Origin of the sequence: Streptomyces sp. NPDC056580 (assembly GCF_042793175.1) — a bacterium.
In the GTDB taxonomy this organism is placed as follows: Bacteria; Actinomycetota; Actinomycetes; order Streptomycetales; family Streptomycetaceae; genus Streptomyces.
In genome coordinates, this window is record NZ_JBHTVE010000019.1 from 1 (window position 1) to 56601 (window position 56601).

Here is a 56601-nt window from a genome sequence, read left to right on the forward strand (position 1 = left end):
CATCAGCTCCTGACCGAGGAGACGCGCCTTATCTGGAAGGTCCTGCGAGCGGCGACCAGGCCGGCCATCGTCGAGAGCACGCAGGGCCGACGAATCTCCGGCATGAGGATCGGCCTTGCCGCCCATGACCTCGTGACCAGCAGCGGGATGCTGCTGACGCGAGGCGGTGTCCAACGTCTGCGTCTGGCCGCCGCGCCCCCAACCGGTCAGATGCGGGACAAGCTTTAGCCAACCATCTCCTCACGCACAGCAGTTCGCGAGAAGAAGCAGGTCAGGGCCTTGTGCGGTGCATCAACGACGGAGCCCGAGATCGTGTTGGGAGCTACCCAGATCAGGCGGCCGTCGGCGGGGTGCGTCGGGTGGCTGCGGCGCGGGTGCGAGTGCTGTCGGTGGGGTGAATGCCTTGACATCCTCGCCCACCTAAAGGAGGGCGATTCCCGTCTGCCGTACCGTTGTCGGGTGCGGTTCCGGGCGGGTTCCCGCTTCGCCGCGCTGTGTGGGGACGGGTCCCCGTCTTACCTGCGCTCCACGGGCTGACACGACCAGTCCGGCCGCCTTGGCGACGTTGACCGCCGCGTTGATGTCCCGGTCCAGGACGGCCCCGCATGCACCGCAGGTCCACTCTCGGACGTGGAGGGGCTTGGGGCCGTCCTTGACGCCGCACCGCGAGCACACCTGGGAGGTCGGCTCGAACCGGCCGATGCGCACGAAGGTGCGCCCGTACCGGGCGGCCTTGTACTCCAGCATGCCCACGAACGCCGACCATCCGGCGTCGTGCACGGACTTGGCCAGACGCGTGCGAGCGAGCCCTTTCACCGCCAGGTCCTCCACGGCGACCGCTTGGCTCTCGCGGATCAGCTTCGTGGAGAGCTGGTGGTGGAACTCGCGGCGCGCGTCCGCGACCCACGCGTGCGCGCAGGCGACCTTGACCCTGGCCTTGTCCCGGTTGCAGGAGCCCTTGACCTTCCGGGACAAGGCGCGCTGCGCCTTCTTCAAGCGCTTCTCGGCCCGGCGCAGGAACCGCGGGCTGTCGATTTTCGTGCCGTCGGAGAGGACCGCGAAGTGCCCGAGCCCGAGTTCGATACCCACTTCGGGCGTCGTCTCCGGCAGGAGTTCCTCCGGGCCGGTCTGCACGACGAAGCTCGCGAAGTACCGGCCGGCCGAGTCCTTACCACGCTCACCGTGGACGGCGTCGAGGGCAGCGTCCGCGACCACCTCACCCGCACGTCTCCGATCTTCGGCAGGTCCGGTGGGCGTGGAGCCGGCCGAGTCCGCTCCGGCGCGCCGTCTGCGTAGTGACCAGGCGGGGGCTTGCTCTCGCGGACGGAACCGTGTGCTCGGAACGGTCGCAGGGCGGGCACTCCCCTCGTTCTGCTGCACGGGTTAGCCTGCGGAGCATGATTTGTGCGGTGGTATTCGACGTGGGCGAGTGTCTTGTTGACGAAACCCGGGAGTACGGGACGTGGGCTGACTGGCTGGGTGTGCCACGGCACACCTTCGCGGCCATGTTCGGTGCGGTCATCGCGCAGGGGCGGGACTATCGGGAGACGTTCCAGGAGTTCCGGCCAGGGTTCGACCTGACCGAGGAGCGCGAGAAGCGTGCCGCTGCGGGGCAGCCGGAGTGGTTCGGTGAAGGGGACCTGTACCCGGACGTCCGGCCCACGCTGGCTGCCCTGCGCGAGGCAGGGCTGTGGGTGGGCATCGCCGGGAACCAGACGGTGCGGGCCGGCGGGCTGCTGCGGGGGCTGGACCTTCCTTCCGACATGATCGCCACCAGCGACGACTGGGGGGTTTCGAAGCCGGACGTGAAGTTCTTCGAGTGTGTCATTGAAGCGACGCCTGCCGGGCCGGGCGAGATTCTGTACGTGGGTGACCGGCTCGACAACGACATCCGCCCAGCTGTACAGGCGGGCCTTTTGACCGCGCTGATCCGGCGTGGCCCCTGGGGCACGATCCAGCAACGTGATCCGGACGCGGACGCGATTACGACGATGCGCATCGACTCGCTCGCGGAACTGCCGGAGAAGATCGCCAAGTTCAACGCTGCAGGGCGCTGACCGTCGTGCCCCAGTCGTAGAGACGATCGTCGAGGTTCCGTACGCACTGCTCGTTCTGCCATGGGGCGAGGGTGCGGCGGACCTCGCGGACGCGGTCCATTCCGGTGGCGTACCAGGTGATGGCCAGCTGGTCGAGGGCTTGGATGGTGTAGCGGCATGCCTCCTTCGGTCTTCCGTCGGCGGCTTCCACCGCGGCCAGGTCACCGAGGACGACGGTGCGTTGCTTGTTCGATGTAGGCGGTAGGCCGTCGAGTACCTCGTGGAGCGTCTGGCGCGCTTGTGGCAGGTGGCCGGCCTTCAGTTGCGTGTTCCCTTTGAACGCGGACAGGCGGACGAGGCTGAACCAGTCCAGCCACTCGGGAGTGGCATGTTCGGCGCCTACGGCGAGCGTGTCCTCGGCGCGGTGAATCAATCGCAGCGCGGCGTGAGGATCCCCGCAGCGGGTCTCGCACTCCGCCTCAACAGCATCGAGCCACGCCCAGAACTCCGCTGACGCGCGCCCGCGGCGGGCGTATGTGCGGGCGGCCATCATGCGCTCGATTGCCGTCTCCCGATCGTTCGCCCACCCGGGGATGAACGCCATATGCGCGAGGGCGGCTGCTCCGAGCAGCGGATCGTCTGCTTCGCCTGCTGCTTGTAGAGCCCGCAGGAGCGTCTCCGAAGCCTGGTCCGGTTGGCGCAGGTCGAAGAACTCGATCCGGCCGGCCAAGAGGTAGGACTCAGCCAGTGCGCCCGCAAGGGTCTGGCGGGCTGGACTGCCCGTCTCCGGAAGAAGGGTGCAGCCGAGACGGGCATGTTCCAGGACGGCTGGGTGCAGCACGGCGGGGGCGACAGACCAGTACAGACGGCGGTGCGATTGCGTGACCGCCGCGAAGTCCCGTCCGACTGACGCAGGTTGGGTCGCGGCTGCGCTCTGAGCGGGGACCGTCGCCAGCCGTGTGCCGTACAGGGGCGCGCGCGGGTTGTTATCAACGGTTGTGCCGTGCTGGGGGCGTGGGGTTGCCCATGGAGGGGTGAACCCGAGGTCCTCCATGCTCTGCCCTAACAGATGCGTCAGCACTCGGTGCACATCTGGCTGCGGCCAGGGCGGCGTGGCGGACTCCCAGCGTCTGATCTGCCGCACGCCAACCGCCAGCCCTCTGATGCCGAGCTTTGGTGCGGTCTCGGAGATGGCGTCGGCCAAGGCTTGCTGGGAGTTGTACCCGGCGGCCAGACGTGCGGCCTTGAGCCTGGTGTTACCTGGGGGGCGGGACATGGGTCTCCTCCGGATGGCGCTCTGGTCAGAGCGTGCCACGCGACGTCCTAACAGCGGCGCGAAATCACCCACGAAGGAACAACGAAGCCCTGTTCGAGTCCTCTTAATGACCTATCAAAGCCCTCGAAGAGGACCTCCAAGGTCAGCATGATGTCACCTCGTCAGCACCAAACACCGCCCTACCGAGCCGTCTGCCCTCCGCAGGCGGGATTGGACTGGCGGCGACGGCCGGCACTGCTGTGCCCGGTGGCCCTCCACCCGTTCTCTGCTGTTCCGCGACCAGAAGGTACTAAGGGCATGACCACAGCGTCAGACAGGACGTCCGCACCACGCCGGGGGGCGGTCCACGGGTGCGCCCCGAGCCGTCTCCAATCGCTTCTGAAGGCGCCATCAGCAAGCGACACAAGGTGCACGGTGACCTATTTCACACCGCACGAAAAACACGTGTAGACACAGAAAGAGATCATACGACCACACACAGTCGTCCATCTCGCAGCCCATGTCCCGCGCCCACCCTCCTCTGACCGCAATCGGCACAGCGAACCGTCGAATTGTCATGGAATTACCAACCTTGCCACGGATTCGTGGTAACTACCGCAACGCCCGGGAGTTCTCGCATGACCAATGTGGTGGAGACCAATCCACTCGCCCCCTACGTCCGCAGCGACCTGCCGGGCCGCTTCAATGAACTCGACGTGCTCAGGCGGCACTGGGCGCGGTTCGCCGCCGTGTCCAAGGGCGCGGTCGTCCCCCCGTACGAGGTCTTGATTCATCCGTCGAGCGGATGCAATCTGCGCTGCGCCTGGTGCATCGGAGACCACGTCCCCCTGGAGCTGTGGGACGAGCAGCGGGAGCAGCTGGTCATGCTGGACGCGGCCAAAGATGCGTCGGACCGGCTCCCGGACTATCTGACGAGTCCGGAGAACATGCTCAAGCTGATCGGCGACATCGTCGACTACGAGATGGAGGCGCCCTACCGGCAGGGCGGGGAAGACCGCTCCGGTGTCTTCAAAGTGGAAGCGGTGTCATTCTCCGGACTGATCGGCGAACCGCTCGTCGCCCGCAAGGCGTTGATCCCGGCGTTCGCCCTGCTGGCCGAGCGCGGGATCCGCTACGGCATCTTCACCAACGCCGTGCTGATGGATGACGCCTGCATAGAAACTCTGCTCCCAGCGGGATACGTACATATCAGCATCGACGCGGGTACCCCGGAGACCTACGCCGACCTGAAGTACGGCGGCCGTAAGGCCGGCAAGGTCATGTTCGAGCGCGCGATGGCCAACCTGACGCGGCTCGTGCAGCGCCGAGCCGAAACCGGATCGGACGTAGAGATCAACACTTCCTTCGTCATGTATCCCGAGAACTACCACGAGGTGTACGCGGCTGCCCGCTTGATCCGTCAAGCAGGCGCTGACAGCTTGCGCTTAAAGCAGGACAACTCCGGCGAACGTCCGCTGACCCCCGACCAGGCCAACCATGCGTCCCGGCTGATCGAGCAGATCCGCAGGGACCTCACGTCCGATACATTCCGGCTGCTGGAGATCCACAAGATCGGCCAGACCGCTGAGATGGCGCGGACGTGTTCCACGTGCTCGATCACCGATCTGATGGCCGCGGTGGGCTCGGACGGATGTCTGTACCCGTGCAACTACCACCCGCGGCCTGGCGGCTTCAGCTACGGCAGCGCGTTGGAGGGGTCCTTCGCGGCGGTCTGGGAAGGTGAGCTGCGCCGACGGCTGCGCAGCCAACTCCCGGTGATCTGCCCCAAGGTGTGCGACCCATTCAAGAACCGGTCGAACCGGCTCCTGGCAGCAGCCAAGCAGGTCGCTGCGGCCAGCGGCATCGATCACCTGGAGGGGCAGGTGGCCGACTTGGTCAACGGCGGTGCCTACCTGGTCGAGAGGTGACCTCCGTGCAGGACAGCCTGTCGGTCAACGATCTGGACACCTGGGCACGCCGCCGCCCCTGTACTTCCCTTTGCCGAGACCGTTTCGGCCTCGCGATGGCTTCGGTCGAGATCATCGCGCCGTCACCGGTCGTCGACTACGTCGCGTCGTACACCGAGGGCTTCTTCACACAAGGGGACTTCCCGGCCAGAGCGCGGCTTGTCATCCATGACGTGGACCCAGAACTGATCGGCTCAGTCAAGGACGCCCGTCCCACGCCCCCTATGCGCCGAGCGACTCTGCCCACCTCGCCGGACGCGGTGTGCTTCGTGGATGACACGCACTCGACAGTCCACCTGCTCCTGGCGGCAGCCATCAGAGACGAGCCCATGCAGGTGGCGGTCCGCATACTGCGCGCTCTCGTACTCCGCGCACTTCTTGGGGACGGCTTCCCGTTCTTCCACGCGGCGTGTTTCACGCTGCGCGGGGTGGGCGTGGCTGTGGTCGGGAGGCGGACAGCCGGCAAGACGACGCTGCTGCTGCACTGCCTGGACAGCCTCGGGGCGGTACTCGTGGGCAACGACAAGTTCGCCCTCGCACCGGACGCCGACTCGGACGCCGAAGGCGCTCTCGGCTTCCCCATTCAAATTGGGATCCGTGCGGGCAGCGTGCTGGATCTGCGCGACGGCCCGCTGCGGACCTTTCTCATACACCGGTGGTCGCAGCGATTCGGCTGCGTGGAAGCCCACCGCGATGACCCGGAGACGCGTCTGGGGATACGCCCGCAGGAGTTGGCCGCCGCGGCAGACAGCACGGTGACGCCTCGATGCCGTCTCGGCCTGGCCATCGAACCGTACGTTGATCCAGACGCGGTCACACCGCGTCTGGAGAAGCTCAACGAGGACGAGCGCCGGACGCTGTGGACGCACAACCTGCTCCGCCGTCCAGCCGAAGTGTTCCCCCAGCAGGCTTCCTTGGCCGGCCCGGCGAGCGGGGCCGAGTTACGGATTCCGCAGACCCCCGCGTATCGACTGATCCAGCCGCCGGCTGCGGGCCCGCTGACGAGCCGGGTGATCGAAGACCTAGTGTGCCGCGTGTCGGTGGATGGATGAGGGCTATGCGCATTCTCGGAATCGCCAGCGATCTGCACATCTCCTCGGCCGCGCTGATCGAGGACGGACATGTCGTCGCGGCAGCGGCGGAAGAACGCCTCACCCGGCGCAAGCACGCGCGCGACTTCCCCGCCCGCGCGATCGAGTACTGCCTCTCCACTGTCCCAGACGGTCTACACGGCGTGGACCGGATCGCGGTGAGCACGAACCCGGCGATCGACTTAAGTGTGCCCGACGGCCGCTACACTGGACGCGCCCGCTGGCATCCCGAAGGGCTCTACTCGATCCCGAACAACCTCGCCGCTCTGCTCGACGTTCCGTATCAAGGGTCTGCCACGCAGATCCTGCAGACCGCCGGTGAGCCGCTGACCATCGACTACGTCTACCACCATGACGCGCACGCGGCGAACGCCTTCTTCCTCTCCCCCTTCGAGTCGGCCGCAGTCCTGACCGTCGATGGCCGAGGCGAGGACTGCACCGCGCTGCGCGCCGTCGGGAACCGCAACTCCTTCACCACGATGGACACCATTCCCTATCCCCACTCGGTAGGGCTGCTGTACGGCGCGATCACGCAATATCTGGGTTTCCGGATCGACCGTGACGAGTGGAAGGTCATGGGGCTTGCCGCATACGGAGACCCCCGAAGCAGCGCCTACAAGCTGCTCCGGGACCTCATCGACTTGAACGACGGCACGGTCCGCCTCGACCTCAACTACTTCGGCTATTACCTTCGCCCCTCTCGCGGTGCCGTGAGCGAGGCGTTCATCCACCGCTTCGGGCCGCCGCGCCGGCCGGATGAACCCATCACCGCCCGTCACCATGACATTGCCGCGGCCGTCCAGCATGTGCTGGAGGACGCCCTCCAGCACCTTCTCGCCGACCTGCACCAGAAGGCGGGGCTGCGGAGGGTTGCCGTGGGCGGAGGGACGTTCATGAACTCGGTCTTCAATGGGAAGATCATGTCCTCGACGCCGTTCGACGAGGTCTTCATCTCCAGTTGCCCCGACGACAGCGGCACCTCTATCGGCGCGGCCCTGTACGCGCACTGCGTCCTGCTTGAGGGCGAACGCGGTCCGGCTATGACACACAACTACTACGGCCCCTCCTTTGAGCAGAGCGCGATCGACGAGGCGCTGTCCCTGGCGAAGCTGCGCGCGCCGGCCGTGGACGATCCGGCCGATGCCGCCGCACATGCGCTGGCCGAGGGGAAGATCATCGGGTGGTTCCAGGGAGCCATGGAACTCGGACAGCGGGCGCTGGGGAACCGCTCCATCCTCGCCGATCCTCGCAACGTACGCGTGCGTGACCAGGTGAACAACGCGGTGAAGTTCCGTGAGCCATGGCGCCCCTTCGCCCCGGCCGTACTCGCCGAGGACTTCGCCACCTACTTCGGCCCGGAACCGGCGGTCCACTTCATGGAGCGCACGCTGCCAGTGCGGGACGAGGCGCAGAACCTCATCCCGGCCACCGTCCACATCGACGGCACCGCCAGACCGCAGACCGTAACCGCGGACAGCAATCCGCTCTTCCACCGGCTGATCACGAAATTCCGTGCCCGGACCGGCGTCGGCGCGATCCTCAACACCTCGTTCAACCTGGCAGAGGAACCGATCGTGTGCAGCCCCCAGGACGCGGTCCGCACCTTCTATTCTTCGGGGCTGGACGTGCTTGTCATGGGGAATCGGGTGCTGACCAAGTGACTAGGACCATGGGCGCGACGGAGCTGACCGCGTGCCTGCACCAGTACGGACTACAGGCGAGCGGACCTGCCCGGCTGCTTCCCGGTGGGCACGTCGGACAGTCCGCCGTGGTTCCCACGGCCCAGGGGCTGCTCGTCGTCAAACGGTGCAACCGGCGGTTCGAGAGGGCACGCGTTCAACTCGCGGCTCAGACACATCAGCACGCGGCCCGGGCCGGCTTCGCCCCGCCCCTGCGACTCACTCTCGATGGTCAATGGACCGCCCAGGTCGACGACGCCACGTATACGGTGACCGAGTACGTTGATCATGCAGAGCAGGCTGGGCCGCCGACCGCCCTTGCTTCCGCGCTCGCCGCCTTGCACAACCGCTTCGAAAGCTTCAGCCCGCAGGGCCACTGCGAGGATTTCCTTCAGCTGCCCGATCCTCCTGCGGCAGACCTGGAGCGGATCCGGCGGCAGACGCACGATGCGGCCAGCCGGCACGCGATCGACTGGCGGATGAAGATTCTCGCGGAGTTCGGGCTCGACGCACAGTCGCTCGCTGCCGTGCCCCGAAGCTGGGTGCACGGCGACGCGCGTCCGGACAACCTGCTCATCGCACACAGCCCGGACCGTCGCCTGTTCATCGACTTCGATCAAGTCTCCCGCTTCCCGCGGCCCTATGAGATCGTCCGGGCCTTCGTGGCCTGCATCCCGCAGCTGTCCTCGCATCTGCTGGGCTCGACGTTCCGGGAGTATCTGAACGCGTACCACGCCGTCGCCCCGATCCCCACAACGGATCGCGCGATCATGGTCGACCTCTACATCACCGTTCAGGCGGCGGAGACGCGCACGTTCACCACGCCCCAGGGCGAGATCCGCGACATGCCGGCATTCGCGCGGGCCCGCCACCAGCAGCTGACCTGGATCACCGAAAACTGCGATCTCCTGCGCAGGGTCGCAGAGGAGGCTCAGCCGTGACCACCCTCGCCCTCTCCGGTGGGCCGCCCATACGGACCCGCGCCTTCCAGCCCTGGCCGCAGTCCGACCAGACGGAACTCGGCGCGCTTGCCGGTGTCCTCGCCAGCCGCCGCTGGGGCGGGATCCACAGCGGATCACAGGGTGAGGCGTTCGAAAGGGCGCTCGGTGAGTACCTCGACGTGCCGCACGTGGCGGTGGTCTCGAGCGGCACCGCTGGGCTGATGATTGCTCTGAGAGCCCTGGGGGTCCAGGCCGATGACGAGGTCGTCGTCCCCGCCATGACCTATGTGGCGTCGGCCACCGCGGTGTCCGTGCTCGGCGGAGTCCCAGTGTTTGCGGACATCGACCCTGACACCCACACGATCGACCCCTCGTCCGTGAAAGCTGCGATCAGCGAAAAGACGAAGGCGATCATCGCAGTTCACCTGGGCGGGCACCCAGCCGACATGGACCACCTCGGGCTCATCGGCGCCGAACACGGCCTCCCGATCGTTGAGGACTGCGCCCAGTCTCTCGGCGCGACCTGGAGGGGCGCTCACACCGGATCGCTGGGCAGGGTCGGCGTGTTCAGCTTCGCCAGCACGAAGAACATCTCCGCCGGAGAGGGCGGAGCGGTCGTCACACATGATGGTGAGCTCGCAGCACGCATCGCATCGCTACGCGATCACGGCCGCCCCCTCGGCGTCACCGGTCACCACCCCGAACTCGGCTGGAACCTGCGGCTCAGCGAGTTCCAGTCCGCCCTACTGCGCGTTCAGCTCGAACGCCTGGACCGCCAGCTCACAGCGAAAACGAAGGGCGCTGCCTTTCTCACTAGCACGCTATCCAGCGTGCCAGGACTGCGGCCCATACCCGCCGATCCCGACCCACGGGTAACCAGACACGGCCGGTTTTCCCTCGCGTTCATCCTCGATCCCGAAGCATTCGGCAACGTCTCGACCAGCTCCTTCCGCGCCGCGCTGAGAGCGGAAGGCATCCCTGTCGTTCTCCGCGACCTCATCGCCTGTCCCGACGAGCCGATCTACGCCAACGCCGCATCCCAGGACTACGCGTGCTCACGGATCGTGTCATGTACACAAACCCGTGCTGCCTGCACGAAGCTGGTGCTGCTCGGGCAAGCAGCCGGGTCGGGAATGCTGCTCGATGACCCATCAGAACTCGCCGATGTCGTACGCGCAGTGGAAAAAATCCACGACAACTGCGACCAACTCCGCGAAGCGGAGCATGAGCGCGCCACGACCCGTGTTCCATCCGATTCCTAGCCTAGGAGAGCCACGTGCCCCGAGCACCATTCCAGATCCTCGTCGTACCCTTCCGCCGGGTCGGCGATGAGATCGAATTCGCCGTACTCCGCCGCCAGGACATGGATGTCTGGCAGGCAGTCGCCGGCGGCGGTGAGTCAGGCGAGAGCCCCCAGCAGGCAGCCGTCCGTGAGACACGTGAAGAGCTCGGCCTTGACCGGACGGTCACGCTCTACCCGCTGCAGACCACCGCCAGCATCCCCGCACGATTCTTCGCCGATCGAAACAGTTGGCCGACGGGGACCTACGTTGTGCCTGAGTACTCGTTCGCTGCGGACCTGACCGGCGTAGAGATCAAGCTCTCTGATGAACACACCGCCGTCCAGTGGCTGAACTACAAGGCAGCCAGCGAGCTGCTGCGATTCGACAGCAACCGCACCGCCCTGGGGGAGCTTCATGAGCGTCTGCTGGCCGCCGACCTGCCCCGACCGGTCGAGTGACCGTGGCCGGCGCATCCTCCGACCCGCTACGCAGTGATAGTCGGCCAAGGCTACGTCGGCCTGCCGCTGGCCATCCAGGCAGCGCAAGTCGGCTACCGGGTTGTGGGATTCGATACCGACGCAGAACGCGTGAAACGACTGCAGGCCGCGGAGTCCTTGAGCCCCGATGTGCCTGAGGAACAGATCGCGGCAGCTCTGACGGACGGGCTCTACCTACCAACCACGCGCCCAGAAGACTTGGCCGGATTCGAGGTCGCAGTCATCGCGGTACCCACCCCGTTACGCAACGGCGCGCCAGATCTCTCCGCGATCGAGCAAGCCGGCCTGGCACTCGCCCCGCACCTTCAACCGGGCTGCGTCATCATCCTGGAATCCACCACATACCCGGGAACGACTGAAGACGTCCTCGGGCCAGTGTTGGAAGCCGCCTCCGGGCTCCGGGCGGGCGAGGACTTCCACCTCGGCTACAGCCCCGAGCGGATCGACCCCGGCAACCGACTATGGACCCTCCAGAACACCCCGAAGATCGTCTCCGGGATAGACGATGCGTCTCTGAAAGCCCTGAGCGACTTCTACCAGAGCCTCGTCGACACTGTCGTCGAGGTCGCCGCGGTGCAGGACGCGGAACTGGCGAAGCTCCTGGAGAACACCTTCCGCCAAGTCAACATCGCCTTGGTCAACGAACTCGCTGTCCACGCCCAACAGCTCGGCACCGATATCTGGGCCGCGCTCGATGCAGCTTCCACCAAGCCATTCGGGTTCATGCGCTTCTCACCGGGCCCCGGCGTCGGCGGGCATTGCCTTCCGGTCGATCCCACCTACTTGTCCTGGCAAGTCCGGAAGCAGGCAGGCGGGGCACTGCGCCTGGTCGAGGTGGCCGACGAGGTCAACGCTGCGATGCCCGCCTACATCGTGCGGCGCCTGGCTGAGGCCCTCAACCGGCACGGCCGGCCAGTCAACGGCTCACGCATCCTCCTCCTCGGCATGTCCTACAAGCCCAACACCGGCGACGTCCGGAACTCGCCGACGATCACCATCGCGAGGCGCCTGGTCGAACTTGGAGCGCACAATGAGACCTGCGACCCCCACGTCGGTGATCCGATCGCCGTCGATGTCCGAGTGCACCACCCGCGGCTCACAGCGGACACTGTGGCGGCATCCGACGCAGTCGTCCTGATCACCGACCACGATGCATTCGATCTCCGGCTCGTCGAGGACCACGCGCCGTATGTCTTGGACTGTCGAGCACGCCTGAGCGGCACGAACGTCGAACATCTGTGATTCCGTCCTGCTCTCATCCCGAGGACATGGCCATGCCCCACTCACCCTCAACACCGAGGGATCTCCCCTCGAGTGACCGCGATCTCGCAGACCTCCCGAAAGCCGACCTTCATCTCCACCTCGAGGGCGCCATGCGGCCCGGGACCCTCGCGGATCTGGCCAGCGCCTACGCAGAGCCGACACCGCAGGTTGGTTGCTATCGCTCGTTTGACGAGTTCCAGCACTGCTACCGAGCAGTCGTCAAGCTGATTCGAACACGAAGCGATATGCGGCGCCTGGTACGAGAGGTCGTCGAGGACGCAGCAGCCTCAGGAGTGGTCTGGATCGAACCGCATTTCAATCCGACGACCTATGTTCCCGCGCTCGGCTCGGCCGAAGCCGTGCTTGACCTCGTCTTGGACACCGGAGCTGCGACAGGCAGATCCCTGGGCGTCGGATTCGGACTCACGCTCAGCGCAAGCCGCAATCGCGATCCGCGAGCTGCCGCTGTACTCGCGAGACTCGCTGCCGATTATGCCGGCCGCGGCGTCGTGGCCTTCGGCCTCACTGGTGATGAGGCCGCCACTCCTGCGGAGGCGTTCAGTGAAGCCTTCGCAATCGCCCGGGATGCAGGCTTAATCATCGCGCCGCATGCGGGGGAACTCACGGGAGAAGCCAGCATCCGCAGGACACTCGACGCATTGTCCCCTCACCGGATTGCCCACGGAGTCCGCGCCGTCGAACACCCGACGCTCATGGAACGGCTTGCCAACGAACAGATCACCTTGGACGTGTGCCTGACGTCCAACCGCGTTCTGGGAGTCTTCAAGCACATCCAAGAACATCCCCTGCTCCGCCTCCTGGATAGCGGGGTGCAATGTTCCCTGGGCTCCGATGACCCGCTGCTGCTGAAGACCAACGTACTCGCGGAATACCAGATCGCCCGTACCGTCATTGCGATGACGGACCAACAACTGGCCGCGATAGCCGCCACCTCAATAAGATCATCCGGGGCGCCCACCGAATTCATCGCAAAAACCTTGACTGAAATCGATGCTTGGACGGAACGAGACCACCCAGATACGTCAAGGACACTTGCCCACCACGACCATAAGGATTCCTGTACGCGTTCAATCCGCGCATTCTCCACGCCGTTCTTCGTCGCAGGTCAAAGGAGGTGTGATGGGTGATCGACGCACTCTTTCCGGAGTCGTTCCCAGTCGTCCCTAAGGGCTGTCCCGCAATGATCGGCTGGTGCGCCCGGCTTCAAGGAGGCGGAGCCAGGGCGGCATGATGTCATCCGTGATGAACAGTGCAGAGCTGCCTCCTGCCCGGATAGCGGGTTACGACGGTGGTCCCCTCACGTACCAGGTCGGGCTCTTGGATGAGCCGCTCTTCTGGCTGGGGCACCTCTACTCGTGTATCCAGAGCGAGGAGACCGAGGAACTGCTGTTCGGCGCGGACTATGACGCGGCCGGCGACTTCCAGCGGCAGCTCTGGGAGCGGGCCGAGTGGCCGGCCTTCACGGTTCCGCTCGCTGCTGATCACCGTCTTCACGTGGTCTACCGGACAGCCGCGGATGACACCGGAACCGACTACCTCATCCACCACCCCGACTGGGGCCAGGCCGAGGTGCTCGCCCGGGATGACGGGCACTTTATGGGTCCGGGCCTGTCCTGGCCTGAACTCATGGCCGCTGCGGACAACATGCTGCCCGGAGGCAGCACCACCGACCCCCACTCCCGTCTTTTGCTCCTGCTGCCTGCGTTCGGCGACGATGCAATGCCCGACGACGCTGTTGGCCGCCTGGCTGGTGCGCTACGCGCCCGCACACGCGTGGAAGACCCCGAGACCCTCGCCTCTGCTCTCCTGGAGGATCAAGGGGCCCCCGGTCCAGCGCGCTGGACGGTAGCCGGGTACGGATTCTCCGTGAACGATGGCGAGTACTCCTTTCGCAACCCCACAAACCCCTTCGCCTTGTCAGCCGACCGCTTGGCTCAGGTGGCCACCGCGCTGGCGCCTTGACCCACACACAAGGTCCAATGGCGAGGGTGGTGTTTGGAACGATCCAGCCGTGACTGCTGTGATCACGGCTACGCAGCCGGCGTGGATAACTCCCTTCACCGGGCTGAGCCCGCGAAGTCGCGGGCCTGGGCGACCTTGGTCTCCCGCGGTGTGTACGCCGCGAACTTTGGCACCTCGCCATCCAACATCACCGCCAGGGACTGCTTGAGCCAGCGGCTGCACCCGGCTGACCCCGATCACCCCTGGCTCGGGCGCCGCTTCAGCGCCGGCTGGGGCACCCACGGCGAACTGGAGTACCACCACGTGCGGCCCGACCTGGTGGCGGAGTTCCTCGCCGATTCCGCGGTCGACGAAGGCGTCTACCGTCACCCCGTGCGCTTCCGGCGGCTGCGTGATGATCTACCCGCGGGGCAGGTCCAGCCCTTCGCCGACTGATCGTGCCACGGGCGGCGGTCAGGCGTAGGCCGAGATACGCCGCTCGCCGAGTAGACCGCGCCCTCGCTGTTCGACGCTGCGGCTCGCCGGATGATCGAGCTGCCGGTCCAGGTGCGGATTGCCGAGAAGGGCGGGGCGGACATCCCGCTTCCCTTGTGTAGCGACGCTCAACTCCGCCGTGAAACAGGGAGCTTCGGAAAGGTCTGGTCACGCGACGGCAAGGATTGTGCAGGTCACCTCATGTTCATGCCACGGGTCTACTCGCATAGACGCGGGTGGTGGTGTCATGCCGTCAGCCGCCCGGCACCCCAGTCCGGGCCCCACTTGCGGGAGCACCCCACATGCGTCGATTCACCGCCACCACCAGCGCCCTGGCCATCGCGGCCGCCGGCCTGATCGCGGCTTCGGCCAGCACCGCCCAGGCGTCGACCTGCTCGACCACCCGGCTGCCGTTGCCGGACTCCTCGTGCACGCCCGGCGCGTACAACCCGGACGTCACTCAGTCGAACATCCAGAGCACCATCTGCGTGTCCGGCTGGACGGCCACCGTGCGTCCCCCGACGTCCTACACCAACCCGCTCAAGGCCCAGGGAATCATCGACTACGGTTACTCCGACACCAACATGGCCGACTACGAGGAGGACCACCTCGTTCCCCTAGAGCTCGGTGGCGCGCCCCGCGATCCCGGCAACCTGTGGCCTGAGCCCTACTCCGGTTCCCAGACCGCGCACTCTAAGGACGGCGTGGAGACGAAGCTGAAGAACGCCGTGTGCGCCGGCACCATCACCCTGTCCGCCGCCCGCAGCGCCATCAAGACCAACTGGACCACGGCTTTGCAGGTCACCGGCATCGGCTGATGCCACTGCGCCGGGGTATACGGGTCACGCGCACCGGGTACCTCGGCACATGTCGCCGATCCGGTAACCACGGCGGAGCTCTCCGGCCCACCCCCTGTATCTGTGCAGGGTCTTATCGTCGGCCGGCTGTCTGCGTTCGATGACTGAGCGGGCGATGGGAGCCGAAGTCCTCGCCGCCCGAGCGCGCCCCGCGGGAACGAGCGACGACGGGCCGCAGGTGGATGCGGGCGTCGACGCCGCTACCCGATGCAGCGTGGAGGGTGATAGTGCCGCCGGAGAGGTCGCCCCCGCCCGCTGCACGGACGGGCCTGGCGTGCCCTGCCTCACCTACTGCCTGGCAGTCCGCCGCCCGCCGCTCCGCTGAACACAAGCAGGCCGCACTATGCGTGTCACCAGGGCCGAGAGCCTCCTGTCGGCCAGATGAGGCTCACTCAGCACCCCTGGGTGGGTAAACCACAAGAAGCGCTGACCACATCCCGCTGAACAGCGTAGGGATCAGTGAGCCGGTCCGCCGTTGCTGCGCACGCCGGGTGGCCCGGCCTCGACGATCTTCTTGCGGTAGGCGGGGGCGGTGCCCCAAACGGTGCGTGACTTGGCCTGGTGATACCCGTTGGTGCACTCGCCGAGCCACGAGCGCCCGATCCGTTCGATACCGCGAGACCAGGCGTCGTGCCACAGATAGGGGCCAGCCGCCGCGTCCTCCTCGCCGTAAGCCGACTCCCAGCCGGTCCACAGCGCGGTCAGTTCGGCCACCACCGCTCCGTGCTCCCACCAACAGGCATGGGGAAGCTGCTCGGTGGTCAGCTCGTAGGTGTCGGCCATGCGGATCACCCACGCGGTGAACTCGCCCCACAGCTCTGCGCGTTCCTCCCCCCTGACCTTGTGCCACACGACGGGCGCGCCACGGACGCGGGTGCTGTCACTCCCGCCTTCCTCGCCGGAGCCACCCGTCTTCGCCGCACTTCGCACCGCTCCAGCGTCCTCAAGCCGAGCCAGGCGCGCGGCGAATCCGGTGAGCTCGCCGTTGATGGACTCCAGCGCGTCGAAGAGTGGACCGAGTGGATCAGGCATGTGACGCGGCCTTTCGCGACCGGCGAAGGCGTGCCGCACATACGGTCGCGGCGGTGGCCGGAGCGTTCACCAACCCCGGGGACCGGGTGAGGACCTGCGCTATGGACCACTCAGTGGCTGGCGGCATGGCTATTCACCTTCTCCAGTGCTTCCTTGGTGGCCTCACTGATCTCCTTGGCGCGCGGACCTTCGTGGATTCGCTCGAACTTGACCCGCGTGACGGGAGTACGCCGGTGCACGACCAGGCCCTCGCGTTCCTTGATCTGCCGGATGTCCCCGGGCTCGAGCACGGCCCGGCGCCGGGTGGAGATGCTGATGGAGGCGCGGTCTCCGTCGTCGCTGACCGACTCGGTGTCTTCTTCGAACTCGCCGGCGAGCTGGGAGTACGTCTTGAGCTCCTGCTCGTCCGAGACACCGCCCAAGATCACCTTGATGGTCGCAGCCGCGAACATCTTCCTTACGCCCAGCTCCCCCCACCTCTCGTGCGCCTGGGCGAGGTTCTGCAACACGGCGACCATGAAGATGTTCTGGGAGCCGGAGACCGACATCAGGCTGGGGATCTGCGGCAGCGGAGCCACGTTGGCAAGCTCGTCGCCCAGCAGGGCGAACGGCGGGTCGAGGCGGCCGTTGGGCAGCCTGGCTGCGATCACCTTGGCGGTGTCGAGGATGGCCCGCGAGAACGCCGCCAGGATGGGCGCCAGGCTGGAGCCCTCGTCTTCTTCGCCGATGAGGAAGAGGGTGCCGCCCTCGGTGAGCCACTTCGCGATGGAGAAGTTTTTCTCGTCGCGGGCGGACTTGCCGAAGATCGCCGCGACCTTGTGGTCGTACAGGGCAAGTATGGACTGCTCGGCGGTGCGCCAGCTCGCCGACCGCTCCTCGGGCGCCGCGGCATGCTGGGCGGCCAAGGCGCGAGCGAGGTTCGCCTGGCCGTGGGCGGCCAGGATGTCGACCGGCTGCCGTTCGGTGGGGGCGGTTGCCCAGCGCAGGATGTCCATTCCGCTCAGGCCCTCGAGCGCGGCGGCGTGCAGCCAACACGTCATGAGCATCTGGGCGTTCATGACGAAGTACCCCCCGTTCTTCGTTCCCTCATCGGACTTGGTCGTGCCGGTGAGGGTTTCGGCGCGCTTGCGGGCGACGGTGAAGTCTTCGCAACCGTCCGTGATGGCCCACTGCAGCTGGAGCGGCCAGTTGGACAGGCCCGTCGGGTCGAGGACCATGACCGGCCCGTACTTCTCGCGGCTCTTGGCCGTCGCGTACAGGACGTCGGTCTTGGAGGAGGTGGCGAGCACACTGCCGGGGAAGTCGAGGATCCACGGCATGATCAGCTGTGACGTCTTGCCCTCACGGGGCGGGGCGACGATCAGGACGGTTTCCTCGAACGGGATGTACAGCTTCACGCCGGTCGGGATCGCGGTGCCGCAGAACACGGCGACCTCGGTCACCGGCACGTCGGTCACCTTCGGCGGTGCGCTGGAGCGCCAGGGCAGCGCGCGGGCGGGTCTTGTCTTGTCGAGGGAGGGTCGAGGTGTGGCCAGGCTCGGGCGTAGCGCGCCGAGCCGGGACAGTGCTTTAGCCTCGCCCATCGACTCTTCGAGCTGGCCGGTGGTGGCCAGTCCGTCGGTGCCCTCGTCATGCATCGTGCGCCAGCGCCGCCACCCGGCCCGGGCTCCCCAGCAGGTGCCGGCCGCCACGGCGAGGAAGGGCGGATAGAAGGCGAAGGGCCCGCCCACCCCGGACCCCGCCGGGTACATGTCCTGCGGTTGCAGGGGATGGGCCAGCAGGGCAGGGATGGCGGCCGCCGTCTCGTGCCACGACACCCGGGCCGGGGACGCATGCGCGAGCAGACCGGAGACGACGGCGGCCACCCAGGCCCACAAGGTGAGGAAAACGGCAGTGATGCACAGGGCGATCCACCAGGCGTCCTTGTAGACGTGCAGGCGGTTGCCCGAGTGCGGGGTGACGACCTTAGCCACTACCGTGCACCCCCACCGACAGATATCGAGCCGCGGTCGGTCAGTCGACTGGCGGGCGGCTGACACACGGCGGTGCCGCGATGCGGTCGGTCTTGCTGCCGAGTGGACGGGGGCCTGGCGTTCCGCGACAACGCGCAGTCGGTGCGGTGGAAGGAGGTCATCAGGCGACGCTCCTTCGCATCGAGATGAGCGGCGACCTGACCAGCACGGAGGCAAGCGGGAAGGGGAGATAGGCGCTGCATCAACCCACCGCCTCCCACAACGTGCGGGCGACGTACTCAATGCCGCCCGAGTCCCGCACACGGGACAGGGGGTGCCGCCCAGGGCGGGGACAGGGAGACCTCCGAGCATGCCTCACCGGGGCGTGCCATAGGGTTCCCGCATGTATCTGGACGAAGGACGAAGGGCAGCCGAGGCCGGGGACTGGGTGGCCGCGGGGCACGCCTTCGTCCGGGCCGCCATGGAAGGCAGTGCAGAGGATGCCGAGCTGGCGACCCGGGTGACCGTCGAGCTCGTGCCGCTCGCGGACGGCGGGTCGGCGGAGGCAGCCGCGCTGCTCGCCGGGATCTACCTGGAGTACTTCAACGAGTCGGCCCTGCCCGTAGCCGCGCGTTATGCCCGCGCTGCGGCCGAGGCCGGGCTTCCGGCCGGACAGCGCACCTACGGGCACATGCTTGTCACGGGTCTCGGCGTCGAAGAGGACCGCGAGCGGGCTCTCGAGCTGTTCCAGGCGGCCGCCGAGGGCGGGGACACCTACGGCATGTTCAACCTCGCCCAGCTGGTCGACGACCCCGACGAGTCCTTGCGCCTGTTGAAGAGTGCCGCACGCGGGGGGATCGTCACCGCCGGTGCCGTCCTCGCCGACCGGCTGTCGGCGCTGGACCGGGACGAGGAGGCACTGGGTTGGTACGTCTGGGCAGCTGAACGCGGTCATACGGGGGCGATGAACGCCGCCGCTTGCTGGTACCGCGATGGCTTCGGCACCGAGCCGGACCCGGTGCAGGCAGTGCGCTGGTTTCTCGTCATGCTCGCGCACGGCGACGGAAACGGCATCCACGAGGCAATTCAGCTGGTGAAGGCTGGGGTTGTGAATGAGGAGCAAATCCGGGAGGCCGGGCGGCTCGCCGGCGATTCTGGGGCGGCGGAGGCCCTGATCGGCACGGTCCTGGGTGGCGACCGAGCCTGAGGGAGTGCCCAGCCAGGTCGCGTTCTGCGGTTGACGAGCCACAGGCCGACCCTCAACCGCGACGGCCTGGAGGATCCCATCCCCGGCAGCGGCACCTACGGCAAGGACCTGTCCAGCGGACGGTGGGTGATGAACGTGCCAGTTCCGAAAGAACGCCGCAGACTCACGGGACCGAACCGGCGCCAGGTGCAGGGTCATGCGCCACCACCGTGCCCGTCTTGGGTTCGGAAACCTGCCACAGGAGATAGCCTCTTCATCGGGCCACCACCCTCGGGTTCAGCGGAATGATGGGCGCAGAAGTCGGCAACTCACGGACCTTCTCGGCCATCTTGCGGTTGGTGTTCGTTAGCTCCGACTCGGCCGCACTGCGGATGTGCTCCACCAGATGCATCCGATTGCCCACCTGCCACACGGCCCGGCCCGGTGAGCAGCGGCTGGCGCCGTCGACCAGCGCCTCCCGCGCCCAATCGGGTAGTTGCAGGTAGTCCGCCGTGATATCGGCCTCAGCTTTGTCCATGTGGTAGAGCACCCGGGTGGCGGTCAGCTTCAAGATCGCAGCGGCTTCGGGGGCTTCCTCGACCATCAGGTCGCCGAGATGGTGCAAGATCGCCCAGAACGACAGGCCGAGCCGCCGTCCGTATCGGACGAACTCCTCAAAAAGCCTGGCCACGGGCTGGTGGGACAGTATGTGCCAGGCCTCTTCGACGATCAGGGTGCGCTTGATGCTGTCACCGGCCTTGATCCACGCGTAGCGCAGCCACGGGCCGATCACACTCATCAGCAGCGGCATAGCCTCGCCTTCACGCGGCAGGCGTGTGAGGTCGAAGACGATGAGCCGCGCGTCCAGGTCGATGCCCGGCGTGGTGGCACCGTTGAACAAGCCGGCCAGATCCCGCGTCGGGCTGCACAGCTGGTCCAGCGCAAGGCTGGCCGGCTGCCCCCACTCGACCATGTCCTCGACGCCGACCTGACGCCGGCCGAGCATGGCCGGCTCGGGATTGGTCAACGCGTCGTGGATGTCGGACAGCACCGCCACCCGATCCTCGGCCGCGGCCCGCACCTGCGCCGCCGCGTGAGCGACCGAAAGGGAGAACTCAGCCTCGCTGCTCAGCGGCCCGCCAATGATCTCCACCATCGAGCAGAGGATCTTGAACTGGTACTGGGACGGGATCCGGGGGTCCAGCGGGTTCAGCCGCACCCCCTCACCGTCCCCACCCCCATACACCAGGCGGATCGGGGTGACGCCCAGGGCGCGGGCGATGCCGTCCCACTCGCCCACCCCGTCCTCGCCCTGGGCGTCCAGGACGCAAAACGAGCGGTCGCGAAAGCGCAACTGCCGCAGCACGTAGCACTTTTCAAGCGAGGACTTGCCGAACCCGGACTTGCCGAGCACGAGCGCGTGACCGCTGGGGAGCCGTTCGCGAGCGGAGGGGTCGTAGAGGATGAACGGGTCGTATATGTAGGCCTTGCCGGAGTAGATCTCGCGGCCGATGATCACCCCTCGGGGGTCTGAGGAGGGGGCGCCGACCGCGGGGTAGAGGCCGGACGCGGTGGCGGTCGTGGTACGCAGGGCGCGCCGTCTGGTCTGGGACTGACGGCGAATGAGTTCCAGCATGGCGCCTCAGTCCTTCAGCAGTCCGGTGACCATGGGCAGGGTGTTGGTGAAGGCGCGGTACTGCTCGGAGTCGCACCACTCAAGCGCCAGCTGGCTCTTGACCGCGGCTGCCCGCACCGTGTTGCGGTGCTGCACGAGCAGCTCGCGGTCGGGCGCGGTGACGGTGACCCATCCGGTCAACCTCACGCCGGCCGCGCCGTTGGCGAGGTCGTGCATGGTGGAGGCGGAGGCTCCCAGCTCCCGCTCCTCGCGCGGGTCGGTGATCTTCCCTGGGTGGGTGTCGGCCTGACCGGCCTCGTTGGTGACGTCGGCCATGGCGTCCTCGAGGGCCTTGTCGGTGGGCAGCAGCCGCATCGTCACCCCGACCGTCAGGATGACGTCGGAAACGTAGAGCAGCAGCGGTGCCATGAAGTTGACGCCCACCGGCAGGACTGGGAACTGCTTGATCCATGCGGTCGCGGTGTACCAGGGGTCGGCGCCCTCCCAGCTGCGGGCCGCCATGCGGGTGGGTTCACGGGCGTCCATCTCGGCGGGCCAGCACGTCGCGCGGTCCATGCCCCGAGTGTCGTTGATCCAGTGGTCGGGTGCGTAGGCGTGGTGGATCAGCGAGGCGAGCGCGGGCTCGTCGAGGTTGCGCACCCAGCGCAGCTGGGCGCCGCCCAGACCGCGAATGAACTGCTCGATCTCCTTGCCGAGCACCTCGCCGTACCCGTCGTGCAGGGTCTTGTAGGTGAGGGCCTCATCCGACAGCTCCTGGGCATAGGGGATGCCCAGGACCAGGAAGAGCCGTCGGTCCTCGGAGTAGACCGAGACCATGTCGACCAACTGGTCGTAGGAGTCACTCAGCCAGGCGGGTGCGGCCGGGTCCCGCCGCGCCGCGGCATCGTGCGCGTGCGCGTTGGGGTCGGTGGGCAGCAGCCGGGCCAGCCACTGCACGTACTCGATGCGCCCGCCCGACTCCGCGGTCTCCTTCAGCAGGTACTCATACGCCGAGATCAGCGCTTCCTTGTCCGCACTGTCCAATCCGCCGAAGTTCTTGGCACCCTCGACCTCGATGCAGGCCACGAACATGGACTCGGTGGGCTGCAGCAGGACGGCGATGTCCCCGTACGCGGTCTTCGCCGTGATCCATTCCAGGGACTCCGGCACACCCACCGGCTGGGCCACCGGCACCGGTGTGCCGTCCCTGCGCCGCCCGGCGAGCGGGGCCGTCGACGTGTACAGGAGCTTGCCGTCACGCAGCAGCCGGCGGTGGGAGCGGCGGATCTCGTACCAGCGCAGGAACGTGCGGCCCCTGTAGGGGACCATCGTCACGTAGACGCACGCGCCAGCAGCCCCAAGAGCCCCCAGGACCTTCAGAGGGATCCCAGACAGGCCGGCCAACAGGCCAACGGCCAGCACGATCCCGCCGAGCAGCACCAACTGCTCGTCCATCTCGAAGCGACGCCCCAACAGACCGCGCGGCCGCGGTCGCGGGAAGCTGAAGACGCGGTCCATCGCGACTCCTTTCTCAAAGCGTGAAGGGGGAGGGGACAGCTGCCGCTAGCTCGCGGGCGGCGGGGCGGGAGTCGGACGGGCGGGCGCCGGAGGCGGGACAGCCTGGCTGCCCTGCCTGGGCGAGGGCGGAGGGGCACCCCTCGATCGGGATCCGGGAGCGCTGGGGCGCGGGGGTGGAGCGGGTGCCGGTCGGCGGGCTCCGCCACCGCTACCTCCACCGCTGCCGGAACCGTCGCGGCCCCCACCACGCGGGCTGCCGCCCGGCCCACCGGAGCTCTTGCCCTTGCCGGGGCTGCCGCCCTGCTGGCCTCCGCTGCCGTCTCCGGAGGCGCTGCTGGCGCCGTCCCTAGCGGCCTGCATTGTCTGATCACGCAGCTGGTCGCCGACTTCCTTGACAGCCACTGCGGCGGCGGCAGGCGGAGCGGCCTTGGTCGCCACGCCCATGGCACCCCCGCCGGCGCCGCCTCCACCGTCTCCGCCCCCACCCCCTCCAGCCGAGTTCTTGGACGCGGCCCGCGCCTTCATGTCGTCGTGCTTCTGCCTCACGGCCCGCGCGCGCTGACCCGTCTCGTCCTTAACCTGGGCCATGGCCTGAATCTCATCCCCGAAGGGCGGCAGCCACTTCGCGACCTGAAACGGCATGAACAGGGCGATGAACAGCAGGGCCGTGAACGTGATGCAGGTACCGATGGCCTGCGTCCACGTCATGCGGTGGCCGTTGTCGCCGACGCCGCCCAGGAGAGCACCGGCGAGTGCGAGGGCGAGGAAGATGCCGAGCTTGCTGGCGATCACCCCCGCCATGACGCCGACCCACTTGCGGGTATGGCCCCACAAGTCCTTGTCGACCAGGCCGGAGAAGACCAGCGGCCCGAAGATCAGCCCGAGCAGGATGAGCGCATTGCGCACGACCAGCATCACCCACAGGCCGAACACCGCGAACAGGATCATCAGGGCGATCGGAATGGCGATGACCACGCCGAACCCAGGCGCGAGAACGGACAGGGAGGACAGTGCGGCGAAGACGGCCAGCCCGCCGACGAACACCTCGTCGATGTAGTCCCCCAGGATGGCCTCTGCCGCGCTGTCAATGAAACCGACTGCGTACGCCACGGCCAGCGGCATGAACGCCGCCACGGCCACGGACATCAGCAAATAGCCGACATTCTCCATGGCGGCCTGGGCGACCGGCACACCCCGCACCACCCGCTTCACCACCGATATCAGCCACTGCACCATCGTGAACACGGCGGCAAGAGCGAAGACCAGACCGTACAGGCGCAAGAAACCGGGGTTTCCCCAGTCGATTTCCATCATGACTAGTTCCCCTTGCCGTGCTTGGGGGAGGGCGGCTTCTTGCCGGTGAGTTCTTCACCGAACGCGGAGAAAATGCCCTGCGTTCCGGCCCGCAGCTTCTGCTCCAGGTAGCCGAGCGGGTCGGTGGCGAAATCGATGGCCCCGCTCGCAGTGTCGACGACGGTGTCAGCCCCCGACTTGTCGTACAGCCACTTGGTCCCCTTATCCGCCGTATCACAGACCAACTTCCCGCCCGGCAGATTGCACGGGCTCAGCGAGCCGAGACCGCCGTCGGCCCGCGCCTTGGGGGCTGCCGGGCCGGCCACCGCAAGGCAGGCAGCGAACAGGGCGGCGAGCATCGGCTGCGCGATGCACCGACGCACGACGTCAGCCTGCATAGCGCGGTGCCTCAAATTCCTGGTTGGCCAGCCGCATCTCGTCGGTGGACGACGCCGACTGGTCGGCCGCGACCAGCGGAGTGGGACCGTCGGCCTGGTCGATCGTCGCGACCTTCCAGTCACCGTCCTGCCACTGCAAGATCAGCGTGTAGGTCGAGTAGCTGCCGAAGACCGGCATCTTCGACTTGTCGGTGGGCACCCCGACGACTTCGCTCATCCACACCCGCACCGTGGCCGCGTCCTGAGAGAACGAACGCACGCTCGTGCCGAGAGATGCGGCCCGCATGACCATGTCGGGCGCGCTCTGCCCACTCACACCGAGCGCCGCCATCAGACCCTTGACCGTCCGGTCGTCCTGCGCCTGCTGACCGGCCAGCGCCGAATCCGCCATCACCGTCTTCAGCACCTGGTGACGCAGCGCACGGTCGGTGAAGTACCCCGGCGAGGAGCGTGCGACCTGGTAGTTGACCGCAGCCGCCGCGGCGCCGTCCTTAGTCCGCGGATACCCCACCGGAACACCGCTCTTGACGGCCCTCGCCTTGACGCCGGGGCCGCTGCCGCCGGCCTGCGAGGTGGGGGTGGAGTTGGCAGGCGTCTCGGAACCTTCCTTGCCGTCCTTGCCTGAGCTCCCGCCGAACAGGGTCAGTGCCATGCCGAGGGCCAGCACGATGCCGAAGATGATCGAGCCGATCTTCAACCGGTGCCACGGGGACGCTACCGCGGCGCCGGGGAACTCCGGAGCCTTGGCCGTCAGGGTCCGGGTTCCGGTCTGCTTCTGGTTGCCGGCCATCAGATTCCGAACCCGTAGACGATGCCGAAGAGAGTGGACATGGAGGCGACCGCGAACAGGCCGAGAAGGGAGCTGGCGACCATCGTCTGCCCCTTCTTCGTCTCCATCGTGTTGTGCTGCTGATTCCCGACTCGGATATGAACCGCTCCGACAATGGCGCTTCCGAGCAGGAAGAGAACAGCGCCGGCCATCACCACGCCGACAATGATCTTCGCCTTGGTCCCGATGGCGCCAAAGACATTCCAGTCGGGCTTGATCCCGTTCGTGATGCCGTCAATACCGCCGCCTGCGGCGAACTGCATCACCTGCTGTGTTACCTGCACAAATCCCTCCCAGGCCGCGAAGCCTGCCCCAGTCCGCGTGAAGGACCCGGACAACCGGCCGTCGACAGCAAGGCATTCACGCATCACGCCAAACGCCTCCAGCCGAAAATGGAGAGGCGGCTTAAACGCCTCTTGTGTAGATGCGTTGACGCACCCGCTACTCAATGCCTTAAAATCCAGCGCAAGTTGTCGATTCCTTGCTGCTTTCACTCGGCGCAGACGCTAACCGTGCATCGCACGGCTACGTAATGGCGCATTCGCAGCCCTGGGACGCCTGGCTGGTTGGGCTCACCCCATGGCACGGGAATTGCGGTTTCCGTCCCTCGTGGCGGGATGCGCATCGACGACTGGGGACCGAGATATGAGCAAAGCCATCGGCATCGCCGGGGGCGGGATAGCGGCGATGTGCGCTGGGGCTCTCTGCCTGCCGCTGATGCTGGGCGCCGGTGAGTCGGACGACGGACCGAACTGGGAGGATTCCTGCACACCCGCGAACGCGGCAATGCAAGTGACCAGCAAGGAACAGGAGATACCGGCTGCGAAGCCCGGGGGACAGGTCACAGTGCCCCTGAACCCCCAGGGAAAGCAGCAGAGCGTCAACTGGACGCAGGAGCAGAAACGCAACGCCAGCGTCATCACCAACGTCGCGCGCAGTCGCGGCCTGCCACCCCGCGCCGCAGTGATCGGCGTGGCCACGGCGATCCAGGAGTCGATGCTCAAGAACATCCGCTACGGAGACCGCGACTCCCTCGGCCTCTTCCAGCAGCGCCCCTCACAAGGCTGGGGCACCGTCGCACAGGCCACCGACCCCATCCACGCATCGAACGCGTTCTTCGAGCGCCTGGCCAACGTGGACAAATGGCAGACGAAGCCGCTCACCCAGGCCGCCCAGAACGTCCAGCGCAGCGGCCTCCCCGACGCGTACGCCAAGTGGGAGAAAGCCGCAGGTGAGCTCGTGGCCAAGAGCTGGGGCAAGCAGGCCGTGCTCACGACCACCTCCGGGTGCGACGCCGTCGAGAACGCCGCCAACTCCACCAACGCCAAGGGCAACGGCGCGTGGGCGCTGCCCGTGGAGAACTCCCACGTCACCACCCCCTACCGTTCCGGTGGCGGCATGTGGTCCTCCGGCTACCACACCGGCATCGACTTCCCCGTCACCACCGGCACCCGCGTCCAAGCCGTCGGCACCGGCACCGTCGTCGAAGCCGGATGGGGCGGCGCGTACGGCAACAACGTCGTCATCAAGATGAGCGACGGCAAATACACGCAGTACGCACACCTGTCGAAGATCACCGTCAGCACAGGCCAAACCGTCAAAGCCCGCCAGCAAATCGGTCTTTCCGGCGCCACCGGCAACGTCACCGGCCCGCACCTGCACTTCGAAGCGCGCACCGGACCCGCCTACGGATCCGACATCGACCCCAGCGCCTACCTCCGCAGCCACGGCCTCTCGCTCTGACCCCTGAAGGAGGAGGGCCCGCAACACGCCGCGGGCCGCACACCATGAACACCAGCACCCGCTACCAGGTCCATATCAGCCGCGACGGCCAACTCCACATCGACAGCGAACCGCAGGTCGTCCCCGACGGAGTCGACCCCTCACAAGTTGTCATCCAGATCCTCCACAACGAAGCAGCCGGCAGCGGCCTGCCAGTCCTCGTGCACGTCCAGGACGAGCGGACCAACTCCCGATTCGACATGCAGGTCATGCCCGACGGAACCACGCAAACCCCATCAACCCCAGCAGCTGCAGCTCCACAACCCGTGCCGACCGCGCCTGCGCAGCAGCTGGGCAGTCTCTCCGACCGGCTCGCCGCCGCCCAGACCGCCGGCCGCGCCCACGACTTCGCCACGGCCATACCAGCCGCTGACCAAATACTGCAGCAGCTCACAGCGCAGCAGGGCGACACAGCAGCCCCGACCCTCGGGGCGGCACAATTCCGCGCCGACCTGGCATACCTGAGCGGAGCATACGCCTTCGCCACCGCCTCCTGGACCTGGCTCGCCCTCGCCTGGTTCGACCGGCTCGGGCCAGGCAAACGGTGCCCCCAGATGGCAGCGCAGAACGCCGCCCAGGCATGGATGCAACTGCCCCCCCAAGAGGCAGGGGCTCTGGCCGCCGACCTGGTCAACATGCTCCTGGAGGTGGCTACCCCGGAGCGCACCGCAACCATGCGCGCACAAATCGCCGAGCGACTCGGACAGCTGAGCAACGAGTCACAGCGCATGCGCACCGGGTCTTGACAACCTAACAACGTCAATGCGCTGCTACCGGGTCTATTCGCCGTGCACCGGGCTTCAGCCCGGTGGTGAAGCGATTCTTCAGCCTGCTCTGACCTCAGCTATGGGCACGGATCCGCGCTGGTCACCTCATCCAGCGTCAGAGCAGCCGGTTCTGCTGCTCGATGTACTGCTTCACGATGCTGAGCGGCGCACCGCCGAGCGACCCGGCGAAGTACGAGCCGGACCACAGGCGTTGTGCCCGCCAGTACGTATCATGGCCCGCGTGCAGCTTCGGTACAGCTTCCGTCTGTACCCGAACACCGCTCAGCGCACAGCGTTGGCGAGGGCGTTCGGGTGTGCGCGGGTGGTCTACAACGACGCTCTCAGGGCTCGGGAGACCGCCCGTAGCGAGGGGCTGCCGTTCCCGAGGACCGGGGATCTGTCGAAGCAGCTCATCACCGGCGCCAAGCGGACGCCTGAGCGGGCGTGGCTCGGTGAGGTGTCGGCGGTCGTCCTGCAGCAGTCCCTGAGGGACCTGGATGCGGCGTACCGGAACTTCTTCGACGCTCTGAAGGGTAAGCGCCCGCGTATGGGTGCGCCCCGGTACAAGTCCCGCAAGGACACCCGGCAGGCCGTCCGGTTCACCGCGAACGCCCGCTGGTCGATCACGGCGGGTGGGAAGCTGCGTCTGCCGAAGATCGGCGACCTCAAGGTGAAGTGAAGGCGTGTGGCTGGAGTGCGACGAGTGCAGCACGAAGCCCGGGTACCGGGGGACGCTGGAGAGCGTCGGGCAGGGAGCAGTCGTGAGTGAGCCGCAGAAGACACCGGACCCCTCACGCCCACGGCTACGGCCCCATGCAGCCGTCGCGGTGCGGCGGCAGGTGATGACGGAGCAGGTGAGGCCTAGCGGCCCCGCCTGCCGGCTAGATGATCGATTCCAAGGGATCGGCTGCGCGCCCGAGACGAGTTCCCGCTGTCTCGTTCGGCAGTGCCGACCAGACGGGGCTGTGACGTGTGCTCGCGGCCCACGCCTGGTCGCTGGTGGTCCAGCTCACGTTCCGGCACGCCGGGTGCCCGGCTGCTGACGGTGGTTTCGCGCGTGCCCGGCCGATTGTCGGAGTTACGGTCGCTTCGGTCGCTTGCGTCCTCGGACGTCCGAGGGACGGCCCGCCCCGCCGACCATTCACTCGTCTGCGGCTACAAGCTGATCGGGTCGAGGAGTTGGGGGCCGTTGTTGCGGACGTTGTTGACGGCCGTGCATCGAGGTGCCCACCAGCGGGCTGGCCGAGGAGAGCGCGCAGGTGGTCGGAGTCCTGGTGGGTGGGGTCGAGCCAGACCTCGTAGTGGTTGTCGGTGAGCGCCAGCGGCATACGCGGATGCACACGGCCGGCCGCATCGGTGGCCTCGGTGGTGATGATCGTGCAGGTCATCAGCCAGGCGGCCGAGTCGTCGTCCTGGATGACGGCCGGATCGCGCCAGTACTCGTACAGCCCGGCGAGCGCCATCACCTGATCGTCTTCGGGGTGGATGAAGTACGGCTGCTTGCGGTCCTTGCCGGTCGCGGGGTCCTTAACCGGCTGCCATTCATAGAAGCCGTCCGCCGGGAGCAGGCAGCGGCGCTTGACGAACGCGCGGCGGAAGGCCGGCTTCTCGTGCACGGTCTCCACACGGGCGTTGATCATCCGCGCGCCGATCTTCGGCTCCTTCGCCCACGACGGCACCAGACCCCAGCGCAGCGACCGCAATTCCCTCGAGGGCGCAGCGGCACCGCCGTCCTCGCGTGGGGTGCGCTCCAGGACGGCCCAGACGTCGTCGGTCGGGGCGACGTTCCAGTTCGGTGCGAGCGCCTCAGCGTTGGGCCACTCGTCGACGTGGAACAGCTGCGCCAAGTCCTGTGGGCGCCGGGTGGAGACATATCGACCGCACATATGCCCGCCCTCTCACCGCCCGCCCGCTCACCCGGGCCGACGCCCACCTCTGCGATCAGGCGCGTCGCTGCTGTCACCGGGAACCGCACATCAACTAGGTGCCGAGCCTCACCCGGCAGGCTGCAGGACCAACGACGCTCAGCCCCGCCGTCGCGCGGTGATGTGACTTACCGCCCGTGCGGGTGACTGCGGCGCGACGCCCCGGGCGCGTCGCCGCGGCGGGCCGCTACGAAGATCTGGAACCGTCCGGGATCTTCGAAGGGACCGCCGCTCCATGCGTCTTGCCCGTACCGCGGCCGCGGCCGCCGCTTTCGCCGCCCTCCTCGTCCCCATGACGGCCCACGCGGCCGCCGCCCACACACCGGCCTCTCGTAGCGCCGCGGCGGCCGCATGGCAGGGGCGCGCGCCGGGGGAGACGGTCACCCTCCCCGTACGCGACGCCCTCGCGCAGCTGCCGGTGCGCGAAGAGGACCGCACCGGCTACGACCGCTCCCAGTTCAAGCACTGGATCGACGCCGACAAGGACGGCTGCAACACCCGTGCCGAGGTCCTCAAAGCCGAAGCGGTCATCGCCCCCGAGCAGGGCCCGCGCTGCGCCCTGTCCGGAGGCCAGTGGTACTCGGCCTACGACGACCGCTACATCAGCGGCCCGTCCGGTCTGGACATCGACCACCTGGTCCCGCTCGCCGAGGCCTGGGACTCCGGCGCCTCCGCCTGGACCGCCGCCGAGCGGGAGGCCTACGCCAACGACCTCGGCGACGACCGCGCGCTAATCGGGGTGTCGGCAGCCTCGAACCGGTCCAAGGCGGACCAGGACCCCACCACCTGGCTGCCGCCGGCCACCGCCTACCGCTGCCAGTACGTCACCGACTGGGTGGCCGACAAAACCCGCTGGGGCCTGAGCATCGACACCGCCGAACAAACAGCACTGTCCGAAGAGCTCGGCAACTGCGCCAACGCTCCCATCACCGTCCTCCTGGCACGCTAAGCGGTACCCGGACGAGTCGGGCGGCACTTCGACGGACCGCAGCCAGATCGGCCGCCGGCCCAGGCCGCACACTGCAGACGGATACGGGAAGGTCACGCAGACCACCCATCCCGGCCGCCGATGTGGCCCCGTCTCCTTCACCCAGCGCTGCAGCTTGAGCAGTTCGATATGCACGATGCGCCAGGTCCGCTCGTACTCGCGCCGCCCGACCCGGTGGTCGTACGGGTGGTTCTCCCGCCAGGTCTCGATCGGCCGGCCGTCACCGCCCAGAAGCACCGGCCGCTCAGGCTGCCGACCATCCACCGCCAGCCCGTGCAACAGGTCGCCCTCGCGCCCCGTGCTCCGGTTCCCCTGCGCCTCCAGCACCTGCTCATGCTCCGCCACGCGTCCAGCCTCTCCGCCTCGTCACTGGGATCGGGGATCTCCCTCCGCGTGCCTCGGCAGACCGAACCCAGACGTACTACTGCGGTGTCCTGTGCTGTTTGTAGGCGGTTCCTTCCCCTCCGGTGCGGGTGGTGCGCCCCGCAGGCGGTGCCGTCACAACCTCGGCCGGGCCCGGAGTCGACAGCCTCAGCCGGAGGCGGCAGCGGCCGGCGCCACCGCCTCGGGTTCGCCCCTCACTCACGCGTTAGTCCGCCTGCGGGACGTAGCTGCGGTGATCACCGGACAAGGCGGGATTCGCTCCCGCCAGGGCGCCCGCGCGTTCAACCTCAGAGCACGGTTTGCTCGCGACGTCGCGACCGCATCCCACAGGTCGTATGCGACGGCCTGCGCCGTATGGGCGTGGAAGGGCCGGTCCTCGGCTGGGAGTGAGGTGACGAACCTGCGCCTTCGACTGGCTGTTCTGTCGGGGGACCATCGACTGCTACCAGGCACCCCTTCTGGATGCTCGGCTGCGGGACGAACTGATGGAGCTCTACCAGCCCCGGCCGGACGACCTGCCCGCGGAGTCCACCGATGCGAATGAGATCGGCGCGTTCCTCACGGCGCACCTCGGCTGGAGCCTACTGCCTGAGGAAGCGCCACCATCAACCACGACACCGTCTCAGGGTGACTACAGGCAGCCTGGCTGAAGAGCAGGACGGCTGCGCTGACACTCTCGCAGCGGGACAACGTTCTCAGACGACAGGGCATGCCTGGACGGCCGCGCCTCGGCGGCCGACCGGGCCGGGGTCAGCTCGCGGCCGTCGTCGGCTGCCTCGGCTCGTCCAGCTTGAACCGTCGTCGGATGTCTGGACGCCCGAGCAGCTTCTGCGGGTATCCGGGGCCGGGGCGCGGGGTGACGTCCTCCCAGGCCAGCGGCTCCTTGCAGTGCGAGCAGACCACCTCGCCGTGGGCGTCGTGGCCGCAGGTCTCGTGGCGGGTGACCACCGGTGGCCCGGCTTCGTCCGCCAGCCACCGGTCGCCCCAACTGGTCATGGCGAGGATGACGCCGTAGAAGTCCCGGCCGGACTCGGTCAGCAGGTACTCGTAGCGGAGAGGCTGCGTCTCGTAGACGCGCTTCTCGATCAGCCCCGCCTCCACCAGCCTGCGCAGCCGTTCGGACAGCGTGTTGCGGGCGATGCCCAGCTCCTGCTGGAACTCGTCGAACCGGCGGATCCCGTAGAACGCCTCCCGCAGCACCAGGGGGGTCCACCAGTCCCCGAGCAGATCCATGGTCCGGGCCACCGAACAGGGCCAGTTCGCGAACGACGTACGCCTCATGAACCCCGATGATACGAGTCTTTCTACGAAACTCAGCAGAAAGCGGAGGCGTTCGACCTTGCGCGAGTGAGTCTTAATGAGCAACTATCCAGGTCATGCAGGGAAAGGAGTCAGGTGCCATGGAGTGGACGGGACAGGTCTATGCGGACACCCCGACGGTGTCCGCCAGGACCTACATCGACGCACCCCCCGAGCGGTTGTGGAGGTACGTGAGCGACATCCACCTGATGCCCGAGCTCAGCGCCGAGCTCCAGCACGTCGAATGGCTCGACGGCGCGACCGGTCCCCGCCCGGGCAACCGGTTCCGCGGGCGCAATGCCCACCCCGCCCTGGGCGACTGGGAGACGGTCAGCACCATCGTCGACTGCGAGGAGCCGCGCCGGTTCGCCTGGGCGGTGGGCGATCCCTCCCATCCGATGAGCGTGTGGCGGTTCACGCTGCACCCGCAGGACGCCGGCACGGTGCTGGAGCAGTGGGCCCAGCTCGGACCGGCCCCGTCCGGGCTGAGCGTCGCGATCGAGGCCATGCCCGACAAGGAGCAGAAGATCGTGTTCGTCCGGCTGCGCGAGTTCGAGGCCGGCATCAAGTCCAACCTCGCCGCCATGAAGAGCCTCGCCGAACGGGAGAAGTGATGCGTACCGCGACCACCATCGAAGGCTCTGGCGGAAACTGGCGGGAGACCGCCGAGTTCGTCCTGGAGGCCGAGAAGCTCGGCCTGGACATCTGCTGGGTGGCCGAGGCCTGGGGGAGCGATGCCCCCTCGCCGCTGGGCTACCTGGCGGCCCGTACCGAGACGCTCCTGCTCGGCTCCGGGGTCATCCAGCTCGGCACCCGCTCCCCGGTCACCATCGCGCAGACCGCGATGACCCTCGCACACCTGTCCGGCGGCCGGTTCCGCCTCGGCCTCGGCGCCTCCGGGCCGCAGGTCATCGAGGGCCTGCACGGCATCCCGTTCGCGCGCCCGCTGACTCGGATGCGGGAGACCGTCGAGATCATCCGCGCCGCCTTCACCGGCGAGAAGATCACCTTCCAGGGCCGCCAGTACACCATCCCCCTCCCCGACGGCGAGGGCCGTCCGATGCGGCTCAGCCTGGAGCCGGTGCAGGTGCCGATCTACCTGGCCACACTGTCGCCCAAGATGCTCGAACTCACCGGCGAGATCGCCGACGGCTGGCTGGGCACGAGCTTCGTCCCCGAAGGCGCCGACGCCTACTTCACCCACCTCGACACCGGGCTGGCCCGAAACGGCCGGACCCGCACCGACCTCGACATCTGCCAGGGCGCCGAGATCAACATCGTCTCCGACGAGGGCAGGCTGACCGGCGTCGTCGGCAGCCGCAAGAAGGAACTGGCCTTCTCACTGGGCGGAATGGGCTCCGGCTCGACCAACTTCTACAACAACGCCTACAGCCGCCAGGGCTGGGCCGATGTCGCCGCCCAGGTCCGCGAACGCTGGCAGGCCGGGGACCGCGACGGCGCCGCCGGCCTCATCACCGACGAGATGGTCCTGGCCACCACTTTGATCGGGACCGACGAGATGGTCCGCGCCCGGCTCGCGGACTGGCGCGCCGCGGGCGTGGACACCGTCCGCCTCTACCCGGCGGGCGACACCCTCGCAGCGCGTCTGGACAACCTCGGACACGGCATCGACCTCATCCGCGCCCTCGATCCCCGGTAGAGGCCCGGTTCCCGGGCCGCGGACCGGAGCCGGATCAGGCCCCGCCGACTTGGCACCCGCGGCCTCGACGGCACGACGCCCGGCGGCTTGCCGGCTCGATCGCCCCTCGGCCCCGTTCGACCGTCTATCGCCTCCCGCGAAGGCCAGGCAGGCCTCGCGAGGGCAGGCAACCGCTGCGTCCGCCCGCGCCTTGCCCGGCCGTACCCGCTTGCCGTGTCCATCCGCTTTCCGGGCGGTGGCCGGATCCGAGCCTGAACACGGCTCCGGCCGCGGCCGCCATCGACCGCGCGACACGTCGGGCAGCACCTAGAGTGCCGTCGACCGGCACCGCCCGGCGGCGCCTCCCTGCGAGCGTGCGCCCACCGCCACGGCGACACGCCCCCCAGTCAGTGCGGCCTGGAGATGGTCTTTGAGGACCGGGTCATCCACGTCCTCCAGAAGCCGGATCGCCTGACCGGCATCCCGCAAGACGACTCAGTGAGCTGAGGGCCGCCGTGTGGTGCAGTTACCCGAGGGACGCGAACGGGTTCGAGAACGAGGTCAGGTCGCTCGCGCGGACCAGGCTGAGCTCGTTGGGCTCGATCTCGGAGCCGGACAGGACCACGTCAGTGCTCTCGATGCATCCCCGTGCGACCCAGTAACGGTTGCTGCTGTTGCGCCAGAGTTCGAACGTCATGGGTTCACGTTGTGAGTTGGGCAGATGACCGGGGTCGCGGCCGCGACAAGTCCGCGCCCGGTCGACGGCGCCATGCGCTGCCCATCCCCAGGTAGCTAGGCGGGCAGGGCGTTGTTCAGTTGGGTCCTGAAGCCGGAGGGGGAGGGTGCTGCGCGATGCGTCGTCCACGCTCGCCTGTGATCTGACGCCTTCTTGCGCCACCGCTGCTTTATGGTGGGAGCTAGCGTTCGATTCGTCGTGGTGTGGGTTGCCGCTCGGCGTCGCGGATGGCGCGGGCGGCGTTGATGAGCCCGATGTGGCTGAAGGCTTGTGGGAAGTTACCGAGGACCTCTCCCGTGGTGGGGTCGGTCTCCTCGGCCATCAGGCCGACGTCGTTGGCGTGTGCGACGGCGGTTTGGAACACCTGCCGTGCGCGGGTGGTGTGTCCCATCAGGGCGAGGGCGTGGGCGAGCCAGAAGGTGCACAGCAGGAAGGCTCCCTCTCCTCCTTCGATCTCGTCGCCGAGGTAGCGGCGGATCAGGCCGTTGTGGTCGGTGAGGTGGGTGGCGATCGCCAGCACCGTGGACTGGATGCGGGGGTCGTGCGGGGGAAGGAAGCCGACGATGGGCAGCATCAGCGCAGAGGCGTCCAGGTCGTCGCTGTCGAACGCCTGGGTGAAGGCGCCCAGGCGGGGGTTCCATCCGTGCTGTTCGACGGTTTGGCGGATCTGGTCCCGCTCGTGCCGCCAGTGGGGTACGCGTTCGTCGGCCTGAAGGGTGGGGGCCATCGCGATGGCCCGGTCCAGGGCGACCCAGCACATCAGTTTCGAGTGCAGGAAGTGTCTGCTCGACCCGCGTGTCTCCCAGATGCCCTGATCGGGTTCTGCCCAGCGACGGGTGGCTGTCTCGGCCGCTTGGAGCAGGAATGCGCGGGTGGGTGGGTCCAGGTGCTCGTTGGGCGGGAAGGTCTGGTAGGCGGCGTCGAGGAGTTCGCCGTAGACGTCGAGCTGGCGTTGGCGCCATGCGTCGTTGCCGCTGCGTACGGGGGTGCTGTCGCGCCAGCCGGCGAGGTGGGGCAGGGTCCGCTCACTCAGGTCGCGTTCGCCACCGATGCCGTACATGATCTGCAGGTCCACGCCGCGGTGGAGCTGGGTTGCGGCAGCTCGGGCCAGGAAGCCGAAGAACTTGTCCTTCTCCTTCTCGCAGGCGGCGGTGGCCAGCGCTTGCAGAGTGAAGCTGGCGTCGCGGACCCAGGTGTAGCGGTAGTCCCAGTTGCGCGTGCCGCCCACACACTCGGGCAGAGAGGTGGTGGCCGCGGCGACAATTGCCCCCGTGGGCGCGAAGGTCAGTGCCCGCAGCACGCGTCCGCTGTGGCCCACCTCGTCCTGCCAGGGACCGACGTAGCCGCGGTGCAGCCGCGACCATGAGCGCCAGCCTTCGACGGTGTCGTTCAAGCGCCGCCGGATACGCCCCGCGCGCCAGCGCGTCGGCTCGGTTCCCCACGCCGGCCCGACCTGCAGTGCGAAGCCGAGGCGGTCCGACGCCCTCAGGGTGATCTGACCGTGCGCGGTGGAACCGCTCACCGTCAGGTCGATAGGGGTCGACAGCAACAGGACGTGGGCGCCTCCATACGCGACGAGCCCGCCCCGCACAGGTGCGAGGAGGGGGTGGACGAGTCCGAACTCCGGGCGTGGCGCATAGGTGATCTCGACGGGCACTCGTCCTTCGGTGCAGGTGATCTGCCTCAGAAGCATTCCGGGAGACGCGGTGCCCAGGGCGTGTCCCCGCTCGCGCCGTCCCAGGGCGAGTGCGTCGCGTAGGACGGCCGTTCCACCGGTGGTACGGAATGTCGTCTCCAGTACGAGGGTCTCCTCGAGGTAGCGGCGGCTGACGTCTGCGGGACCGGTAGGGCGGATGGCCCAGTGGCCGGCGTCCTCGTCGAGGAGTCGGGCGAAGAGCGCCGGGCTGTCGAAGCGGGGAAGGCACAGCCAGTCCACTGAGCCGTCGGAGGTGACCAGGGCAGCCGAGCGGCAGTCGGACAGCAGTGCATGGTCACCAATCGGTCGCCCGCTCATCGGCGGCAGTCCGTACGCCTCCGGCCCGCTGACGCGACCTGGTCCGGACGGACTGAGCGGCCGCCCGCACCGTAGAGCGCTTCAGGCGCCGGTGGGTCGTCCATCACAGCCTCCCTGAGCGGCGGATTCACCTCACTCAAACAGCACCACCGGCGGATCGCACCTCCTGGCCGTCGGCGGTTGCCTTGACGGGCCGGCAGGTTCTGGCGCGTCTGACCCGCCCGACTTGTCGCTCGCACAGCTCCTTCTCCTTACCGCGGCTGCGCCCGGGGCGCGTGAGATGCGACGGCTGAGGGGCGTGAGTCGTGACGACCGAGGGAGACAAAGCACCGTCGGCCACTGACCCACTGGTCGGTGACGCTGAGCCCGAGGCTCTTGGCGACCCGGTGGACGGCCGGCGTCCCAAGGCGCGCCCAGAGGAAGGCTGGGCCGCGGTTGCCGTGGGTGTCCTCCACCCAAGCGGTGCAGCCCTCTTCGACATCATGCTGGTCGACTTCGACGAGCAGGACTCCCGTCGGGGCGATGAGTTGGGCACAGCGGTGGAGCAGGGCATGCGGGTCCCCGCCGATGCCGATGTTCCCGTCGACGAGCAGCAGGGTCTGCCAGCTGCCCTCAGCCGGCAGCGGGTCGAACACCGACCGGCACAGTGCGGCCCCGCCGCGGGTCTCCGTTCGAGCGACCGCGTGGGGAGCGACGTCGATACCAAGGGCGCAGACGCCCCGGTCCAGGAGCGCCCTGCACAGGCGCCCCGGTCCGCAGCCGATGTCGAGTACGGGGCCCCTGCACCGCTCCAGCAGTGTCTCGTCGGCCCCGGTGGGCCGCGCGCCCCAGCGGCGTACCGGCAACCGGGTTCGGCGCCCGTCGGCGAACCTCAGGTACACCGGCCCGCGACCGGTTTGCAGGGCCAGTGCGTAGGGGTCCTCGTGTGCGGCGGGCGACCTGTTCTCCTCAGGCGTCACGGCTCGGCATCGCGACCGGGTGGGGGCCGGTGCCCGTCGGCGGGGACGGCTCGCCGGACGCGGCGCAGTTTGAGAGCGAAGGCCAGTGCCGCCGCACCGAACAGCACGCCCGTGATCGCCAGCCACCGGCCGAGGTATACCCCTTCCGGCAACCGGGTGTCGTCTCGGTAAGGGATCGCCAGATCGAGGATGAGGGGGAACCACACGAGCAGCAGCACACCGGACAGGAAGGTGGGTACGCGCAGGTAGTTGATCCATGCCACGGTTGGTACCCGGCCAGTGCGATGCCGCAGCACGGAGTGAGCCGACAGGTCGGCGAGCGAGTACAGAGGCAGCAGGATCAGGTCGTGAAGGATTGCCGCCCCCACGAACCAGATCGCCACCTCGAGCGGCCGAACGGCGAACAGGCGCACCATGGCGTAGGCCGTGAGGGCGAAGGAACAGATCAGCACAAGCAGGTGCAGGGGCCCGGAGCCGTACCAGCGAACGAAACGTGCCATGGTCATGCCCTGAAGGTGAGCCGGTGCACCCACTTGGTGTTGTTCACTCCGGGGTTGGCCGGGACGATGATCCGGGCCGGATAGCCGTGGTCGAGCGAGAGGTCCGCGCCGTTGACACGCAGGGCGAGGAGAGATCGCGGGTCGTGGATCTGGTTGCCGCGCAGCACCACCGAGCGGAAAGCACCGCGTGATTGGGCGGATTCCACCAGGACGCTTCCGGCCCCGGGCAGCCCGGCCATGGCGGCCAGGTCGGTGAGCCTGAGGCCGCTCCAGTGCTGGTCGTCGGTGGACCATCCCTCCACGCAGGCGATCGGCAGGAGAGCGTCGTGCCGGCGTATCGCCAGGAGCTGCGCGCGCGTGAAGACCAGCGTCGGTGCACGGCCGCGTACCTCCAGCCGCCACGCAGGACCCACATGTGCCGGGTTGATGCCGACGGCCGCGGCGGTCTTGTTGATCTGGAAGTCCATCGGGCCGCCGCCGGGGTTGCGGTTGTGCGGCGCGAACAAGGCGGTGTTCCGCAGCCGGCCGCCGATGCTTTGCCCGGCCGTGACTACCAGCAGGGCCAGCGAGCCCACCCCCACCAACCCCACGGCGCCACGCCGCGTCATCGTCGGCGCCGCCGGTGCGGTCGGCACCAGGCCGTCGGGGTCTGGCGGCTCGGGCATGGTGTGCGCGAGGTCGGTGCGCAGTTCCGTGGCCAGACTGCGTGAGCCCAGTGCGCGTGACATCCGGCCCAGTCTGAGGCACACATGGACGATGAACGCGGCGATGAACACCCACGCGCCGTAGAAGTGCAGGGTGTAGAACGAGCCGGGAAAGACGTAGTACAGCTGAATGTTGAGGATCCCGGTCACGAACTCGAAGATGACGCCGCCCACCAGCATCAGCAGGGACAGCCGCTCCAGACCGTGGGCGACACTCCGCACCGGCAGCCACTCGAACAGCTTCGGGATCACCGACCACAACTTGCCCAGCAGCACGGGCACGAGGACCACACCCAGCGTGACGTGCACGCCCTGGGTCAGCCGGTACAGCCAGTAGGGGTGCGTAGGCCAGTCGAACAAATAGAAACCCAGCAGGCCCTTGTCGGGTGTCATGTCATTGTGCGGGCCGAGATCGGGGTTGTAGGCGGCGTAGGAGAGCGCGCCAGTGAGGAAGAGCACCGGAATGCCGACCAGCAGCACCAGGCCGAACACCGACGTCAGCCAGGGACCGCGGATCGGACTGCGCCAGAACCCGGGCCGAAAAGGCCCCGGTGGCGCAGGCGTCTCCCCGATCCGCCGCGCGACAGCTAGGGCACGCGCGGCAGCCGCAGCGACACCGGCAGCCACAGCGGCGCCGATCCGTCGAAGACGCCACCGCGCATGCGCGTCCTCCGGCATCGGGCGCTCCGGCCGCCCGGATGAACCGGGCTGTGACGGTCGTCCGCCGTTGCCCATCAGCCGTCTCCTCCCTCCCAGAGCCCCGCCCTCAAGGGCGGCCGGTCAACCCGTCAGAAGGTCTTCCAGAACACGACCGATGAGACCACTACAGAATGTCACTTTGCCGGTCGACCAACCCCTTGGCACCGTCGTTAAGGCACACGCTGATACCCGAGTGGCCGCACCCCGTCAGCCGAACGGTGGAGTCCCTGCCTCCCGGCAGCCGCGACAGCGCGCACGGTGCGATCCCCGACCGGGGCTGGTCGACCTGCTCGCCGCGCGTCCCACACATGGACCGCGTTCTGAAGAAGGATGGTGTCGTCGTACCGAGCCTCCGCCAACTCGAAGTTGCAGCTCAGGGGGCTGGTGCGACCGTCTTCCCGGGGCTCACGCTGATCGTGGTCAACTGTCTGCTCTCTTCAGCGCTCGCGGCCTGTCCCTGAAGGTGCCTGTCTCAGCGGCCGAGACCGGACAGCCCGTCACCCAGGACGCTTGCGCCCAGGAGGAGCAGCACGATCACCGTGACCACGGTGCTGTTGGTGACCATGAACTGTCTAACGCTGTCCAGGTACGACGCGACGCGCTGTCCTCCGGCGAGATGGATGCCGCAGATGGGGGCGTGGTCGGCACTGACGGCGGAGTTGCGACAGCGGGCCGACTGGCAGGCCCCGATAAGTGGCGCACCGTCCTCGTTCTCTGGGCGGTGCTTCGTGCATTCGGCCCATTCCGGCTGCCACAGGCAGTGGTTGAGGGTGCCGAAGTGCAGCTCAGGCAGTTCGGCGCGGATGAGGTCGGCGCAGCACATCGCCGTCTGAGGGTTCACGCCAAGGGCGTCTGCCGGGACGGCCGGCGGTGCGAACGCCCGTTGGTCGATCACGGCGGGCGGGAAGCTGCGTCTACCGAAGATCGATCCCCGGTCCAGCAGCACGACCATGCCTTGGTGCGTCGAGCGCAGCAGGCGGCGTCCGAGGACGGGCTCGCCCGGTTTGCGGGGCCCGAAGACCGCGTCGATGACCGGGCGGGTGCCGCAGGCCACCAGAGCGACCAGCAGGACCTGCGGAGAGCCGGAGGCGGGGGTGTACTGGTTGGCACCCTTGCCCAGCCGGGCCCGCACGTCCGCGTCGTCGGCGACGTCCAGGTACGTGCCGTCGATCGCGACCACCAGCAGCCCGGCCCAGCGGGTGCCGGCCGTGCGGACCGCGCTCGCCGGGCCGCGCAGCAGGTCGAACAGGGCCCGCAGCGGACGCACCCCGAGCCGGGTGCGGGCGTGCCACAACGCGGTCGCGGTCACCGTCGGCAGAGGCAGTGTCTCGAGGGCGCCGGTCAGTTTGCGCCACACGGTCGGCTAGCCGCATTCCTCGAACAGGGTGGCCGCGAGCAGCAAGTAGACCACCACCCGGGCCGGCAGCTTCCGCAGCCGCTGCTGCACAGCCCCGCACTCGGCGAGGACCTCGTCGACCATCTCGAACGGCACAACCTGGGTTAACTCGCCCAGATGCCCCGGGGCGAAGACGCCGTCGGTTACCGCGATCTCGCGCGTGATGACAGACCGTCCGGACAGCGGAGCCTCCGGTCCTTGTGAACGGCTGTCTTGGCGGACCAGCCAGTTCTACCGGGGCTCCGCTTCTCGCGTCCGGTGTCCTTCCAGATCAGCCCTCACTTGCGGCTACGACCCGACCCCTAACTTCATGGCCTTGTCCTTTAGATGGGCGAGGATGTCAATCCGTCGGGACCAGATTTCCCCCCTCCCCGTCCCAGCGAGCAAAGGTGTTCGAGAACGAACGCACAGGCGGGCTGGAACGAGGCTGCGATCGGGCATCAGGAACGGAGGCGCCGCGCAAGAGATCAGTGTGGGGATCATCGGCGCCGAACCGACTGCAGGTACACGATCACACAAGCTTGACCATCACGTCAGCCTTGCCCAGACGAGCCCTGACGGCGTGCCGAAGGATGCAGACTGACAGTGGCCGGCATGGCCACCGGATGCTTGGGGCAGCGCTCATCGTCTCGCCCGCTGCTGCCGTAACTACACCGCGTCAACTGCTCACGCCAGGATCAGAAACAACATCTTTACGGGTCGAGGCAGACATCGCGGGCATAAGGTGCCGGGTGTGGCATATCCATCGCGGTCCGGCCCAAAGTCAGCCGATCGCGAGCTGTCCGCCGCGTGCCTCGAGGACCGTGCCGGTGATGTAGCTGGCGCGGGGCGAAACAAGGAACAGAACCGCTTCCGCGATTTCTTCAGGGTCTGCGACCCGCCCCAGTACGGTGGTTCGCCCGATCGCCTGGAGGGTTTCACCTCCCATCTCCTCCGTCCCGGGGGTATGGACAGGGCCCGGAGCCACGGCGTTCACGCGGACGCCTTGGGCGCCGAACTCGTCAGCCCATACTCGTGTGAGAAGTTCGAGTGCAGCTTTGGAGGCCCCGTATGCGCCCGATTCCCGCACCGGCGTGGTAGCCGCCGCTGTACTCACGTTCACGATGACGCCACGCCCCCGCGCAGCCATTCCCGGAGCGAGGGCACCGACCAGGAGCATCGGCGCGCGTGAGTTGACGGCCATCTGAGCGTCGAACATCTCGGCGGTGGTGTCCGGCGTGCTGGCGAACCGGTAGATACCGGCGTTGTTGATCAGAACGTCCACCTCGCCTGCTTCAGCGGCAAGACGCAGGACATCTTCCGAGCCACTCAGATCCGCAGCAACGAACCGAGCCTTCCCGCCTGCGGCAGCGATGTCTTTGACGGTCTCAGCACCCCGCTTCTCGTCCCGCCCGTGGACGATGACCGAGGCCCCCAACGCTGCCAGGCGCAGGGCCACGGCCCGGCCGATGCCAGCTGTGGCGCCGGTGACAAGAGCGGTGGATCCGTCCAGTTCTGCAGCCATGGAAAGCTCCTCCAAGCCGAGAGGAACGACATGCTGTCGGTTGTTCCTCGTGTAACTGATGATCCTGATGGTTCATGCCATGGCGAGGACGGACCCACGCCGGGCCGATCGTTGATCATGATCCCGCCCGGGGCCGCGGCCCACGTGGTCACGTGGGCCGTGCCGCCCGGCTGCATCGAACAGAGCCCCGCCCTCACCCGACAGACACTGCAGATCACCGCCCACCGCGCAGGGCGACTCTGGGCCCCTAGCGGAGACGTTGCCCGGCTTCTCGTGCGCGCCGGGCACACCGAAAAGCATCCGATGCGCAGCCAGCCCGGACCGGGAGGGCTATGCGGGGCCTCTACCTCGCTAGGCGCAGTCCCGACCGGACAAGGAACCCGTCTGGGCCAGCAGTGATAGCGGCCAGGTCATGGCCGGGTGAGGGTGGACGAAGCGTCGGCCTCCGTCGACCACTGGTCACCGCCGTCTCTCTAAGGAGCACTTCCATGTCCGGACGCAACACCGCCATTCGCAGCCTGCACGATCTGGGACTGGCGGCGTGGTTCGGTGGCTCGCTGATGGGTGCAGTCGGACTCAACGGCGCAGCACGTCAGAAAGGTGCCACCGAGACCGCGCAGGCTCGTATCGCGTCCGCCGGCTGGGCGCAGTGGGTGCCGGTCAGCGCCGCCGCCATCGGTGCCCACCTCTATGGGGGCGGCGGGCTGCTGGCCGCCAACGCCCATCGGGTCGCCCGCCAGAAAGGCGTGGCTGCCTCCACCACGGCCAAGACCGTCATCACCGCTGCGGCGCTCGCCACGACCGCCTACGCCCGCATCCTCGGCAAGAAGATCGAACTCGCCTCCTCCTCCGACCCCCAGGACACCGCACAGGCGACGCAACATTCCATTGACACCGACAGAGCCCGACGTCAGCTCGCCTGCGTGCAGTGGGCGGTGCCCGCCCTCACCGGATCGCTGGTGGTTCTCAACGCCCTGCACGGCGAACAGCAGCGGCCCTCGGAGCAACTCCGCGGCATGTGGGACCGCGCCTGCTCCATGACCCCACTCATGCACTAAAGGCCGTGTTTTTATCCGGGCACGCGTCGGCTCAGCGCGACGGACGAGCACCTTGCCCCCGTCCCCATGAACTGCTCGAACCAGCTCGACAGCAGCACGAGACGATCGAGATGGTCTCGGAACCGACCATCCCGGCGGCGTCTCAGCGGCCAGACACCGTGCAGCGTCCTGTCCTTGGGTTCACGCTGCCGACGCACCTGTCCACAGCCGAGATTCTCGAGGAGGGGCCGGGTGGTTGCCCCTCGGCAAGGTCCAGTCGAATGCCCTGTCTTGGAAGAGACATGCGTGGCCGAGCGGCAGTGGATGCCGTTCGCCGGACGGGCCCGGTGATCAGTGCCGTCTTCTCGTTTCGGCTGCGAGAGTCGTGCAACCCGGTCATGGGCGGACCGGTACCCCGCGCAAGCCGGCCTCCCCTCGCAACGCACCCATGAGGAGGGCAAGGATGGATCACTCTCGTGTCCCCGTGCTGGAGGCACTGCAGGAGTTCCGGCACCGGGGCGACGTGGTGTACGGGCCGCCCGGCCACAAACAGGGTCTCGGAGTCGATCCCCGGGTCCTCGACATCGTCGGGGAGGGTGTCTTCGCCTCGGACGTGCTGTCCCTGAACGGGCTCGACGACCGCCGTGAGTCGCAAGGGGTACTCACCCAGGCGGAAGAGCTGATGGCCGACGCGGTCGGTGCGGAGCACGCCTTCTTCTCCACCTGCGGCAGTTCCCTGTCGGTCAAGACCGCGATGCTGGCCGTGGCCGGGCCCGGCGAGAAACTCCTCATCTCGCGCAACGCCCACAAGTCCGTGATTGCCGCAGTGATCGTCAACGGCGTTCATCCGGTGTGGGTGCACCCGAAGTTCGACGCCGAGCGGCACCTGGCCCACCCGCCCGAGCCCGACGACGTACGCCAAGCCCTGCGCGAGCATCCCGACGCCAAGGGGATGCTGCTGATCACGCCGACGGACTGGGGCTCGTGCGCCGACATCCGCGGCGTCGCAGCCGTCTGCCACCAGCACGATATCCCCCTGATCGTCGACGAAGCCTGGGGAGCGCACCTGCCCTTCCACCCCGATCTGCCGGCCTGGGGCATGGACGCCGACGCGGACCTCGTCGTCACCAGCGTCCACAAGATGGGCGGCGCGGTCGAGCAAAGCTCTGTGTTCCACCTCCAGGGCGATCGCGTCTCACCCGAAGTGCTCAAGCAGCGTGAGGACCTGCTGGGCACCACCAGCTCCTCCTCGCTGGTCTACGCCACCCTTGACGGGTGGCGCCGCCACATGGTCGAGCACGGACACGACCTGCTCGACGCGGCGCTGCAGCGAGCCACCCGTATCCGCAAGGCCGCCGTGGCCCTGCCCGGCTTGCGCCTGATGGGTCCGGAGGTCGTGGACCAAGGGCTGACGGCGGAGCTGGACCTGCTGAAGATCACCATCGACGTACGGGAGCTCGGCATCAGCGGCATGCAGGCCACCGAGTGGCTGCGCACCCACTGCCACGTCGACATCGGGTCCTCCGACACCTGCCGGATCAGCGCGCAGATCACCCACGCCGACAACGACCGGACCGAGAACCTCCTCCTCGACTCCCTGCGCCGCCTCGTTGAGCACGCCGACACCATCGAGAAGCAACACCCGGTCCGCCTGCCCGAGCCCCGCGCGCTGCAGCTGGAACAGGCCATGCTTCCGCGCGACGCCTTCTTCGCCGCCGCCGAACACGTCCCGGCGCAGCGGGCCGTGGGACGCGTCGCGGCGGAGACGATCAGCCCCTACCCGCCCGGAGTCCCCGTCGTCGCACCCGGCGAGGTCATCAACCAGCAAGTCGTCGACTATCTGACCAGCGGCGTGGCGGCCGGCATGCTCATCCCCGATGCCGCAGACCCCACCGCCGAAACCCTGCGGGTTACGGCCCGGTAGGTGTCGTTTTCCGAACAGGCCAGCGGCAGGCCCACCGGTGCGGCGAGCCCGACGACACCCACCGCCAGCAAGGAGACGTAGTCCCCGACATGTCCGGAGTGCAGGCGGCGCAGGGCTGCCAGTACCGCGGCACCCGGACGCAGCAGGGTCGGGAGGGCGGCGAGCGAGTGCGGCCTCTAAAGACCGTGTCCTATGTGGTGAGGCGGAGGAGTCGCTTGTAGCAGCACAGGGCTGCAGCGAGGCCGAGAAAGGCCAGGTAGTTGCGGGGATCGCGTTCGTAGCGGGGGCTGAGTCGGCGGTAACCGGACAGCCAGGAGATCGTCCGCTCGATCACCCAACGACGGCGGCCCAGGCGTTCGCTGGACTCGATGCCTTTACGGGCGATGCGTACGCCGATGCGTTTGCCGCGTAACCATTTCCGCAGGTGGGGGACGTCGTAGGCCTTGTCGCCGTGCAGGCGCTGAGGCTTGAAGTGGCGGCCGCGGTGGGGGTCGTGTCTCCTTACGTTGTTCCTGGGTCTGATTCCGGTCAGGACTTCCCCCTGGGCAGGTGGGTGCACCAGCAGCGCAAGACACTGCGCGCCGGCGAACTCGACCCCCACTGCAAGGAACTGCTGGACGCTCCCGAGGCCGGGATGGTGTGGGAGCCCGGCGAGGAGGCGTGGGAGGCCAAGCTCGCTGCGCTGAGGTCGTACCGGCGGGCCACTGGGCGCCTCGCCCCGCGTCAGGACGCCGTGTGGAGTGAGGGTGAGGCGATGGTGCCGGTGGGGCAGCACATGGCCAACCTGCGGCGGAGTGGCGCGAAGAACGGCCTGCGCGAGTAGACCGGCCGCTGAGGTGCCCGGCGGTGGCACGGCGGTTGCTGTCATGCCACCGCCGAGCTCAGGCCTATGTATGCAGACTCTTGTCCGGGTGAATTTTCCGTGTGCCGACGAACCCTCTCGGTGCCCATCGCACCGAGCCCGTCACCGTGAGGAACCTCATGCGCCGTGATCACGCCGCGTCGATGTCCGACCGGGGTCGGACCTCCACGATGAAGTCCGCCTCCCCCATGTCGACTGCCTCGTCGCGCCAGAGGAAGACCCGCACGTGCATCGCGTGATGGAGGCCGCCCCTCTCCCACTCGGTCATCAGATCGCCGACGATGCGGCCGATGGCGTACCTGGCGCCCTCGGTCGAGTCGGGGGCGGTGATCGCGCCCTGCCACCGTTCGGGGTCGCTGCCATAGGGGCGCCAGCCCTCGGAGCCGTGCGGCTCGAACACCCGGTACACCCAATCTGTCTCGGTGTTCATAACACCGATCCTGTCACCGGGGAGCCCCCTGCGCCGCATCGGATCCACCCACGCCGAGCGGCGGAAGAGCCCCGGCAAGCGGGCGGTGCTGCTTCCTGCCGGGACTTTGGGTGGCGGCGAGGTGATCAGCCGGGGCCGCCACCACCGCCCGGGGCCGCCGTTTCCGCCACCCGTGCAGCCGGTGCAGCGCCAGGCGGGCCGCAGCTGTCCGGGGCGTTGGCGAACACCCGGAACCCGATCAACTACACCGTGGTGGATTCGTTGCAGATGCCGCCGCCTCCATCTCCGCCCGCGGCCGTGGCGGTGTTGTGGTCCACTGTGGAGCCGGTCAACGTGACACAGCATTTCCGTCGGAGTCGGGCCACGTCATCAACACGCTGCTGTGCTGCTCGTCGGTGAGGGTGATGCGGGCGCCGGGCATACTGCCGTACTCCCCACCCACGCCGAGAACCTGCGGCGGGTGGTCTCCTCGCCCCCGGGGCGCTGTGTCTGACCACGCAATGTGTATCGAACACCCCCCGGAGATCACTCCGAGGGGGTTGTTTCGTGCCCCGGGGTACCAGCGAGGGACAGCGCATCAGGCAGCGTTCTCGGCCGCACACGGGGGGGTGCCCCTATGTCTTTGGTCAAAAACGGGGGTGCGTTGGCTCTGGGGGCCGGGCAGCATGGCGGGGTGGCTGATCTGCTGTGGGATGACGTGCGCTGTTTCTTCGACCCGGACTTGATGGGGTCGCTGCCGGACGTGCGTGTCTCGGATGCCTCGGTGGAGGACTGGCAGGCGGTCCTCGATCTTGTCGCGGAGAAGGGCTGGAAGTGCCAGTACTCCGTGGGAGAGACGGTGTTTCCGGTGCCTCGGGCGGAGGCCGTGCTGTCCCGTCCGGCGAATGCCGAGTGCCCGGACCTTCGGGTCTGGCCGTCTGCCGATGTGTTGGCGATCTTCCGCTTCCATGCCCACGATGAAGTCGACTTCGACGTCGACCTGCGGGAGTTGCAGGGTCAGGAGCGACTTGATGTGTTCTGCAGCTTCCTTCGGGAGATCGGGGGGCGGTTGGGTAAGCCGGTGCTGATGGATCCGGAGGGTGATTACGGCCATCCGGTGCTCGGCTTCGACGTCGAGGCCGATCGAGTCGTTCTCCTCACGGACCCGCAGGTCAGGTGACTGAGGCCGACTGCTGGAGTTCGTAGAAGGTGCCGTCGCGGAGCATGGCGAAGAGGACGTCAGCTCGGCGCCTGGCCAGGCAGAGCAGGGCCTGGGTGTGGTGCTTGCCCTGGGTGATCTTCTTGTCGTAGTAGGCCCGGGAGGCGGGGTCACCGGGCGCCGCGAAAGCCGATAGGAAGAAGGCCCGCTTGAGCTGCTTGTTCCCTCTCCGGGAAGGTTGTTCGCCGCGGATCGAGGAGCCTGAGCTCCGGGTTGTCGGGGCGAGGCCTGCGTAGGCGGCGAGGTGGCCGGCGGTCGGGAAGGTGCTGCCGTCGCCGACCTCGATGAGGATCCGGGCTCCGGTCCTGACGCCGACTCCAGGCATTGACGTCAGGACCTTCGAAAGGGGGTGGTCCTCCAGAAGTTCCTCGATCCGCCCGGCCAGCAGTTTGCGCTGGTCGAGCACGGCCGTCAGTGAAGTGGCCAGGCTCGGGACAATCAGTGCGGCCGCCTCGGTGCCTGGGACGGTGACGGTCTGCTCGTCCAGCGCGGCGAAGATGTCGTCGACGAGTCGCTCGGCCATCCGCGGGGCCTTCGGCTGCAGCAGGGTGACCAGCCGCCGACGGCCGGCCTTGCGGATCTGGGCCGGTGACCCGAAGCGTTCCAGCAGTGTGAGGACGGCCGGGTGCTGCAACCGCGGCCCCAGTACCCGTTCCAGCGATGGGTGGATCTGGCTGAGCAGGCCGTGCAGCCGGTTCGCGACCCTGGTCGCTTCCCCTGCGAGGTCGTCGTCGAAGCCCACGATCATCTCCAGCTCGGCGATCGTCTCGTCCTCGCCGTCGATCGCCCGCAGTGTGTGAGGCATCGCGCGAGCGGCGTCGGCGATGATGAATGCGTCCCTCGCGTCGGTCTTGGCTTCGCCGGGGTAGAGGTCGGCGATCCGCCGCATCGTCAGCCCGGGCAGGTAGGCGACCGGGCAGCCCATGTCCCTCGCCACCGCCAGCGGCAGAGCCCCGATCGAGGCCGGCTGGTCGACAACGACCAACACTGTTCCGTGCCTGGCCTGGAGTTTCGCGAACAACTCGCGGAGCTTGGGTTCGGTGTTGGGCAGGCGCTTGTCGAACGCCTTCTTCCCGACCGGGGTCACGGCGGTGGCGTGGTGTTCGCCCTTGCCGACGTCCAGGCCGAGGAAGACGTCGATGTCGCCGGTTTCGATCACGTGCAGGCCCCTCCATCACGCTTTCGTCCGGCCTTGCCAGGGCACCGAGCTGCCACATCCACGTTACGGAGAGCTCTTCCGGCTCGGGTGAAGCCGGTGCTCAAGCCCCTCATCAGCGGTCCGTCGATGCCTCCGAGCCCGGTGGCACCACCCCCCGGATCATCAACAACAGGAGGGGGAAGTCATGCCGGACCCGAAGGCCGGAGGCTCCATTGCGGAGCCACGAAGAAGGTAATTGTGATAGTCGACCTGCGGCCCGGGATGGGTTGCTGCCAGGCTGGCGCTGACGTTCCGGTATGACCCGCAAGGTAATTGGCGGCTCGTCAGAGCCTGCCGTGCCCCCGAGATGTCTACCGGACGTCGGCGTCGGCCTGGCGCCCGGTGTGCTCAGCTCAGGGACCGCCCGACGCAGGACATCGAGCACCGCATGACCGTCCGGGCCCTGAGGTCCACCGCCCAACGCGTCCAGACACTCCAGGCCGAGGCCAAGGACCTCGAGAGCGAGATCCTCGTCCTCGTGCGGCGGATGGCTCCGGAGCTGCTGGAACTGCAAGGAGTCGGGCCCATCACAGCCGCCCAGGTCCTTGTCAGCTGGTCGCACCCCGGCCGGTTCCGGTCCGAGGCCGCCTTCGCTTCATTCGCCGGCGTTTCGCCAATCCCGGCCTCTTCCGGGCTCACGAACCGCCACCGGATCAACCGCAGCGGTGATCGGCAGCTGAACCGGGCCCTGCACACCATCACGCTCATCCGCATGCGGCTGGACCCCTCTACGAAGACGTACGTCGCCCGCAGGATCAGCGAGGGTAAGACCTCCCGTGACGCACAACGGTGCTTGAAACGAGTTGTCTGCCGTCAGCTATTCAAGATCCTCGAACACTCCGACCGAACCACAAGGACCTCCTCCGTACCGCTTGACGCGAGATAGCAGCCTCGGGGGGGGTGCCCCTATGGGTTTGGTCAAGCTGATGGGGCGGTTTGTGGGTCGTAGAAGGTGCTGTCGCGGAGCATCGCGAAGAGCACGTCGGCTCGTCGTCTCGCGAGGCAGAGGAGAGCTTGGGTGTGGTGCTTGCCCTGCGCGATCTTCTTGTCGTAGTAGGCCCTGGAGACCGGATCGGCCAGGGCCGCGAACGCGGAGAGGAAGAAAGCCCGTTTGAGCTGCTTGTTTCCTCTCCGGGACGGTTGCTCACCACGGATTGACGTGCCTGAGCTGCGGGTCGTTGCGGCTAGGCCGGCGTAAGCGGCGAGGTGGGCGGCTGACGGGAACGAACTGCCGTCGCCGACGTCGATGAGGATGCGGGCTCCGGTCCTGACGCCGATCCCCGGCATGGACGTCAGGACCTTGGAAAGAGGGTGTGCCTCCAGCAGTTCCTCGATCCTCGTGGCAAGGAGTTTCCGCTGGTCAAGCACTGCCTGGAGTGAGCTGGCGAGGCTGGGAACGATCAGTGCGGCCGCGTCCGTGCCCGGGACGACGACGGTCTGCTCGTCCAGTGCGGTGAAGATGTCCTCGACCAGCCGCTCGGCCATCCGCGGTGCCCTGGGGCGGATGAACGTCACGAGTCGGCGCCGTCCGGCCTTGCGTATCTGCGCGGGCGAGCCGAACTGGTCGAGGAGTTTGAGCGCGGCCGGATGCTGCACTCGCGGACCCAGGACCCGTTCCAGCGACGGATGGATCTGCGTCAGCAGGCCCCGAAGCCGGTTGCTGATCCTCGTTGCTTCGCCTGCCAGGTCATCGTCGAATCCGACGATCATCTCGAGCTCGGCGATGGTCTCGTCCTGGAGATCAACAGATCGGAGCGTGTGCGGCATGACGCGGGCCGCGTCCGCGATGACGAACGCGTCGCGGGCATCGGTCTTGGCCTCACCGGGATACAGATCAGCGATCCGCCGCATCGTCAGCCCGGGCAGATAGGCGACCGGGCAGCCCATGTCCCGGGCCACCGCCAGAGGCAGAGCGCCGATGGAGGCCGGCTGGGCGACCACGACCAAGACGGTCCCGTGCTTGGCCTGCAGCCTCCCGAACACCTCGCGGAGCTTGGGTTCGCTGTTGGGCAGCCGCTTGTCGAAGGCCTTCTTCCCGGCCGGTGTGACGGCGGTGGCGTGGTGTTCGCCCTTGCCGACGTCCAGGCCGAGGAAAGCACCGATGTCACTGACGTCGATCACGTGCTTCCTCCGGTCGTCCTCACCCGGCCGTCCCACGGCACCGATCGCCACATCCACATTACGAAGAGCCTCCCGACCTGCGGAAAGGCCGGTGGTCATGCCCCTAATCAGCGGTCTGTCGATGCCTCCGGAGCCGGTGACACCACCCCCCAAGCCATCAACTCGACAGGGGGAGACAGTCATGCCAACTCCGAAGGCCGGGCGCCTCATTGCGAGGCAAGCAAGAAGGTAATGGGGGGGACAGAAGGCCAGACAAGGCAGCGATGGCGGCCGCCTTCGCCCTCCTGATCAGGCTCGGAGGGCCTGGGCGTCCGCATCTTTGCCGGTGGGCCCTCGGGAAGCCGGGTGCGGTCGGTCGGTGCTCATCGCCGGCTCCTCCGCCTTCCTGGCTCCCCTACGGCCCGGCGCAGCGTTCAGTACTGCTCGGTCTCCACGAAACCCGTGCTCGCGTTGTCGTCCGCGTCGAAGGCAGCGGCGGTCGGGTCGAATCCGGGCGGGCTGTCCTTCAGGGCCAGCCCCAGGCCGGCCAGCTTCGCCTTGACCTCGTCGATCGACTTCGCACCGAAGTTGCGGATGTCCAGCAGGTCCGCCTCCGAGCGCGCCAGGAGCTCACCCACCGAGTGGACGCCCTCCCGCTTGAGGCAGTTGTACGACCGAACGGTGAGCTCCAGCTCCTCGATCGGCATCACCAGATCGGCGGCCAGGGCGGCGTCCACCGGGGACGGGCCCATGTCGATGCCCTCGGCTTCGACATTGAGTTCGCGGGCCAGACCGAACAGCTCGACCAGGGTCTTACCGGCGGAGGCCATGGCGTCACGGGGACGCATGGCCTGCTTGGTCTCGACGTCGACGATCAGCTTGTCGAAGTCGGTGCGCTGCTCGACACGGGTGGCCTCGACCTTGTACGTGACCTTGAGCACCGGCGAGTAGATGGAGTCGACCGGGATACGGCCGATCTCCTGGCCCACCTGCTTGTTCTGCACGGCGGAGACATAGCCGCGACCGCACTCGACGGTCAGCTCCATCTCCAGCTTGCCCTTGCCGTTGAGCGTGGCGAGGACGAGGTCGGGGTTGCGCACCTCGACACCGGCCGGCGGCGCGATGTCGGCGGCGCTGACCAGACCCGGGCCCTGCTTGCGCAGGTACATCACGACCGGCTCGTCATGCTCCGAGGAGACCACGAGCTGCTTGATGTTGAGGATCAGGTCGGTGACGTCCTCCTTGACGCCCGGCACGGTGGTGAACTCGTGCAGGACGCCGTCGACGCGGACGCTGGTGACAGCAGCGCCGGGGATCGACGACAGGAGGGTGCGGCGGAGCGAGTTGCCGAGGGTGTAGCCGAAGCCCGGCTCCAGCGGCTCGATCACGAACCGGGAGCGGAACTCGTCGACGACCTCTTCGGTCAACGAGGGACGCTGAGCGATCAGCACGAGGTATGGCCTCCAGTGTTTGGCGCCCGCTATGTGACGCCGCAGACACCATGAAGGGTACGGGCGGTTCGGCCTCTTATGCGGCCGAACCGCCCGACCCCGCCTGTCTGCCGGCCGGTCGGCAGGCTCAGCTCCTGCTGGAGCGGAGTCCAACGATCAGCTGCCCCTAGGAGCCAGCCACCAGCGCAGTTCGTAGGCGCATACTGAACCATGGCAAGCCTGCTGCACCCAAGCGTCATCTACCTACCGCCCCGTTCAAGGACCGGGTCACACCGGCTCCCCGGCCCTTCTCGGGCCGGTGGCTGATCCCTACGCCGTCCACGCGGACCTCGCCCCCCGGAGGGCTCGTCGAGTCCGGCAAGACACGCGAGGAGGGGCGACTTGCCGGATCCCGAGGGCCCCACGACCGCGACCGTCTCGCCTCGGCCGATCCGCAGCGACACCCCGCGCAGCGCGAGCGTCTCCTCCTCGCCGGCCCCGTAGAAGCGATACAGCTCGCGGGCGCTGAGGACCGCTTCGTCCACCACGGTGGTCACTTCCAGGCCCAGGAGCCGCTGATGACGCGCCACGGGTGCCGTGAGCAGGACGATGACCGCGGCGTCGACCTCCACCCCGTTCGAAGCGACGGCGCTCTACCCTCTCTGAACCGCTTTCTACCCTCTGATAGGCATCAGACTGCAAAGAGGCGGCACGGCTCGACCTCAGGCGAAGAAGGCGGGGTTTTCGGTCACCCACCGTCTCCTGGTTGCTGGCCGAGCACGTCGGACGCCCGGCGCCACCGAGCATGCAGGACCCTGACCTGCGTGTGAGAATTGGGTATTGCATTGCAGTTCGGTGTCTGAGGTCCGCCCGTCGCTGCATGGGGGAGCGGGCGCGGCGCCTGACATCCCCTCCCGCTGATCCCATCGACGCGCTGGGAGGCTCTCTGTGAGCGAACGTCTCAATGCGTGGCCGACGCTGGTCTATGAGGACCTGGCGCCCATGGTTGACTACGTGAACCGGGTGGTACAGGTCGCAGGCAAGTACACCCTGGACGAACCCTTCGAAGTCGGCTGGGGAAATATCGTCCTCGATGTCACCCCCCGAGGGCTCAGTACGCCAACCCTTCGGCAGCGAGGCGTGACCTTCACGGTGCACTACAGCTTGCTCGACGGCGGCGTGGTCATCGAGGCCGACAATGGCTCGCGGATGGTGCCATTGTCCAAGGGATCAGTCGCCATGTTCTATGCGTCCTTCTGCGATGCGGCAGCCCAGCTCGGCATACACCGACCGCGCAGCTCGTTGATCTGCGAGATTCCGGATGCCCCGCCGCGTTTCGAGGACGATCACGTCGAACGCACCTGGGATGGCCACGCGGCCCGGCTGATCTGGACAGCGTTCAACCTTGCCGCTGACGGGCTCGAGGCGTGGCAGGCTCCCTTCCTGGGACACCGCCCCCGAGTCGGTGTGATGTGGGGCGGCTTCGACCTGTCAGCCACGCGTTTCCGGGCGCAGCCCACCGTGCCGCCGCCCCACCAGCCGCCGTTCATGCAGAACGCCCAGCTCGACGCGTATGTGTCGGTGGGATTCTCCTTCGGGGATGCCAAGGCGCCGAACGTGGGCATGTACGCGTACATCTGGCCCCAGCCGGACGGACTCGAAGGCCGGTCCTGGGGTGTCAAGGGCGCCGCCTGGCATCCCGACGCTGGCCTGGTTCGTCTGCCGTGGGCCAAGCTCAGGGAGACAGCGGACCCGCACCAGGCCATTGTGGCGTTCGGTGACGCCGTCTACGATGCCGCCGTCGAGACGGCAGGCTGGCCGTCCGACCTCGTCGGACCCCGCGTCGAGGGTTGGTACATGAGCAGGACACCGCCCCCGCTCGTCCAGCACCAGCACGGCTGACGCAAGTCGAGATTCCTGGCTTGGAAGTAGAGGTCGAACTCGATGTACTCGATGTCGGTGAAGCGCACTTCTTCCAGCATCGCGGCGCGGCGGCCACTGTCTTGGAAGTACACGTCTTTGAGTGCTTCAGCGGCGATCTCTTGTAGTCGCTGTTCGTTGGCGCCCTGGTCTTGGGGTTGGAAGAGGCGGGCGGCGTACTGCGGTGGTAGTGCCACGGTGAGGTGTCGCAGGCGGGCGTCGTCGGTGGTGGTGGAGAGCGCGCGCCGATCCGGGCGGTTTGACATCCTCGCCCACCTAAAGGAGGGCGAGGATGTCAATCCTTCTTGCCCGGGATCTTGGTGATCCGCGTTTTCCCTGGCCAGAGGAGGTCGGCTCGTGTGCCCGGCGGTCGTCATTGGTCGTCATAGGCCACTAACGAGTGACCTCGGACGGCCCAGAGACGGCCCCGCTTCGGCGCACTCCACTGACGGCCGGCACTTCGATATGACCTGTCTGGACCTCGGCCGACGACAGTCAGCCACGATGGCGGGCGCGCCGACCGACCACGCACGCGTATGCCTCACCGCACCCCCGCCGGCTCAGCCGGGCTGCCGCTGCTGTCGACTACAGCAAGCCAGGCGGCCAGCCCGTGAGGACGCTTCCTGTGCCCTCAGCTCAGCTTGGGAAGCTAAGTTCTCAGGGGTGTTGCTCTGGTAACCGCCGTGGGCCCAGACCTTCGACACGGTGGGGTGGTCCGCGGCAGGTCGTCGAGCAGGAGCTTGCCGCCGGCGGTGTCGTGCACGGACGCGGCGGTGACCAAGACGGCCAGGACCAGGCCGAGGGTGTCGGTATGACGTGCCGCTTGCGTCCTTAGCAGCGCCTAGCCAAGCACCCAGGAAGAAGACTTCACCGACGGGTGGGGGAGTAGTGGAGCCGTTGCGGGCGCGGTGCCCCACTTTTTGATTCTACCGGCGGTAGAATCAAGGGCATGAGCAAGCCGACCAGTATCAAGACCAGCGAGGAAGTGCGGAACCGGTTGCGGATCCTCGCTGAGGAGCGCGGCACCACCATCACGGAGCTGCTCGAGGACCTCGCCACCCGTGAGCTCACGGCAGCTGAGCGAGAACAGCGGGCTGCCGAGGCCGCACGTGAGCTCGGCATCGAGTACACCGAGCAGGTCCAGCAGACCGGCCAGGACGCCTGGGAGAAGATCCGCGCCCACCAGGGCGGCGCCGCCGCATGAACCTGACGGCCGTCCTGGACCACACCGCTCTGGCCGCTCTCTACCGTGCAGACCCCTTCTTCACCGGCCTCTACATCGAGGCATCTCGCGGCACCGGCCAGGTCATCATTCCCTCCCTGTCCGTCCTGGCTGCCGAGCGGCACATTGTCGGCGCCGGCAAGCACGCGGCGTCGCTGCGATTCGCGGAACAGGTGCCCTTCACCGCGGCGCACGCGGTCGATGCGATGGCTTGGAAAGACGTGGACTGGCCGGTGGCTCACGCGGCGGCGATCGCCTGGCAGGCAGCCAAGGAAGGCGCGACCCTCACGGTGTTGTCGCTCGAGCCTGAGCAGTACGCCGCAACCGGCATCACTCCACTGGACCCCAGCTGAGACAGGATCTTGCGCACGGGTGATCAGGGTTCCGGTTGTCTCAGCCCGCCCCAACGGGATGATCCGCACGAGAGCGCAAAAGGGGTCAAGCAGCCCGAGGGCTCGTCACATCCACCCTGAGCATCGGGTAGCCGCTGCCGTCGAGCTCACACCCACCGACGAATGACAGGAAGGTGAGATTCGCTGGCGCCGGAACCCGATGCACCGCAAGCTCGTCAAGCATGCGGCATTCACCGAGCAGTACCCCGTCGCGATCCTCTCGGACTGCGCCGTGTACGCCGCCGACGGCCGACGGCCCGTCTCCGCTGGACTTCCTGCCCTACCCCAACGGCAAGCCTCTGCAGGGCGGCTGGCGGCTCGGCATCTCCCCGGGCATGGTCAAGCACGAAGGCATCCAAACCGTGCTGTGGGGCGAAGGTGTCCGAGAGCAGTTCCAGGCGCCAGAACTCAACCTCGCCCGGTACATCAAGGACGGCCAAGTC

General features: G+C 67.7%; 46 protein-coding genes and 12 pseudogenes (1 of these 58 only partly in view). 29 read left to right on the top strand and 29 right to left on the bottom strand.

Features of this window, described 5'->3' with window-relative positions; translation table 11 throughout:
* On the top strand, positions 1–228 hold a 228-nt coding region (locus ACFQ9Z_RS33415; protein WP_383028568.1), incomplete at its 5' end, for a hypothetical protein.
* 192 nt (positions 229–420) lie between these two features.
* Here the strand turns inward: ACFQ9Z_RS33415 and ACFQ9Z_RS33420 are convergent.
* Positions 421–1244, bottom strand: a pseudogene (locus ACFQ9Z_RS33420) (RNA-guided endonuclease InsQ/TnpB family protein); the annotation flags it as partial.
* Positions 1245–1397: 153 nt separating this feature from the next.
* Here ACFQ9Z_RS33420 and ACFQ9Z_RS33425 point away from each other — a divergent pair.
* Positions 1398–2057, top strand: a complete 660-nt coding sequence (locus ACFQ9Z_RS33425; RefSeq protein ID WP_383028573.1) for an HAD family hydrolase — start codon at positions 1398–1400, stop codon at positions 2055–2057.
* Here ACFQ9Z_RS33425 and ACFQ9Z_RS33430 read toward each other — a convergent pair.
* The gene (locus tag ACFQ9Z_RS33430) at positions 2038–3312 is read right to left on the bottom strand and encodes a transcriptional regulator (protein ID WP_383028577.1); all 1275 of its coding nucleotides are present in this window, start codon (positions 3310–3312) and stop codon (positions 2038–2040) included. The two genes, ACFQ9Z_RS33425 and ACFQ9Z_RS33430, sit on opposite strands and share 20 nt — an antisense overlap.
* A gap of 617 nt (positions 3313–3929) precedes the next feature.
* Here ACFQ9Z_RS33430 and ACFQ9Z_RS33435 point away from each other — a divergent pair.
* The 11 genes from ACFQ9Z_RS33435 (at position 3930) to ACFQ9Z_RS33485 (ending at position 15287) form a co-directional block, all read left to right on the top strand.
* A complete protein-coding gene (locus ACFQ9Z_RS33435; protein WP_383028585.1) occupies positions 3930–5219 on the top strand; it encodes a radical SAM protein in 1290 nt (429 codons plus the stop codon).
* 5 nt (positions 5220–5224) lie between these two features.
* Positions 5225–6310 (top strand): hypothetical protein, encoded by a 1086-nt coding sequence (locus tag ACFQ9Z_RS33440; RefSeq protein WP_383028590.1) that lies wholly within the window; start codon positions 5225–5227, stop codon positions 6308–6310.
* 5 nt (positions 6311–6315) lie between these two features.
* Positions 6316–8010: a carbamoyltransferase gene (locus ACFQ9Z_RS33445; protein WP_383028594.1), complete on the top strand. Its 1695-nt coding sequence runs from the start codon at positions 6316–6318 to the stop codon at positions 8008–8010.
* An 8-nt stretch (positions 8011–8018) separates the two neighbouring features.
* A complete protein-coding gene (locus ACFQ9Z_RS33450; protein WP_383028599.1) occupies positions 8019–8969 on the top strand; it encodes a phosphotransferase in 951 nt (316 codons plus the stop codon).
* The gene (locus ACFQ9Z_RS33455) at positions 8966–10231 is read left to right on the top strand and encodes a DegT/DnrJ/EryC1/StrS family aminotransferase (RefSeq protein ID WP_383028604.1); all 1266 of its coding nucleotides are present in this window, start codon (positions 8966–8968) and stop codon (positions 10229–10231) included. The genes ACFQ9Z_RS33450 and ACFQ9Z_RS33455 overlap by 4 nt, the downstream gene beginning before the upstream one ends.
* Before the next feature lie 14 nt (positions 10232–10245).
* Complete coding sequence (locus ACFQ9Z_RS33460; RefSeq protein ID WP_383028609.1) at positions 10246–10710, top strand: NUDIX pyrophosphatase; 465 nt, start codon at positions 10246–10248, stop codon at positions 10708–10710.
* A 33-nt stretch (positions 10711–10743) separates the two neighbouring features.
* Positions 10744–11991, top strand: a complete 1248-nt coding sequence (locus tag ACFQ9Z_RS33465; protein ID WP_383028613.1) for a nucleotide sugar dehydrogenase — start codon at positions 10744–10746, stop codon at positions 11989–11991.
* A gap of 32 nt (positions 11992–12023) precedes the next feature.
* Positions 12024–13160, top strand: a complete 1137-nt coding sequence (add, locus tag ACFQ9Z_RS33470; RefSeq protein ID WP_383028997.1) for an adenosine deaminase — start codon at positions 12024–12026, stop codon at positions 13158–13160.
* A gap of 115 nt (positions 13161–13275) precedes the next feature.
* Positions 13276–13995, top strand: a complete 720-nt coding sequence (locus ACFQ9Z_RS33475) for a hypothetical protein (RefSeq protein ID WP_383029000.1) — start codon at positions 13276–13278, stop codon at positions 13993–13995.
* Positions 13996–14199: 204 nt separating this feature from the next.
* On the top strand, positions 14200–14430 hold the full coding sequence (locus ACFQ9Z_RS33480; RefSeq protein WP_383028616.1) for a hypothetical protein: 231 nt from the start codon (positions 14200–14202) through the stop codon (positions 14428–14430).
* A gap of 341 nt (positions 14431–14771) precedes the next feature.
* The gene (locus tag ACFQ9Z_RS33485) at positions 14772–15287 is read left to right on the top strand and encodes a hypothetical protein (RefSeq protein ID WP_383028620.1); all 516 of its coding nucleotides are present in this window, start codon (positions 14772–14774) and stop codon (positions 15285–15287) included.
* A 495-nt stretch (positions 15288–15782) separates the two neighbouring features.
* Here ACFQ9Z_RS33485 and ACFQ9Z_RS33490 read toward each other — a convergent pair whose 3' ends face one another.
* On the bottom strand, positions 15783–16358 hold the full coding sequence (locus ACFQ9Z_RS33490) for a hypothetical protein (protein ID WP_383028623.1): 576 nt from the start codon (positions 16356–16358) through the stop codon (positions 15783–15785).
* A gap of 110 nt (positions 16359–16468) precedes the next feature.
* The gene (locus tag ACFQ9Z_RS33495; protein ID WP_383028626.1) at positions 16469–18331 is read right to left on the bottom strand and encodes a type IV secretory system conjugative DNA transfer family protein; all 1863 of its coding nucleotides are present in this window, start codon (positions 18329–18331) and stop codon (positions 16469–16471) included.
* 382 nt (positions 18332–18713) lie between these two features.
* Between ACFQ9Z_RS33495 and ACFQ9Z_RS33500 the strand changes: the two genes are divergently transcribed.
* Positions 18714–19517: a tetratricopeptide repeat protein gene (locus tag ACFQ9Z_RS33500; RefSeq protein WP_383028631.1), complete on the top strand. Its 804-nt coding sequence runs from the start codon at positions 18714–18716 to the stop codon at positions 19515–19517.
* Positions 19518–19770: 253 nt separating this feature from the next.
* Here the strand turns inward: ACFQ9Z_RS33500 and ACFQ9Z_RS33505 are convergent, their stop codons facing one another.
* From ACFQ9Z_RS33505 to ACFQ9Z_RS33530, 6 genes are read right to left on the bottom strand one after another with little or no spacing between them, the layout of a single operon-like run.
* On the bottom strand, positions 19771–21132 hold the full coding sequence (locus ACFQ9Z_RS33505) for an ATP/GTP-binding protein (RefSeq protein WP_383028634.1): 1362 nt from the start codon (positions 21130–21132) through the stop codon (positions 19771–19773).
* Positions 21133–21138: 6 nt separating this feature from the next.
* Positions 21139–22629: an SCO6880 family protein gene (locus ACFQ9Z_RS33510; protein WP_383028638.1), complete on the bottom strand. Its 1491-nt coding sequence runs from the start codon at positions 22627–22629 to the stop codon at positions 21139–21141.
* A gap of 45 nt (positions 22630–22674) precedes the next feature.
* The gene (locus tag ACFQ9Z_RS33515; RefSeq protein WP_383028642.1) at positions 22675–23943 is read right to left on the bottom strand and encodes a hypothetical protein; all 1269 of its coding nucleotides are present in this window, start codon (positions 23941–23943) and stop codon (positions 22675–22677) included.
* 2 nt (positions 23944–23945) lie between these two features.
* Positions 23946–24320, bottom strand: a complete 375-nt coding sequence (locus ACFQ9Z_RS33520) for a hypothetical protein (RefSeq protein ID WP_383028646.1) — start codon at positions 24318–24320, stop codon at positions 23946–23948.
* On the bottom strand, positions 24310–25110 hold the full coding sequence (locus tag ACFQ9Z_RS33525) for a hypothetical protein (protein WP_383028649.1): 801 nt from the start codon (positions 25108–25110) through the stop codon (positions 24310–24312). Before ACFQ9Z_RS33525 ends, ACFQ9Z_RS33520 begins: the two co-directional genes overlap by 11 nt.
* On the bottom strand, positions 25110–25643 hold the full coding sequence (locus tag ACFQ9Z_RS33530; protein ID WP_383028652.1) for a hypothetical protein: 534 nt from the start codon (positions 25641–25643) through the stop codon (positions 25110–25112). The genes ACFQ9Z_RS33525 and ACFQ9Z_RS33530 overlap by 1 nt, the downstream gene beginning before the upstream one ends.
* 151 nt (positions 25644–25794) lie before the next feature.
* Here ACFQ9Z_RS33530 and ACFQ9Z_RS33535 point away from each other — a divergent pair, with 151 nt between their 5' ends.
* The gene (locus ACFQ9Z_RS33535) at positions 25795–26892 is read left to right on the top strand and encodes a M23 family metallopeptidase (RefSeq protein WP_383028658.1); all 1098 of its coding nucleotides are present in this window, start codon (positions 25795–25797) and stop codon (positions 26890–26892) included.
* A gap of 44 nt (positions 26893–26936) precedes the next feature.
* Positions 26937–27677, top strand: coding sequence for a hypothetical protein (locus ACFQ9Z_RS33540; protein WP_383028663.1), 741 nt, complete (start codon positions 26937–26939; stop codon positions 27675–27677).
* A gap of 136 nt (positions 27678–27813) precedes the next feature.
* Here the strand turns inward: ACFQ9Z_RS33540 and ACFQ9Z_RS33545 are convergent.
* Positions 27814–27924, bottom strand: a pseudogene (locus ACFQ9Z_RS33545) (transposase); the annotation flags it as partial.
* A 15-nt stretch (positions 27925–27939) separates the two neighbouring features.
* On the opposite strand from ACFQ9Z_RS33545, the pseudogene ACFQ9Z_RS33550 reads away from it, so the two are divergent.
* Positions 27940–28374, top strand: a pseudogene (locus ACFQ9Z_RS33550) (RNA-guided endonuclease InsQ/TnpB family protein); the annotation flags it as partial.
* Positions 28375–28853: 479 nt separating this feature from the next.
* Here the strand turns inward: ACFQ9Z_RS33550 and ACFQ9Z_RS33555 are convergent.
* Positions 28854–29584: pseudogene (locus tag ACFQ9Z_RS33555) on the bottom strand (SOS response-associated peptidase).
* Between the two features lie 274 nt (positions 29585–29858).
* Between ACFQ9Z_RS33555 and ACFQ9Z_RS33560 the strand changes: the two are divergent.
* Positions 29859–30572 carry an HNH endonuclease family protein gene (locus ACFQ9Z_RS33560; RefSeq protein WP_383028667.1) on the top strand — a complete coding sequence of 238 codons (714 nt, stop codon included), beginning with the start codon at positions 29859–29861 and terminating at the stop codon, positions 30570–30572.
* A gap of 126 nt (positions 30573–30698) precedes the next feature.
* On the opposite strand, the pseudogene ACFQ9Z_RS33565 reads toward ACFQ9Z_RS33560, so the two are convergent.
* Positions 30699–30938, bottom strand: a pseudogene (locus ACFQ9Z_RS33565) (polyphosphate kinase 2); the annotation flags it as partial.
* 807 nt (positions 30939–31745) lie between these two features.
* Positions 31746–32276 carry a winged helix-turn-helix transcriptional regulator gene (locus tag ACFQ9Z_RS33570; RefSeq protein WP_383028673.1) on the bottom strand — a complete coding sequence of 177 codons (531 nt, stop codon included), beginning with the start codon at positions 32274–32276 and terminating at the stop codon, positions 31746–31748.
* 119 nt (positions 32277–32395) lie between these two features.
* Here ACFQ9Z_RS33570 and ACFQ9Z_RS33575 point away from each other — a divergent pair, with 119 nt between their 5' ends.
* Positions 32396–32908, top strand: a complete 513-nt coding sequence (locus ACFQ9Z_RS33575; RefSeq protein ID WP_383028680.1) for an SRPBCC family protein — start codon at positions 32396–32398, stop codon at positions 32906–32908.
* On the top strand, positions 32908–33954 hold the full coding sequence (locus tag ACFQ9Z_RS33580) for an LLM class flavin-dependent oxidoreductase (protein ID WP_383028683.1): 1047 nt from the start codon (positions 32908–32910) through the stop codon (positions 33952–33954). The genes ACFQ9Z_RS33575 and ACFQ9Z_RS33580 overlap by 1 nt, the downstream gene beginning before the upstream one ends.
* A gap of 505 nt (positions 33955–34459) precedes the next feature.
* Here the strand turns inward: ACFQ9Z_RS33580 and ACFQ9Z_RS33585 are convergent.
* The 7 genes and pseudogenes from ACFQ9Z_RS33585 to ACFQ9Z_RS33615 all read right to left on the bottom strand — a co-directional run bounded on the left by ACFQ9Z_RS33585 (position 34460) and on the right by ACFQ9Z_RS33615 (position 42445).
* Positions 34460–34630 (bottom strand): hypothetical protein, encoded by a 171-nt coding sequence (locus ACFQ9Z_RS33585; protein WP_383028686.1) that lies wholly within the window; start codon positions 34628–34630, stop codon positions 34460–34462.
* A 220-nt stretch (positions 34631–34850) separates the two neighbouring features.
* Positions 34851–36683 (bottom strand): glycoside hydrolase family 15 protein, encoded by a 1833-nt coding sequence (locus tag ACFQ9Z_RS33590; protein ID WP_383028691.1) that lies wholly within the window; start codon positions 36681–36683, stop codon positions 34851–34853.
* 251 nt (positions 36684–36934) lie between these two features.
* The gene (locus ACFQ9Z_RS33595; protein WP_383028696.1) at positions 36935–37642 is read right to left on the bottom strand and encodes a class I SAM-dependent methyltransferase; all 708 of its coding nucleotides are present in this window, start codon (positions 37640–37642) and stop codon (positions 36935–36937) included.
* The gene (locus ACFQ9Z_RS33600; RefSeq protein ID WP_383028702.1) at positions 37639–38148 is read right to left on the bottom strand and encodes a hypothetical protein; all 510 of its coding nucleotides are present in this window, start codon (positions 38146–38148) and stop codon (positions 37639–37641) included. The genes ACFQ9Z_RS33595 and ACFQ9Z_RS33600 overlap by 4 nt, the downstream gene beginning before the upstream one ends.
* On the bottom strand, positions 38145–39581 hold the full coding sequence (locus ACFQ9Z_RS33605) for a molybdopterin-dependent oxidoreductase (protein ID WP_383028706.1): 1437 nt from the start codon (positions 39579–39581) through the stop codon (positions 38145–38147). Before ACFQ9Z_RS33605 ends, ACFQ9Z_RS33600 begins: the two co-directional genes overlap by 4 nt.
* Before the next feature lie 436 nt (positions 39582–40017).
* Positions 40018–41166 (bottom strand): annotated as a pseudogene (locus tag ACFQ9Z_RS33610) (transposase domain-containing protein).
* Between the two features lie 538 nt (positions 41167–41704).
* Positions 41705–42445 (bottom strand): SDR family NAD(P)-dependent oxidoreductase, encoded by a 741-nt coding sequence (locus ACFQ9Z_RS33615; protein WP_383028710.1) that lies wholly within the window; start codon positions 42443–42445, stop codon positions 41705–41707.
* A gap of 488 nt (positions 42446–42933) precedes the next feature.
* Here ACFQ9Z_RS33615 and ACFQ9Z_RS33620 point away from each other — a divergent pair, with 488 nt between their 5' ends.
* Positions 42934–43503, top strand: a complete 570-nt coding sequence (locus ACFQ9Z_RS33620; protein ID WP_383028715.1) for a hypothetical protein — start codon at positions 42934–42936, stop codon at positions 43501–43503.
* A gap of 442 nt (positions 43504–43945) precedes the next feature.
* Positions 43946–45406: an aminotransferase class I/II-fold pyridoxal phosphate-dependent enzyme gene (locus ACFQ9Z_RS33625; RefSeq protein ID WP_383028720.1), complete on the top strand. Its 1461-nt coding sequence runs from the start codon at positions 43946–43948 to the stop codon at positions 45404–45406.
* A 190-nt stretch (positions 45407–45596) separates the two neighbouring features.
* Here ACFQ9Z_RS33625 and ACFQ9Z_RS33630 read toward each other — a convergent pair.
* Positions 45597–45908 (bottom strand): annotated as a pseudogene (locus tag ACFQ9Z_RS33630) (transposase); the annotation flags it as partial.
* Here ACFQ9Z_RS33630 and ACFQ9Z_RS33635 point away from each other — a divergent pair.
* Positions 45849–46220 (top strand): annotated as a pseudogene (locus ACFQ9Z_RS33635) (helicase associated domain-containing protein); the annotation flags it as partial. The pseudogenes ACFQ9Z_RS33630 and ACFQ9Z_RS33635 sit on opposite strands and share 60 nt — an antisense overlap.
* 178 nt (positions 46221–46398) lie before the next feature.
* On the opposite strand, the gene ACFQ9Z_RS33640 reads toward ACFQ9Z_RS33635, so the two are convergent.
* Positions 46399–46698 carry a hypothetical protein gene (locus ACFQ9Z_RS33640; RefSeq protein WP_383028723.1) on the bottom strand — a complete coding sequence of 100 codons (300 nt, stop codon included), beginning with the start codon at positions 46696–46698 and terminating at the stop codon, positions 46399–46401.
* A gap of 673 nt (positions 46699–47371) precedes the next feature.
* Between ACFQ9Z_RS33640 and ACFQ9Z_RS33645 the strand changes: the two genes are divergently transcribed.
* On the top strand, positions 47372–47857 hold the full coding sequence (locus tag ACFQ9Z_RS33645; protein ID WP_383028728.1) for a hypothetical protein: 486 nt from the start codon (positions 47372–47374) through the stop codon (positions 47855–47857).
* Here ACFQ9Z_RS33645 and ACFQ9Z_RS33650 read toward each other — a convergent pair.
* Entirely contained in the window at positions 47850–49055 is a 1206-nt protein-coding gene (locus ACFQ9Z_RS33650; RefSeq protein WP_383028732.1) for an IS110 family transposase, read from the bottom strand. The genes ACFQ9Z_RS33645 and ACFQ9Z_RS33650 overlap by 8 nt on opposite strands.
* 427 nt (positions 49056–49482) lie before the next feature.
* Here ACFQ9Z_RS33650 and ACFQ9Z_RS33655 point away from each other — a divergent pair, with 427 nt between their 5' ends.
* Positions 49483–49980 (top strand): transposase, encoded by a 498-nt coding sequence (locus tag ACFQ9Z_RS33655; RefSeq protein ID WP_383028737.1) that lies wholly within the window; start codon positions 49483–49485, stop codon positions 49978–49980.
* Between the two features lie 32 nt (positions 49981–50012).
* Here ACFQ9Z_RS33655 and ACFQ9Z_RS33660 read toward each other — a convergent pair whose 3' ends face one another.
* From ACFQ9Z_RS33660 to ACFQ9Z_RS33670, 3 genes and pseudogenes are all read right to left on the bottom strand, one after another.
* The gene (locus ACFQ9Z_RS33660; RefSeq protein WP_383029006.1) at positions 50013–51215 is read right to left on the bottom strand and encodes an IS110 family transposase; all 1203 of its coding nucleotides are present in this window, start codon (positions 51213–51215) and stop codon (positions 50013–50015) included.
* Positions 51216–51628: 413 nt separating this feature from the next.
* Positions 51629–52645, bottom strand: a complete 1017-nt coding sequence (locus tag ACFQ9Z_RS33665; protein ID WP_383028741.1) for a DNA-directed RNA polymerase subunit alpha — start codon at positions 52643–52645, stop codon at positions 51629–51631.
* 280 nt (positions 52646–52925) lie between these two features.
* Positions 52926–53187: pseudogene (locus ACFQ9Z_RS33670) on the bottom strand (ATP-binding cassette domain-containing protein); the annotation flags it as partial.
* 385 nt (positions 53188–53572) lie between these two features.
* Here ACFQ9Z_RS33670 and ACFQ9Z_RS33675 point away from each other — a divergent pair.
* Positions 53573–54526: a DUF5996 family protein gene (locus ACFQ9Z_RS33675; RefSeq protein WP_383028748.1), complete on the top strand. Its 954-nt coding sequence runs from the start codon at positions 53573–53575 to the stop codon at positions 54524–54526.
* Positions 54527–54555: 29 nt separating this feature from the next.
* On the opposite strand, the pseudogene tpg reads toward ACFQ9Z_RS33675, so the two are convergent.
* Positions 54556–54774: pseudogene (gene tpg, locus ACFQ9Z_RS33680) on the bottom strand (telomere-protecting terminal protein Tpg); the annotation flags it as partial.
* A gap of 438 nt (positions 54775–55212) precedes the next feature.
* Positions 55213–55375, bottom strand: a pseudogene (locus ACFQ9Z_RS33685) (transposase); the annotation flags it as partial.
* Between the two features lie 118 nt (positions 55376–55493).
* Here ACFQ9Z_RS33685 and ACFQ9Z_RS33690 point away from each other — a divergent pair.
* The 3 genes and pseudogenes from ACFQ9Z_RS33690 to ACFQ9Z_RS33700 form a co-directional block, all read left to right on the top strand.
* Complete coding sequence (locus ACFQ9Z_RS33690) at positions 55494–55748, top strand: hypothetical protein (RefSeq protein WP_383028751.1); 255 nt, start codon at positions 55494–55496, stop codon at positions 55746–55748.
* Entirely contained in the window at positions 55745–56119 is a 375-nt protein-coding gene (locus ACFQ9Z_RS33695; RefSeq protein ID WP_383028756.1) for a PIN domain-containing protein, read from the top strand. The genes ACFQ9Z_RS33690 and ACFQ9Z_RS33695 overlap by 4 nt, the downstream gene beginning before the upstream one ends.
* A gap of 199 nt (positions 56120–56318) precedes the next feature.
* A pseudogene (locus ACFQ9Z_RS33700) lies at positions 56319–56601 on the top strand (transcriptional regulator) (its annotated part continues 18 nt past the right edge of the window); the annotation flags it as partial.

Excerpts from the sequence above, each read along its gene's own strand:
- ACFQ9Z_RS33425 (WP_383028573.1), top strand. The coding sequence starts at position 1,398 with ATGATTTGTGCGGTGGTATTCGACGTGGGCGAGTGTCTTGTTGACGAA.
- ACFQ9Z_RS33430 (WP_383028577.1), bottom strand. The coding sequence starts at position 3,312 with ATGTCCCGCCCCCCAGGTAACACCAGGCTCAAGGCCGCACGTCTGGCC.
- ACFQ9Z_RS33435 (WP_383028585.1), top strand. The coding sequence starts at position 3,930 with ATGACCAATGTGGTGGAGACCAATCCACTCGCCCCCTACGTCCGCAGC.
- ACFQ9Z_RS33445 (WP_383028594.1), top strand. The coding sequence starts at position 6,316 with ATGCGCATTCTCGGAATCGCCAGCGATCTGCACATCTCCTCGGCCGCG.
- ACFQ9Z_RS33450 (WP_383028599.1), top strand. The coding sequence starts at position 8,019 with ATGGGCGCGACGGAGCTGACCGCGTGCCTGCACCAGTACGGACTACAG.
- add (WP_383028997.1), top strand. The coding sequence starts at position 12,024 with ATGCCCCACTCACCCTCAACACCGAGGGATCTCCCCTCGAGTGACCGC.
- ACFQ9Z_RS33475 (WP_383029000.1), top strand. The coding sequence starts at position 13,276 with ATGAACAGTGCAGAGCTGCCTCCTGCCCGGATAGCGGGTTACGACGGT.
- ACFQ9Z_RS33485 (WP_383028620.1), top strand. The coding sequence starts at position 14,772 with ATGCGTCGATTCACCGCCACCACCAGCGCCCTGGCCATCGCGGCCGCC.
- ACFQ9Z_RS33490 (WP_383028623.1), bottom strand. The coding sequence starts at position 16,358 with ATGCCTGATCCACTCGGTCCACTCTTCGACGCGCTGGAGTCCATCAAC.
- ACFQ9Z_RS33500 (WP_383028631.1), top strand. The coding sequence starts at position 18,714 with ATGTATCTGGACGAAGGACGAAGGGCAGCCGAGGCCGGGGACTGGGTG.
- ACFQ9Z_RS33505 (WP_383028634.1), bottom strand. The coding sequence starts at position 21,132 with ATGCTGGAACTCATTCGCCGTCAGTCCCAGACCAGACGGCGCGCCCTG.
- ACFQ9Z_RS33510 (WP_383028638.1), bottom strand. The coding sequence starts at position 22,629 with ATGGACCGCGTCTTCAGCTTCCCGCGACCGCGGCCGCGCGGTCTGTTG.
- ACFQ9Z_RS33515 (WP_383028642.1), bottom strand. The coding sequence starts at position 23,943 with ATGATGGAAATCGACTGGGGAAACCCCGGTTTCTTGCGCCTGTACGGT.
- ACFQ9Z_RS33520 (WP_383028646.1), bottom strand. The coding sequence starts at position 24,320 with ATGCAGGCTGACGTCGTGCGTCGGTGCATCGCGCAGCCGATGCTCGCC.
- ACFQ9Z_RS33525 (WP_383028649.1), bottom strand. The coding sequence starts at position 25,110 with ATGGCCGGCAACCAGAAGCAGACCGGAACCCGGACCCTGACGGCCAAG.
- ACFQ9Z_RS33535 (WP_383028658.1), top strand. The coding sequence starts at position 25,795 with ATGAGCAAAGCCATCGGCATCGCCGGGGGCGGGATAGCGGCGATGTGC.
- ACFQ9Z_RS33540 (WP_383028663.1), top strand. The coding sequence starts at position 26,937 with ATGAACACCAGCACCCGCTACCAGGTCCATATCAGCCGCGACGGCCAA.
- ACFQ9Z_RS33560 (WP_383028667.1), top strand. The coding sequence starts at position 29,859 with ATGCGTCTTGCCCGTACCGCGGCCGCGGCCGCCGCTTTCGCCGCCCTC.
- ACFQ9Z_RS33570 (WP_383028673.1), bottom strand. The coding sequence starts at position 32,276 with ATGAGGCGTACGTCGTTCGCGAACTGGCCCTGTTCGGTGGCCCGGACC.
- ACFQ9Z_RS33575 (WP_383028680.1), top strand. The coding sequence starts at position 32,396 with ATGGAGTGGACGGGACAGGTCTATGCGGACACCCCGACGGTGTCCGCC.
- ACFQ9Z_RS33580 (WP_383028683.1), top strand. The coding sequence starts at position 32,908 with ATGCGTACCGCGACCACCATCGAAGGCTCTGGCGGAAACTGGCGGGAG.
- ACFQ9Z_RS33585 (WP_383028686.1), bottom strand. The coding sequence starts at position 34,630 with ATGACGTTCGAACTCTGGCGCAACAGCAGCAACCGTTACTGGGTCGCA.
- ACFQ9Z_RS33590 (WP_383028691.1), bottom strand. The coding sequence starts at position 36,683 with ATGAGCGGGCGACCGATTGGTGACCATGCACTGCTGTCCGACTGCCGC.
- ACFQ9Z_RS33600 (WP_383028702.1), bottom strand. The coding sequence starts at position 38,148 with ATGACCATGGCACGTTTCGTTCGCTGGTACGGCTCCGGGCCCCTGCAC.
- ACFQ9Z_RS33605 (WP_383028706.1), bottom strand. The coding sequence starts at position 39,581 with ATGGGCAACGGCGGACGACCGTCACAGCCCGGTTCATCCGGGCGGCCG.
- ACFQ9Z_RS33615 (WP_383028710.1), bottom strand. The coding sequence starts at position 42,445 with ATGGCTGCAGAACTGGACGGATCCACCGCTCTTGTCACCGGCGCCACA.
- ACFQ9Z_RS33620 (WP_383028715.1), top strand. The coding sequence starts at position 42,934 with ATGTCCGGACGCAACACCGCCATTCGCAGCCTGCACGATCTGGGACTG.
- ACFQ9Z_RS33625 (WP_383028720.1), top strand. The coding sequence starts at position 43,946 with ATGGATCACTCTCGTGTCCCCGTGCTGGAGGCACTGCAGGAGTTCCGG.
- ACFQ9Z_RS33640 (WP_383028723.1), bottom strand. The coding sequence starts at position 46,698 with ATGAACACCGAGACAGATTGGGTGTACCGGGTGTTCGAGCCGCACGGC.
- ACFQ9Z_RS33655 (WP_383028737.1), top strand. The coding sequence starts at position 49,483 with ATGACCGTCCGGGCCCTGAGGTCCACCGCCCAACGCGTCCAGACACTC.
- ACFQ9Z_RS33690 (WP_383028751.1), top strand. The coding sequence starts at position 55,494 with ATGAGCAAGCCGACCAGTATCAAGACCAGCGAGGAAGTGCGGAACCGG.
- ACFQ9Z_RS33695 (WP_383028756.1), top strand. The coding sequence starts at position 55,745 with ATGAACCTGACGGCCGTCCTGGACCACACCGCTCTGGCCGCTCTCTAC.